This window comes from Ostreiculturibacter nitratireducens, from assembly GCF_032670585.1.
Classification (GTDB): domain Bacteria; phylum Pseudomonadota; class Alphaproteobacteria; order Rhodobacterales; family Rhodobacteraceae; genus Ostreiculturibacter; species Ostreiculturibacter nitratireducens.
The window spans coordinates 899074-956281 of the sequence record NZ_JAVQHL010000002.1 but is presented as its reverse complement, the minus strand read 5'-3'; the positions used below and the strand labels follow the sequence as shown (position 1 = coordinate 956281).

General features: G+C 66.1%; 46 protein-coding genes and 2 pseudogenes (2 of these 48 running past the window's edge). 31 read left to right on the top strand and 17 right to left on the bottom strand.

Features of this window, described 5'->3' with window-relative positions; all coding sequences use genetic code 11:
- The 9 genes and pseudogenes from arsB to ABCN56_RS11925 form a co-directional block, all read left to right on the top strand.
- Nucleotides 1–614, top strand: the 3' portion of a protein-coding gene (arsB, locus tag ABCN56_RS11965; protein WP_343081019.1) for an ACR3 family arsenite efflux transporter. Its footprint begins 415 nt before the window's first position; only the last 614 of its 1029 coding nucleotides appear in the window; its start codon lies off the left edge, out of view; the stop codon is at nt 612–614.
- A 475-nt stretch (nt 615–1089) separates the two neighbouring features.
- Nucleotides 1090–2184, top strand: a complete 1095-nt coding sequence (locus ABCN56_RS11960; RefSeq protein ID WP_343081018.1) for a transporter substrate-binding protein — start codon at nt 1090–1092, stop codon at nt 2182–2184.
- The gene (locus ABCN56_RS11955) at nt 2181–2798 is read left to right on the top strand and encodes an ANTAR domain-containing response regulator (RefSeq protein WP_343081017.1); all 618 of its coding nucleotides are present in this window, start codon (nt 2181–2183) and stop codon (nt 2796–2798) included. Before ABCN56_RS11960 ends, ABCN56_RS11955 begins: the two co-directional genes overlap by 4 nt.
- Nucleotides 2776–3660 carry an ABC transporter permease gene (locus tag ABCN56_RS11950; protein WP_343081016.1) on the top strand — a complete coding sequence of 295 codons (885 nt, stop codon included), beginning with the start codon at nt 2776–2778 and terminating at the stop codon, nt 3658–3660. The genes ABCN56_RS11955 and ABCN56_RS11950 overlap by 23 nt, the downstream gene beginning before the upstream one ends.
- Nucleotide 3661: 1 nt before the next feature.
- On the top strand, nt 3662–4582 hold the full coding sequence (locus ABCN56_RS11945; RefSeq protein ID WP_343081015.1) for an ABC transporter permease: 921 nt from the start codon (nt 3662–3664) through the stop codon (nt 4580–4582).
- Between the two features lie 17 nt (nt 4583–4599).
- On the top strand, nt 4600–6213 hold the full coding sequence (locus tag ABCN56_RS11940) for an ABC transporter substrate-binding protein (protein ID WP_343081014.1): 1614 nt from the start codon (nt 4600–4602) through the stop codon (nt 6211–6213).
- A gap of 1 nt (nt 6214) precedes the next feature.
- Nucleotides 6215–7174 carry an acetamidase/formamidase family protein gene (locus tag ABCN56_RS11935; RefSeq protein ID WP_343081013.1) on the top strand — a complete coding sequence of 320 codons (960 nt, stop codon included), beginning with the start codon at nt 6215–6217 and terminating at the stop codon, nt 7172–7174.
- The gene (locus ABCN56_RS11930; RefSeq protein ID WP_343081012.1) at nt 7171–8997 is read left to right on the top strand and encodes an ABC transporter ATP-binding protein; all 1827 of its coding nucleotides are present in this window, start codon (nt 7171–7173) and stop codon (nt 8995–8997) included. The genes ABCN56_RS11935 and ABCN56_RS11930 overlap by 4 nt, the downstream gene beginning before the upstream one ends.
- A 146-nt stretch (nt 8998–9143) precedes the next feature.
- Nucleotides 9144–9515 (top strand): annotated as a pseudogene (locus ABCN56_RS11925) (transposase); the annotation flags it as partial.
- Between the two features lie 27 nt (nt 9516–9542).
- Here the strand turns inward: ABCN56_RS11925 and ABCN56_RS11920 are convergent.
- On the bottom strand, nt 9543–10397 hold the full coding sequence (locus tag ABCN56_RS11920; RefSeq protein ID WP_343081011.1) for a LysR family transcriptional regulator: 855 nt from the start codon (nt 10395–10397) through the stop codon (nt 9543–9545).
- A 118-nt stretch (nt 10398–10515) separates the two neighbouring features.
- On the opposite strand from ABCN56_RS11920, the gene ABCN56_RS11915 reads away from it, so the two are divergent.
- From ABCN56_RS11915 to ABCN56_RS11900, 4 genes and pseudogenes are all read left to right on the top strand, one after another.
- Nucleotides 10516–10932 (top strand): ester cyclase, encoded by a 417-nt coding sequence (locus ABCN56_RS11915; protein ID WP_343081010.1) that lies wholly within the window; start codon nt 10516–10518, stop codon nt 10930–10932.
- Between the two features lie 458 nt (nt 10933–11390).
- On the top strand, nt 11391–11882 hold the full coding sequence (locus ABCN56_RS11910) for a SixA phosphatase family protein (protein WP_343081489.1): 492 nt from the start codon (nt 11391–11393) through the stop codon (nt 11880–11882).
- A 287-nt stretch (nt 11883–12169) separates the two neighbouring features.
- The gene (locus tag ABCN56_RS11905; protein ID WP_343081009.1) at nt 12170–13129 is read left to right on the top strand and encodes a metallophosphoesterase; all 960 of its coding nucleotides are present in this window, start codon (nt 12170–12172) and stop codon (nt 13127–13129) included.
- Nucleotides 13130–13354: 225 nt separating this feature from the next.
- A pseudogene (locus ABCN56_RS11900) lies at nt 13355–13986 on the top strand (tyrosine-type recombinase/integrase).
- Nucleotides 13987–14171: 185 nt separating this feature from the next.
- On the opposite strand, the gene ABCN56_RS11895 reads toward ABCN56_RS11900, so the two are convergent.
- Together ABCN56_RS11895 and ABCN56_RS11890 are read right to left on the bottom strand one after the other, a co-directional pair.
- Nucleotides 14172–15053, bottom strand: coding sequence for a proline iminopeptidase-family hydrolase (locus tag ABCN56_RS11895; RefSeq protein ID WP_343081008.1), 882 nt, complete (start codon nt 15051–15053; stop codon nt 14172–14174).
- A 499-nt stretch (nt 15054–15552) separates the two neighbouring features.
- Nucleotides 15553–16632, bottom strand: coding sequence for a polyheme membrane-associated cytochrome C (locus tag ABCN56_RS11890; RefSeq protein WP_343081007.1), 1080 nt, complete (start codon nt 16630–16632; stop codon nt 15553–15555).
- Between the two features lie 126 nt (nt 16633–16758).
- Between ABCN56_RS11890 and ABCN56_RS11885 the strand changes: the two genes are divergently transcribed.
- Nucleotides 16759–18231, top strand: coding sequence for a ferredoxin reductase family protein (locus tag ABCN56_RS11885; protein WP_343081006.1), 1473 nt, complete (start codon nt 16759–16761; stop codon nt 18229–18231).
- 273 nt (nt 18232–18504) lie between these two features.
- Here the strand turns inward: ABCN56_RS11885 and ABCN56_RS11880 are convergent, their stop codons facing one another.
- The 4 genes from ABCN56_RS11880 to ABCN56_RS11865 all read right to left on the bottom strand — a co-directional run bounded on the left by ABCN56_RS11880 (nt 18505) and on the right by ABCN56_RS11865 (nt 23576).
- Complete coding sequence (locus ABCN56_RS11880) at nt 18505–18933, bottom strand: antitoxin Xre/MbcA/ParS toxin-binding domain-containing protein (RefSeq protein ID WP_343081005.1); 429 nt, start codon at nt 18931–18933, stop codon at nt 18505–18507.
- A 115-nt stretch (nt 18934–19048) separates the two neighbouring features.
- Nucleotides 19049–19714: a metallophosphoesterase gene (locus ABCN56_RS11875; RefSeq protein ID WP_343081004.1), complete on the bottom strand. Its 666-nt coding sequence runs from the start codon at nt 19712–19714 to the stop codon at nt 19049–19051.
- A gap of 162 nt (nt 19715–19876) precedes the next feature.
- On the bottom strand, nt 19877–20971 hold the full coding sequence (locus tag ABCN56_RS11870) for an AAA family ATPase (protein WP_343081003.1): 1095 nt from the start codon (nt 20969–20971) through the stop codon (nt 19877–19879).
- A 340-nt stretch (nt 20972–21311) separates the two neighbouring features.
- Nucleotides 21312–23576: an adenosylcobalamin-dependent ribonucleoside-diphosphate reductase gene (locus ABCN56_RS11865; protein WP_343081002.1), complete on the bottom strand. Its 2265-nt coding sequence runs from the start codon at nt 23574–23576 to the stop codon at nt 21312–21314.
- Nucleotides 23577–23691: 115 nt separating this feature from the next.
- On the opposite strand from ABCN56_RS11865, the gene ABCN56_RS11860 reads away from it, so the two are divergent.
- Nucleotides 23692–24114: a DUF1489 family protein gene (locus tag ABCN56_RS11860; protein WP_343081001.1), complete on the top strand. Its 423-nt coding sequence runs from the start codon at nt 23692–23694 to the stop codon at nt 24112–24114.
- Nucleotides 24115–24147: 33 nt separating this feature from the next.
- On the opposite strand, the gene hisG is transcribed toward ABCN56_RS11860, so the two are convergent.
- The 3 genes from hisG to hisS are packed head-to-tail and all read right to left on the bottom strand — an operon-like array spanning nt 24148 to nt 27436.
- Nucleotides 24148–24858 carry an ATP phosphoribosyltransferase gene (hisG, locus tag ABCN56_RS11855; RefSeq protein ID WP_343081488.1) on the bottom strand — a complete coding sequence of 237 codons (711 nt, stop codon included), beginning with the start codon at nt 24856–24858 and terminating at the stop codon, nt 24148–24150.
- The gene (locus ABCN56_RS11850; RefSeq protein ID WP_343081000.1) at nt 24855–25946 is read right to left on the bottom strand and encodes an ATP phosphoribosyltransferase regulatory subunit; all 1092 of its coding nucleotides are present in this window, start codon (nt 25944–25946) and stop codon (nt 24855–24857) included. The genes hisG and ABCN56_RS11850 overlap by 4 nt, the downstream gene beginning before the upstream one ends.
- The gene (gene hisS, locus ABCN56_RS11845; protein WP_343080999.1) at nt 25946–27436 is read right to left on the bottom strand and encodes a histidine--tRNA ligase; all 1491 of its coding nucleotides are present in this window, start codon (nt 27434–27436) and stop codon (nt 25946–25948) included. The genes ABCN56_RS11850 and hisS overlap by 1 nt, the downstream gene beginning before the upstream one ends.
- 128 nt (nt 27437–27564) lie before the next feature.
- Between hisS and ABCN56_RS11840 the strand changes: the two genes are divergently transcribed.
- Nucleotides 27565–27771 carry a SlyX family protein gene (locus ABCN56_RS11840; RefSeq protein ID WP_343080998.1) on the top strand — a complete coding sequence of 69 codons (207 nt, stop codon included), beginning with the start codon at nt 27565–27567 and terminating at the stop codon, nt 27769–27771.
- Nucleotides 27772–27884: 113 nt separating this feature from the next.
- Nucleotides 27885–28916, top strand: a complete 1032-nt coding sequence (locus ABCN56_RS11835; RefSeq protein WP_343081487.1) for an AbrB family transcriptional regulator — start codon at nt 27885–27887, stop codon at nt 28914–28916.
- Here ABCN56_RS11835 and ABCN56_RS11830 read toward each other — a convergent pair.
- On the bottom strand, nt 28913–30484 hold the full coding sequence (locus tag ABCN56_RS11830) for a phospholipase D-like domain-containing protein (RefSeq protein WP_343080997.1): 1572 nt from the start codon (nt 30482–30484) through the stop codon (nt 28913–28915). The genes ABCN56_RS11835 and ABCN56_RS11830 overlap by 4 nt on opposite strands.
- Complete coding sequence (dnaE, locus tag ABCN56_RS11825) at nt 30485–33931, bottom strand: DNA polymerase III subunit alpha (protein WP_343080996.1); 3447 nt, start codon at nt 33929–33931, stop codon at nt 30485–30487.
- A gap of 217 nt (nt 33932–34148) precedes the next feature.
- Here dnaE and xdhA point away from each other — a divergent pair, with 217 nt between their 5' ends.
- The 12 genes from xdhA to ABCN56_RS11765 all read left to right on the top strand — a co-directional run bounded on the left by xdhA (nt 34149) and on the right by ABCN56_RS11765 (nt 47813).
- Nucleotides 34149–35543 (top strand): xanthine dehydrogenase small subunit, encoded by a 1395-nt coding sequence (xdhA, locus tag ABCN56_RS11820; RefSeq protein ID WP_343080995.1) that lies wholly within the window; start codon nt 34149–34151, stop codon nt 35541–35543.
- Nucleotides 35540–37852, top strand: a complete 2313-nt coding sequence (gene xdhB / locus ABCN56_RS11815; protein ID WP_343080994.1) for a xanthine dehydrogenase molybdopterin binding subunit — start codon at nt 35540–35542, stop codon at nt 37850–37852. Before xdhA ends, xdhB begins: the two co-directional genes overlap by 4 nt.
- Nucleotides 37849–38796 (top strand): xanthine dehydrogenase accessory protein XdhC, encoded by a 948-nt coding sequence (gene xdhC, locus ABCN56_RS11810; RefSeq protein WP_343080993.1) that lies wholly within the window; start codon nt 37849–37851, stop codon nt 38794–38796. Before xdhB ends, xdhC begins: the two co-directional genes overlap by 4 nt.
- Nucleotides 38793–40328 (top strand): ABC transporter ATP-binding protein, encoded by a 1536-nt coding sequence (locus ABCN56_RS11805; RefSeq protein ID WP_343080992.1) that lies wholly within the window; start codon nt 38793–38795, stop codon nt 40326–40328. Before xdhC ends, ABCN56_RS11805 begins: the two co-directional genes overlap by 4 nt.
- Nucleotides 40315–41400: an ABC transporter permease gene (locus tag ABCN56_RS11800; protein WP_343080991.1), complete on the top strand. Its 1086-nt coding sequence runs from the start codon at nt 40315–40317 to the stop codon at nt 41398–41400. The genes ABCN56_RS11805 and ABCN56_RS11800 overlap by 14 nt, the downstream gene beginning before the upstream one ends.
- Nucleotides 41397–42326 carry an ABC transporter permease gene (locus tag ABCN56_RS11795; protein WP_343080990.1) on the top strand — a complete coding sequence of 310 codons (930 nt, stop codon included), beginning with the start codon at nt 41397–41399 and terminating at the stop codon, nt 42324–42326. The genes ABCN56_RS11800 and ABCN56_RS11795 overlap by 4 nt, the downstream gene beginning before the upstream one ends.
- A gap of 49 nt (nt 42327–42375) precedes the next feature.
- On the top strand, nt 42376–43455 hold the full coding sequence (locus tag ABCN56_RS11790; RefSeq protein WP_343080989.1) for a BMP family ABC transporter substrate-binding protein: 1080 nt from the start codon (nt 42376–42378) through the stop codon (nt 43453–43455).
- Between the two features lie 161 nt (nt 43456–43616).
- Nucleotides 43617–44903, top strand: coding sequence for an NAD(P)/FAD-dependent oxidoreductase (locus tag ABCN56_RS11785; RefSeq protein ID WP_343080988.1), 1287 nt, complete (start codon nt 43617–43619; stop codon nt 44901–44903).
- A 185-nt stretch (nt 44904–45088) separates the two neighbouring features.
- Nucleotides 45089–46165, top strand: coding sequence for an NAD(P)/FAD-dependent oxidoreductase (locus ABCN56_RS11780; protein WP_343080987.1), 1077 nt, complete (start codon nt 45089–45091; stop codon nt 46163–46165).
- A complete protein-coding gene (locus ABCN56_RS11775) occupies nt 46165–46824 on the top strand; it encodes a DUF938 domain-containing protein (RefSeq protein WP_343080986.1) in 660 nt (219 codons plus the stop codon). Before ABCN56_RS11780 ends, ABCN56_RS11775 begins: the two co-directional genes overlap by 1 nt.
- 69 nt (nt 46825–46893) lie before the next feature.
- A complete protein-coding gene (locus ABCN56_RS11770) occupies nt 46894–47238 on the top strand; it encodes a carboxymuconolactone decarboxylase family protein (protein ID WP_343080985.1) in 345 nt (114 codons plus the stop codon).
- 92 nt (nt 47239–47330) lie between these two features.
- The gene (locus tag ABCN56_RS11765; protein WP_343080984.1) at nt 47331–47813 is read left to right on the top strand and encodes an EF-hand domain-containing protein; all 483 of its coding nucleotides are present in this window, start codon (nt 47331–47333) and stop codon (nt 47811–47813) included.
- 75 nt (nt 47814–47888) lie between these two features.
- On the opposite strand, the gene ABCN56_RS11760 is transcribed toward ABCN56_RS11765, so the two are convergent.
- The 3 genes from ABCN56_RS11760 to ABCN56_RS11750 all read right to left on the bottom strand — a co-directional run bounded on the left by ABCN56_RS11760 (nt 47889) and on the right by ABCN56_RS11750 (nt 52587).
- Complete coding sequence (locus tag ABCN56_RS11760) at nt 47889–50390, bottom strand: GcvT family protein (RefSeq protein WP_343080983.1); 2502 nt, start codon at nt 50388–50390, stop codon at nt 47889–47891.
- Nucleotides 50391–50635: 245 nt separating this feature from the next.
- The gene (locus ABCN56_RS11755; RefSeq protein WP_343080982.1) at nt 50636–51505 is read right to left on the bottom strand and encodes a hypothetical protein; all 870 of its coding nucleotides are present in this window, start codon (nt 51503–51505) and stop codon (nt 50636–50638) included.
- A 95-nt stretch (nt 51506–51600) separates the two neighbouring features.
- Nucleotides 51601–52587, bottom strand: a complete 987-nt coding sequence (locus tag ABCN56_RS11750) for a 2-hydroxyacid dehydrogenase (RefSeq protein WP_343080981.1) — start codon at nt 52585–52587, stop codon at nt 51601–51603.
- Nucleotides 52588–52665: 78 nt separating this feature from the next.
- Between ABCN56_RS11750 and ABCN56_RS11745 the strand changes: the two genes are divergently transcribed.
- Both ABCN56_RS11745 and ABCN56_RS11740 read left to right on the top strand, forming a co-directional pair.
- Nucleotides 52666–53205, top strand: coding sequence for an SH3 domain-containing protein (locus tag ABCN56_RS11745; RefSeq protein WP_425466108.1), 540 nt, complete (start codon nt 52666–52668; stop codon nt 53203–53205).
- A 9-nt stretch (nt 53206–53214) separates the two neighbouring features.
- On the top strand, nt 53215–54102 hold the full coding sequence (locus ABCN56_RS11740) for a cation diffusion facilitator family transporter (protein ID WP_343080979.1): 888 nt from the start codon (nt 53215–53217) through the stop codon (nt 54100–54102).
- Between the two features lie 10 nt (nt 54103–54112).
- Here the strand turns inward: ABCN56_RS11740 and ABCN56_RS11735 are convergent, their stop codons facing one another.
- Nucleotides 54113–56131, bottom strand: coding sequence for a M3 family metallopeptidase (locus tag ABCN56_RS11735; RefSeq protein WP_343080978.1), 2019 nt, complete (start codon nt 56129–56131; stop codon nt 54113–54115).
- Between the two features lie 107 nt (nt 56132–56238).
- Nucleotides 56239–57208: the 3' portion of a HesA/MoeB/ThiF family protein gene (locus ABCN56_RS11730; RefSeq protein ID WP_343080977.1), read on the bottom strand. It continues 62 nt past the right edge of the window; the window shows 970 of its 1032 coding nt (coding positions 63–1032); its start codon lies beyond the right edge, outside the window — the gene reads right to left on this strand; its stop codon occupies nt 56239–56241.

The window sequence follows — 57208 nt, the reverse complement described above, 5'->3', positions numbered from 1 at the left end:
GCGACGAAAGCTATACGCTCTTTCAGGTCTCAATAAACGACCTGGTTATGGTCTTCGCCTTCGCGCCCATCGTCGCGTTTCTTTTGGGCGTCACGGATATTGCGGTGCCGTGGGAGACGCTCGTTCTCTCCGTGGTTATGTTTGTGGCCCTGCCTCTTGCCGCCGGCGTCTGGACGCGGAAGAGGCTCGGCAGTGCAGCCCGCATCGATGCGTTCCGCGAAAGGATCAAGCCATGGTCTGTCGTCGGCCTGATTGCCACGGTAGTGATCCTGTTCGGCCTGCAAGGGCAGGTGATCCTCGATCGGCCACAGGTCATGGCGATGATCGCAGTGCCGATACTGATCCAGTCCTACGGTATCTTCGTGCTTGCCTATACGTCCGCATGGGCGCTGCGTGTCCCCCACAAGATCGCGGCTCCCTGCGCCTTGATCGGAACATCGAACTTCTTCGAGCTTGCCGTCGCGGTGGCAATAAGTCTTTTCGGCCTGAACTCCGGAGCCGCACTCGCCACAGTCGTCGGGGTCCTGGTCGAGGTGCCGGTCATGCTGTCCCTCGTGGCTCTGGCCAACCGCACGCGAACGAGCTTCACACGGCGCTCGGCTCAACCGCAGTAATTCTTGTTCTGAAAAAACACCGGACAAACAGGGCAAGCACCTAGGCAGTCCCGCGATGCGACAGGAATTGTGCATCCGCTCCCGGCTCAGAGCTGCCTTGCGGCGGCGCAGCGGGCCGCCGTCAGACTCTTCGCCCTGGCTGCCGGTCAGGACCGGCCCAAAGCCGACCTTCGCTGACCTATCTGATGCGGCGGTGCGGCTTCCAAATACCGACCGTTCGTTGAGCGCCCAGATTTTGCTGCGCAACAAAGAGAGCAGCCTATCGGAGCGCCAATTCGCCAAGCCCCTTTTGACGTCTGCCGTTCTCGGCTGCAGAGCGACGCTGACGAACTCCCTGTCTCAGGCAGTGGTCGAACCCACTTGACCAGTTTCCAGACCAATATAGTCTGAAAGCACATTGGCGAAGAGCCGGACGGCAGACAGGCCCTGAATGCAGACCCCTCGGTCCGCTTCGGGGCTTTTTGATTTGGGCCCCATGTTCGACAGGAAACGGCGCATCGAACTCGGCATGCTGTACTCCCGCTCAGGCGGCTACTCGCTCTTTTCCGAGGCGAGCCGCGCAGGGGCGCTGGCGGCACTGGCCGCGGTTAACGGCGACCCGGCGCTCGACATAACTTTCGTACCGGTAGAGCGCGATCCTGGCGGGAATGCGGATGCCTACGGTCCCTTGTGCGATGACATCCTGCGCAACAGCCGCGCCCGTCACGTCATCGGCTGCGTGACCTCGTGGAGCCGCAAGGAGGTCATTCCGGTTCTCGAACGTCTCGGCGGCACGCTTTGGTATGCCCTCCCCTACGAAGGTTTCGAGGCATCCGATCATGTCGTCTATACTCATGCCTGTCCGAACCAGCATCTGCTGCCGCTGCTTGACTGGGTGATGCCCGAGCATGGGCGGCGCGCCTATCTTACCGGATCGAACTATATCTGGGGCTGGGAGATGAACCGGCTGGCCCGCGAATACATTACGGCCGCGGGGGGAGAGGTTCTGGGCGAACGCTACCTGCCGCTCGGCTCGCGCGATATCGGCCGCATGGTCGAGGAAATCCGTCATGCGCGACCCGACTTCGTCCTCAACAACCTTGTCGGCACCTCGACCTACGAATTCCTCGAAGCCATGCACCGGCTGGCCGAGGACGATCCCGCCTTCGCTCCGTCGCGTTGCCCGATCCTGTCCTGCAACCTGACCGAGGCCGAATTTCCTGCGCTGAAATATGTCGCTGACGGGCTTATCGCCGCCGGTCCCTATTTCCGTGGCGCGCAGGGCTGGCCCGGCAGCGATGGCTTCGCCTCCTCGCATGAGGCCGCGGCCTATGCCGCGGTGCGCGAGCTTGCGCGGCTGCTGAACGGCCGCCCCGGGGCCGAGGACCTTCCCCTTGGGACCCTTTTGCAGCAGGCGCCGGGCGGCGTGATCGACATGGCGACGCATCACACCTCCCTGCCTGTTCTCATCGCGCGCGTGGAGGGCGGCGCCTTCCGAACGCTGAAGGCGCTGCCATCGGTGGCGGGCGATCCCTATCTAACGCGTCCGCGTCCGGCACCCGCCTTTCCGACCCTGAAGGTGGTGTCATGAAACGGCGGCCGCTGCGGATACATAACCTCGGCGGGGCGACGGCGGTGATCCTGCACCGCCCGCATCCGGTGGTTCAGGCCTTGGAGCGGCAATTGCGCGCCATCGGGCTTGAGGTGCAGCAATCCTGGCCCGATCTGGGGCCCGGGGCTTTGGCCGCCGATTTCGTCTTTTTCGACGCCGATATGGGGCATGACGACCAGTTCCCGTGGCGCCCGGGTGAAAGCCCGATGCCGATGATCGCGCTCATCGGGTCCGAAGCGCCCGGCCGGATCGAATGGGCCTTGCGCGCAGGCGCGCATGCCCAGCTTCTGAAGCCCGTGGGGGACAGCGGCGCCTATTCGGCGCTCCTGATCGCGCGGGATGCCTTCGATGTCCAGCGCGCCCTCTCGGTCGAGATCGCCGGCCTGAGGCAGCGGCTGGACGAACGGCAGACGGTCGTGCGGGCGGTGACGATGCTCGCATCACGGGCGGGCAAGGACGATGCGGCCGCCTATGACCAGCTTCGTCAGATGGCGATGGCCTGGCGCATCAGCTTCGAGGACGCCGCCGCGCGGGTCGTCGCACAGATGACGAACCGACAGGATGACGATGATGACAGACGCGATCGCGGCTGAGGCACATATCCCGAAGGGCGCCCTTGCCCGGCTGATTCAGCGCAAGCTGGCGCTCATCGGCCTTGCCCTGATCATCCTCGTCGTCACAAGTGCGGTCTTCGCGCCTGTGCTTGCCCCCTATGCGCCAGATGAGCAGCATTTCGACGGGCTGACGCTGGAAGGTGCGCCCTTGCCGCCGAACGAGACCTTCCTGCTCGGCACCGACCTTCTCGGCCGCGATCTTCTGAGTCGTATCCTGCATGGCGCGCGGACGTCGCTCATCATCGGCGTGGCGGCGAACGGGCTGTCACTGGTCATAGGCACGCTGATCGGCATCACGGCGGGGTTCTTCCGGGGCTGGATCGGGGCGCTTCTGATGCGATTCACCGACCTGATGATGGCCTTTCCCGCGCTTCTCCTCGCGATCTGCCTTGCGGCAATTTTTCATCCGTCACTATGGATCGTGGCCATCGTTATCGCGCTGGTGAACTGGGTGCAGACTGCGCGGGTGATCTATACACAGACCAGTTCGCTCGCCGAACGCGACTTCATCGCGGCCGAGCGCACTTTGGGCGCAGGCACAGGTCGCATCCTCTTTCGCCATATACTGCCGCATCTGGTGCCGACGATCATCGTCTGGGGCACGCTCGGCATTTCGACGACAGTGCTTCTGGAGGCGACGCTTTCCTTCCTCGGTGTGGGGGTGCAGCCGCCGACACCAAGCTGGGGCAATATCATCTTCGAGAACCAGACCTACTTCCAGTCGGCCCCCTGGCTCGTCTTCATCCCCGGCGCGGCCATCATCCTTCTGGCCCTGGCCTTCAACCTTGTCGGCGACGCGCTCCGGGATGTGCTCGACCCGATGCAGAGGGGGCAGGACTGACATGGCCGCCTATCTCATCCGCCGCCTCCTGCAATCCCTGCTGATCCTTCTCGGCGTCAGCTTCATCACCTTTGTCCTCTTGTATGTGCTGCCCGCCGATCCGGTGCGCCAGATCGCCGGGCGGTCCGCCACCGCCCAGACGGTTGAAAACATCCGGCGCGAGCTCGGCCTCGACCAACCCTTCGTCGTGCAATACGCGCGCTACCTTGCCGGGATGGTGCAGGGCGATCTGGGCCGCAGCTACCTGCAAAAGACCGAGGTGGCCGAACTCATCGCCTCGCGCCTGCCCGCCACGCTTCTCCTCATGCTCGGGGCGATCGTCTGCGAACTGGCCATCGGCCTGACAATGGGGATTTTCGCGGCTTTGAGGCGGGGCACCACGCTCGACCACAGCCTGATGATGATGTCCTTCGTCACCGTGTCGGCGCCGCAATTCGTCGTGGGCCTCCTTCTTCTCTATGTCTTCGCGGTCAAGCTCGGCTGGTTCCCCATCGGCGGCTACGGCACCTTCGCACATCTCGTGCTGCCCTCGCTCACGCTCGGGATCCTCGGCTCGGGCTGGTACAGCCGGATGATGCGGTCCTCGATGCTCGACGTCCTGAGGGCCGATTTCATCCGCACCGCCCGCGCCAAGGGGCTGGGCCGCGTCCGGGTGGTTCTGGCCCATGCTTTGCCGAACGCCATCCTGCCGGTTATCGCGATGATCGGCATCGATATCGGCATCTTCATGGGCGGCATCGTCGTCGTGGAAAGCGTCTTCGGCTGGCCCGGCATCGGACAGCTTGCTTGGCAGGCGATCCAGCGCGTCGACATCCCCATCATCATGGGCGTCACGCTGGTTTCGGCCTGTGCCATCGTCCTTGGCAACCTTCTGGCCGATCTGATCGCGCCCCTGATCGACCCGAGAATACGACTGAAGTAACCAACAGGAGAGAGAGAATGAAAAGACTGCTTGCATCCACCGCCGTCCTGCTCGCCCTGGCCATGCCTACCGTGGCGCAAGAGTATACGCCCGACCCGGATGCCCAGCCGGGCGGTTCAATTGTCATCACCTACAAGGATGACGTCGCGACGCTCGACCCCGCCATCGGCTACGACTGGCAGAACTGGTCGATGATCAAGTCGCTGTTCGACGGGCTGATGGATTACGTGCCGGGCACCACGACCCTGCGCCCGGGCCTTGCCGAAAGCTATGAAATCTCCGAGGACGGGCTGAGCTATACCTTCCACCTGCGCGCGGGCGTGAAATTCCACAACGGGCGCGAGATGACGGCGGACGACGTCAAGTATTCGCTCGACCGCGTGACCGATCCCGCGACGCAATCGCCCGGTGCGGGCTTCTTCGGCTCAATTGCCGGGTTCGAGAATGCGGGGCCGGACGGCCTGTCGGGCGTCGAGGTGGTCGATCCGGCGACGGTGAAGATCACTCTCTCACGCCCCGACGCAACCTTCCTTCATGTCATGGCGCTGAACTTTGCCAGCGTCGTTGCGAAAGAGGCCGTGGATGAGGCGGGCGCCGATTTCGGCAAGAAACCCGTCGGCACGGGCGCCTTCAAGCTGGGTGAATGGACGCTCGGGCAAAGGCTCGTCTTCGAGAAGAATGCCGACTACTGGCGCGACGGCGTGCCCTATCTGGATTCAGTCGTCTTCGAGGTCGGGCAGGAGCCGGTGGTCGCCCTTCTGCGCCTTCAGAACGGCGAGGTGGACGTGCCCGGCGACGGCATTCCGCCCGCGAAGTTCACCGAGGTGATGGGCGATCCGGCGCAGGCCGCGCGCGTCGTGCAGGGCGGTCAGCTTCACACCGGCTATATCACGCTCAATGTCACCATTCCGCCCTTCGACAATCTCGATGTGCGCAAGGCCGTGAACATGGCGATCAACAAGGAGCGGATCACCCAGATCATCAACGGCCGCGCCGTGCCCGCGACCCAGCCGCTGCCGCCCTCAATGCCGGGCTATACCGAAGGCTATGCAGGCTATCCCTATGACGTCGAGGGGGCGAAGGCGCTCCTCGCCGGGGCGGGCCTTGCCGACGGGTTCGAGACCGATCTTTACGTCATGAACACCGACCCCAATCCGCGCATCGCGCAGGCGATCCAGCAGGACCTGTCGGCCATCGGCATCAAGGCCAACATCCAGTCGCTGGCTCAGGCCAACGTGATCGAGGCAGGCGGGGCAGGCACCGCACCGATGATCTGGTCGGGCGGCATGGCCTGGATCGCCGATTTCCCCGATCCGTCGAACTTCTACGGTCCGATCCTTGGCTGTGCAGGCGCTGGTGAGGGCGGCTGGAACTGGTCGAAGTTCTGCGACGAGGCGCTGGACGCCAAAGCGGTGGAGGCCGACAGTCTGTCCGACCCGACCAAGGCAGAGGAGCGCCTGAAGCTCTGGTCCGACGTCTACATGGGCGTGATGGAAGAAGCGCCCTGGGTCCCGGTCTTCAACGAGGAACGCTACACCATGAAGTCAGAACGCATGGGCGGCGAGGATGCGCTTTACGTCGATCCGGTCTCGATCCCCGTCAATTACGACTACGTCTGGGTGAAGCAGTAAGATGTGCAAGGATTGCAACTATACGATCCACGGCGCGCAGCATCATTTCGGCTGGGACAATTCCCTGCCCCCGGCGTTGCGCGCCGAGCCCGGATCGACGATCCAGTTCCACTGTCAGGATAGTTCGGCGGGCCAGCTTGGCCCGTCGTCGAAGCTGCAAAGCGTCATCGACCTCGACTTCGGCAAGATCAACCCGGTCTCGGGGCCGATCTACGTCGAAGGCGCGAAGCCGGGTGACGCACTCAAGGTGACGATCGAGGGGTTCACGCCCCGCCAGTTCGACGGCAAGGGCTTCGGCTGGACGGCGAATATCCCCGGCTTCGGGCTTCTCGCCGATCAGTTCGCGGATCCGGCCCTGACGATCTGGTCCTACGATCCCGATAGCCTTGCCCCGGCACTTTGGGGCAAGGAGGCGCGCATTCCGCTCAAGCCCTTCGCGGGCACGATCGGCAATGCCCCGGCCGAGGCCGGGCTCCATTCCGTCGTCCCGCCCCGGCGGGTCGGCGGCAATCTCGATATCCGTGACTTGGCAGCGGGCAGCACGCTCTATCTGCCGGTCGAGGTCGAAGGCGCGCTCTTTAGTGTCGGCGATACCCATGCGGCGCAGGGCGACGGAGAGGTTTGCGGCACGGCCATCGAAAGCCCGATGGACGTGGTGCTGACGCTCGATGTCGTGAAGGGCGCTAACCTCAAGACCCCGCGCTTCACCACGCCGGGTCCGGTGACGCGCCACCTCGATGCCGAGGGATATGAGGCCACGACCGGCATCGGTCCCGACCTGATGGCGGCGGCGCGAGATGCGGTGTCGAACATGATCGACCTTTTGACGGCCCAGCGCGGGATATCGGCGGTCGATGCCTACATGCTCTGCTCGGTCTGCGGCGACCTTCGCATCTCCGAGATCGTCGACATGCCGAACTGGGTGGTCAGCTTCTACTTCCCCCGGTGCGTCTTCGAATGAACCTGACGCCGGGCGCACTGCCGAAAAGCCGGTCCGGGGCCGATCTGGCCCCGGATGCCGCGCCCGTGCTGACGGTCGAGGAATTGACCGTTTCGGTCCGGACCGGGGCCGGGCTGAAGCCGCTGGTCTCGGATCTTTCCTTTGCGCTCCGTCGCGGCGAGACCCTGTGTATTGCCGGGGAAAGCGGCTCGGGCAAGTCGATCACCTCGCTGGCGATCATGGGGCTGTTGCCGCCCCCCGCCGTGCGCGTGACCGGCGGCAGGGTCCATCTTGGCGCGACCGAGCTGACCGCGCTGCGCGAGTCCGAGATGCGCGCCGTCCGCGGCGACCGTATCGCGATGATCTTTCAGGAACCAATGACCAGCCTCAACCCGGTGATGACCGTCGGCACCCAGCTTGCCGAGGCAATCCGGGCGCATGAGCCCGTTGCCCGGGCCGAGGCCCGCGCCCAGGCACTGGCGGCGCTGAAGGCGGTGCGGCTCAGCCAGCCCGAGCGTCGCATGGACCAGTATCCGCACGAGCTTTCGGGCGGCATGCGCCAGCGGGTGATGATCGCCATGGCGCTGGCCTTGCGCCCCGAGGTGCTGATCGCCGACGAACCGACCACCGCACTTGACGTGACCGTGCAGCGCGAGGTCCTCGACCTTTTGCGCGATCTTCAGCGCGAGATGGGCACCGCGATCATCCTCATCACCCATGACATGGGCGTGGTGGCCGAAATGGCTGACCGCGTCATCGTCATGCGCGACGGCAGGATGGTGGAAGAGGCAGCTACCACCGACCTTTTCGCCCGGCCCGCCCAGCAATATACGCGCGACCTTCTGGCCGCCGTGCCGCGCATCGGCGGGGGCGCGAAGCGGGCCGAGGTCGTCGCGTCACCCGTCGCGCGGCTTGCCGATGTAAGTGTGCGCTTTCCCCTGAAGGGCGGGGTCCTTGGCAGGGTGACCCATCAGGTCCATGCCGTCGAACATGTCAGTTTCGACATCCGCAAGGGCGAGACCTTCGCGCTTGTCGGGGAGTCCGGCTGCGGCAAGTCGACGATCGCCAAGGCGATGGTAGGACTCGTGCCGCATGAGGGGGTGATCGAGATCGGCGGCAGCTTGGTGGCAGCAGCACGGGGCCCCGCGATGACGGCCCTGCGCCGCAAGATCCAGATGGTTTTTCAGGACCCGATGGCGGCGCTCGATCCCCGCATGACGGTGGGCGACCAGATCGCCGAACCGCTGGTGATACACGGGATCGGCGATGCCGCCGAACGCCGCGCCCGCGCCGCCGACCTGATGGATCGTGTCGGCCTGACCCGCGACCAGCTTGGCCGGTACCCGCACGAATTTTCCGGCGGGCAGCGCCAGCGCATCTGCATTGCCCGCGCGCTCGCGCTCAATCCCGGCCTGATAATCGCCGACGAAAGTGTCTCGGCGCTTGATGTCAGCGTGCAGGCGAAGGTGCTGGACCTCCTGCGGGAATTGCAGAAGGACTACGGCATCGCCTTTCTTTTCATCAGCCACGACATGGCGGTGGTCGAGAACGTCTCGGACCGGGTCGGTGTGATGTATCTGGGCCAGATCGTCGAGCTTGGAACCCGGGCGCAGATCTTCGGGAATCCCCAGCACCCCTATACAAAGCGGCTGATCGACGCAGTTCCGGTCCCGGACCCGACGTTCAGGCGCCTGGACACAACGCGGCTCTCGGGGGATGTACCCAGCCCGGTTCATCCTGTCGGCCATGGACCAGAACGCGCCAGCCTGATCGACATTGGCAATGGGCATCTGGTGGCGCGTCCAGAAGCACTGGAAGTCGGGCGAGCGGAAGCTGGCTCGTGATCTCTGATCGCATGAATAACTACAGGCTCATTTTGGAATAAGTAGAACAAGCGCTTCAGGGACGGCTGAAGCTTGTAGCATTTGGGCTCAAGACCTATTGGTCTCGCGCTGGCGGGATGATTCAGGCTCCGCAAGGAGACCGAACGATGAGCAACCTTTTCTGGCTGACGGACGCGCAGATGGCTCGGCTTCGGCCTTTCTTTCCCAAGAGCCACGGCAAGCCGCGCGTCGATGACCCGAGGTGTGCTGAGCGGCATTATCTTCATTAATCGCAATGGGTTGCGATGGCGCGATGCGCCCAGGGGGTATGGTCCCTCGAAGACCCTCTACAACCGCTGGAAGCGATTGGGCGACAAGGGCATCTTCGCCCGGATGGTGGAAGGCCTGGCGTCCGAGGCGGCAGTTCCGAAGACGGTGATGATCGACGCGACCTATTTGAAGGCGACCTCACGGCGACCAGCCTGCGGTCGAAAAAAAGGGGACCCGACGACCAAAGGGGCCGCTTGATCGGGCGCACGGCAACGCGCAGGCCGCCAAGCAGATGGCTACGGCACATTCTTCCACGATGCGCGGGCGGCTGCGTCTTTGAGGAAGTCCAAGGTGGCGAGCACCCGCGGCGAGCGCCGCATATCGACATGGGCAATGGCCCAAACCTCGGCCATGGCGAGGCCAAATCCGGGTATCCGCTCCAGGCTGGGGTCAAGCTCGCCCACAAAACAATCGATGAATCCGATTCCTACGCCAAGCTTCACCAGTTCGGTGATGCGTGCCTCGGTGTTGGCTCGCGCGACAATCCTGCCTCGCGGGACTTTCGCTACAAGGCTGTCATTGTACGCAGCATGTTCGGGTCTGGCGGGCAGTCCGATCAGCGGAAGGTTGCCTGCCCAGTTCATTCCGCGCCGCTGGTAGAAGCCGGCGGGAAAGGATCCTAGTGAGCGGGCGACCAGTTCGGGTTTGACCGGCTTCACGGATCGAACTGCTATGTCGGCGTCCCCTTCGGTCAGCTCGAACAACCGCAAGTCTGACTCCAAGGTTATCTCTATTTCTGGATTTCGCCGCAAGAACTCGGGCAGTGCGGGCACGACAATCGCATCAAGAAAATTGTCCAGTGCCGTGATCCGCACGGAACCCTCCACGCGGTTGTCCAGCCCCTTGATCTGCCGGTGCATCGCATTGGCCTGCAACTCCATTTCCTCTGCGCATGCAACCACGCGCAGTGCGGCGGGTGTCGACTGGTAGCCTCCGCCTATGCGATCGAAAAGCTTGGCTTCCAGACTCTGCTCCAGCGCGAGGATGCGACGGCCGACGGTGCTGGTGTTCACATGCAGAAGCTTCCCGGCCCGCACCAAGGTGCCCGCCCGATGTAATGCCAGCACGTATTTTAGATCATCCCAGTCCATGATTGCATTATTGCAAAATTGGTTCGCAAAGATAGGACTGTTTTGCACATCCGCAAAAAATTACTCCTTCGCTCAGAGATTCCAATGGGTATCTCGACGACTGAAAAGGGAGATCGACATGACCAAAGCTGCAATCGACGTCGTGAAGCAGTTCTATGAAACCGTCTTTCAAACGGGAGATATCTCAGCCACCGAACACTTCATGTCGGAAGATTTCCTCGACCATGCGCCATGGCCCGGACACCCGGCAACGCGCGAGGGGTTCCGGGCGGGAACGGCGGAGATGAAGGCCGCTTTTCCCGACCTGGCGATCAAGCCGCTGAGGGTCTTCGAGGAAGATGGCAAGGTCGCAGCCATCGTCCGCATCAGTGGCACCCACCATGGCGAATTCCTTGGCGAAAGACCGACGGGCCGCGTGTTCGAGGTCGATGGGGTCGATATTCTGCGTGTCGAGGATGGCAAGCTGCGAGAGCACTGGGGTGTCATCGACAGCGGCCAGATGCTGGCCCAACTCAGATTGTCGCCAAACGTTTGAACTTCGCGAGGACTGAGGAGCGTCGCCCGACAGGATCAGCCGAAAGAGACAGACGCCGTTGTCGGGCGGCACCAACGCAAAACGGCTCTTCCGGCGGATGGCTGGCTCCAATGGTTCCAACTTAGCTGCCCCCCGTGACTGCAGGCGGCCTTGCCACCAGAGGGCTGAACGTCCACTTGGTCCCGCTTAGCTGTCGTTGGTGCCGTGCGCAGAGAACGACAGCTTCACGCCCGCTTTTTGGAGCGTCCGGAACCGGCCCATTCCCGCCGTTCATCCGCTCATCGTGTTCTGCATAGCAGCCCGTCGAAGCAGACATTCGCTGCTGGCGCTCGGTCCGAGTTCTGCTGTGTGTCCGAAATGCGGGACGGAGCGGGCCTCGTTGGAGGTACGGTATCCATTGTTTTCGTGAGACCAAGCTGCAAGGCTGGCCGGAAGACTGACAGCTCAGGTCCGTGAAAATGATGCGTGCAATCTGCGTCTCACTTCTCGTGCTCGTTGCGAGCAGTATTTCCGTTGCCGCTCAGGAAGCGGTCTATCTGATCAGACACGGCGAGAAAGAACTTACCGGTGAGGAGCCAGAGCTGACACCCGAGGGACGGCAGCGCGCGGCTCATTGGGCCGAAATGCTGCAGCACGTCGGCCTCGATGCCATCATTACGTCGGACGCGCTACGCACCCGACAAACTGGTCAAATTGTAGCCGAGGCACTCGGCCTGCAATACTCAACCCTACCTAGAGGCGACATCGCCGGTCTAGTTGATGTCCTTGAATTCGATCACGAAGATGACACGGTTCTGGTTGTTGCTCATGCCGAGACGATTCCTCGCATCTTGGAAAGCTTCGGCGTGCCGGAAGACGTTTCAATCGAGCAAAGCGAATTTTCCAGTCTCTTCATTCTGATCAGACCGACTTCGACCGAACTCAGCGTTATCCGTCTACTTATGCCCTGACGCATTAACAATGGCAGCTCCGGGCTCGAAGCCACCTTGCGGCGGCGCGGCGAGTTGTTGTCAGGACACACAACAACTGGATCGACATGGACGGCCCAATCCGGACATTCGCAGGGCGCAGCGTGCTGCGGCGCAACTGACTTAAAGCGGCCGTTCGTCGTCAGCGCAGCATTTCAGGATTTTATAGGACCGCAGTGCGGGACGAAACAGACTTTGGGCCAAGGAAGCATTGTGACATACTGGTTCTGTCTGCGTCAGACTGTACCGAGGACGAACCTAGCAGCTCAATGAAAAGCCTTGTCCTCGCATCTTTGGCAGTGTTGTCGCTCGGCGCAGGAGCGGCGAATGCCGATTACAGCCTGACGATCCTGCACACCAACGATTTCCACTCTCAGTTCGGACCGATAGACTTCTTCGACAGAGACTGCCCAGCCGACGAGAACGACGCCGGGAAATGCTTCGGGGGGTCTGCCAGGCTTGCGACCGCGATCGCCGAGGCGCGGGCACGCTCGGACAACACCGTGCTACTTGATGCCGGAGATCAGTTTCCGAGCCTAAACGACCCCAGCAACGCGCGGCCAAAGTTGCTGGCCGAACTGATGAACAGGATGGGCTATGACGCGATGGCGCTGGGGAGCCACGAATTCGACGAAGGTCCTCAAATTACGCGCACCTTCCTTGACCGCCTGGAATTTCCGGCTCTGATGGCGAATGCCGATCTTTCGGAGGCGCCCCTTCTTGTGGGTGCGGTGCAGAAGTCGACAGTGATCGAGCGAGGGGGTGAAAGGCTGGGCATCATCGGTCTTACCCCAGAAGGAAGCACCTACTGGAGAGATGTCGACTACATTACCATTAGCGATTCTGTCACTGCCGTGCAGACAGAAGTCGACAAGCTGACCGCGGACGGCGTGGACAAGATCATCGTTCTGAGCCACTCCGGCTACGAAGCTGACAAACGCATAGCGCGCGAAACGACCGGCATAGACGTGATCGTCGGCGGTCATACCCACACCTATTTGTCGAACACACTCAAACCCTCACAGGGGCCGTACCCGACCACGGAAAACGGCGTTCCGATCGTCCATGCATGGCCATTCGGCAATACCTTGGGCGAACTTCAGGTTAGCTTTGACGACAGAGGCAACCTGGTCAGCGCGGTCGGCGATCAGATCCGCCTTGATGCCGAGGTGGCCGAAGACACGAGCATAAAGGCTCTAGTCTCCGACGCGTTGTTGAAGAGCGAATAGATCTGCCGGAAGCAGCACTTCCGGGCGGGTAATGAAACTTCGGTGGCCAAGATGTCCAAACAAGACAGTCCCACCGAGTTGCGTTCAGGTATCCGCGGGCCGGGCCTATGCGACCGCTTCGGGCTCGGACCTGACCTTCTCTGCCGACGCACTTCACGATGATAGGCTATAGTGCCAACGTCGGGTTGGAGTTGTGGCAGGGAGCGGCGGATCGGAGTAGCCGCCATGACAATTGCCAACCTACCTGCCATTCGAGCCTGCCGACCTGCCTAGAACAAGGGCCGTGTCGTCGGCCAGAAGCGACCCTTGATGCCCAAGCACGTCTGGGCCATCCGCGTTCGCCTTGAGATCGCCGAGAATCTCAGAGACCTGGCGCTGTTCAACCTCGCTATCGACAGCAAGCTGCGTGGTTGTGACCTGGTGAAGCTGAAGGTGGCCGATGTCTACGCCTCCGGCCACGTCAAGGAGCGCGCCTCGATCATGCAAAGTAAGACGCAGAGGCCGGTGCGTTTTGAGATCACGGAGGGCACGAACAAGTCGCCCTCACGATGGATGGAGGAACCGCTGATGGTTGGCTCAGAGTATCTTTGGCCGGGCCGGTTTCACGAACGTCTGCATATTTCGACGCGGCAATACGCCCGCCTCGTGCGGGACTGGGTGAGTTCCATCGGGTTGGACCCACGTCCTACGGCACGCATTCCATGCGGTGGACCAAGGTCGCCCACATCTACAGGAAGACTGGCAACCTGCGGGCTGTCCAGCTCCTGCTCGGTCACACCAAGATGGACAGCACTGTCCGCTATCTCGGGGTCGAGCTCGAAGACGCTCTGGCGATCTCTGAGAGCGTGGAAATCTAAGAACTTGGGCCGCCGTCACTGGCGACCCACAGCCGCCCTCCAGCACACCATTCGAACGCCGCGGTTGCAGCCCGCATTTCCGACATTCGCCGCAGATGCGGAATCTGATGGTTGCCGAATTCACGTCATGCGGGACGGAGCGTGTGCCAGATCAGTTGGCTCCTGCCCGCCTCATTACACGTCGGTCAAGGGAACCGGCGCTCGAGGAAATCCCGAACGACGCCTAGGAAGGCGGGCTCATCTTCGACAAAGGAAAGATGCGCCACCTCCGGGATCTCGACGACGGTGGCGTCTTTCATCATCGAGGCGAAGGCGCGCAACGTGTCGGGCCGGGCTTCATCATGTTCACCACACACGAAGAGCACGGGCGCCGACACCTCTCCAATCCTGTCCAGACCATCGTAGTCGCGGATGACGCCACGCGCGGTAAACTCGCTCGGCCCCCAGATGAAGTTGTACAGCGCCTCGTTGAACAACTCGCCCGACCTTGCATGATGCGGGGGCCTGTCTCCCTTGCGCCGGACGTGTCGCTTCATGAACACTTCGTTTGCGTGCTGATAGCCCGGGTTGTCGAAGTCGTTGTCGGCTTCGCATTCCCGGATGAGCCGCTGCAAGTAGTCGGGCAGCCCGGCAATCAACTCCTGGGCATCCCTGCTCCACCGTTCGGCGCTGAGACAGGGGCTGACGAGGATAAGCCCCGCCGTGCGATCGGGATGTTTGAGGGCGTATTCGTAGGCCAGGAGGCCGCCCCAAGAATGCCCGGCCGGGATAAGTCTCTCGAATCCCAGTGCCGCGCGCACCCGCTCGATCTCATCGACGTAGTAATCGATGGTCCAGTTCGACCGGTCGCCCGGCCGGTCGGAGTTTCCGGTGTCGAGCTGGTCGTAGAGGACGACGGGTTGCAGGTCATCGAGCGCCGCAAGCGCCATAAGATAATGATGCGACATTCCGGGGCCGCCAGTAATGCCCAGAACGGCCGCGCGCGTCGGTTGTAGCCCGTTCTGCCGATACCAGGTGCGCCCGCCGGGTCCGTCGACGTAACCCGCGATTTCCGGATCGATCCACATGGTTGCCTCCCCTCTCCTCGCGCGCAAGGTCACGTGATACCCGCATTCGAGACCCGTCAATACCGATCGACATGCCATCCGACATGGAGCCGATTCACCCGCTTCTCCGGCACCCGCCCACCGGCCGGTGCGGCAGTGCAAGATTGACGATCGGCAAAGTCCGCTTTTGGGCTCGGACCTGACCTTCTCCGCGTCGCGGCATAGAGGCGGGAGGCGAGCAAGGCGTTCGTCCCTCAACGGCCCTGAGCCGACATCCGTGACGTGCGCGGCGAATACCACCTTCGCACCCAACCAGGCCATTGCCTGCCCCAATTATGTGGGCTGGTTTCACTCTTGGTGTATGACAAGTCCGTCTGCCAGCACCGTCACATGGGAAATACCGGGCAATCTGAAGGTCGCGGGTTTCTCTGGGGGCACCATCCGCGCAGGATCACGGTCGGCGCGAAGGGCAGTCGGTGAGAGTCCCCGCCCGGGGACCGGTCCCGTCGAGGCAGCATCCTCACGGCCGGGTCAGCCCTCCGATCTCCACCTCCACGCGTTCGGCGAGGCTCACGATGCTGTCGTGGAGGAGTTGTATCGCGTAGGCCGGGTTGTGGACCCAGGCGCCGTGGTCCTTCGCCACGACCTGGTAGTTGTAGGCCGCCATCAGAAGACGCGGAGTCCAGCTGGCGTAGCGGTTCGGGAAGGCGGCCTCCTCGGGGCCAATCGTGCCGTCGCCGTCGCTGTCGTTGAAGAAGTAGGGGAAGCTGTCCGGCGCGTAACCGATGGGCGCGTCCGAGACTTCGCGCGCGTATTCGGCGATGGCCGTTCCGAGGATGGCGTGCAGGCCTTCGATCTCCGTGCGGATGCCGCCGCCGGCCGAGCCGTCGCCGTCGAAATCGGCGTGGCGGGTGCGGATGGCGGTGATGTCGTTCACCCCATCGTGGCAGGCGATGCAGCCCTCGGTCGCGACCTCCGTCGTATGCGGTTCGTGGCAGGCGACGCAGGTGCCCGCGCTCGGGACGTGGGCGAAGCGCCCGGCGTAGGCGTGGTCCGGATACTGGAAGCCGCCCCGCACCTCCGCGCCATGCATCACCGCCGCCGCGATGCCGTAATGGACGTTGATGAAGCCGAGATCGGGCGACACCGTGTCGAGATCCATCCCGTCGATGGCGGACAGGACCCGATCGGTCGAGGCGCGGCCCTGGTGGCACATCGTGCAGTTGGCCGAGGCGCCGAGGCCGCCTATGGTCACGCCCGAAGGGAAGGGCACCGCGTCGAGCGTCTCAGCCTCGGTCACGTGGCACGTGGCGCAGCCGATCACCGTGTTGATCGTGCCGGGATGCTCCACCGAAAGCGCCGGTGTGTCGTCGGCGCCGAGCCAGTCGAGCATGCCCGTCTCGGAGTGGCAAGCGGCGCAGGCCGCCGGGATCTCGCCGTCCTCGTTCCAGTGGGTGAAGGAGGGCGAGTGGTAGCCGCTATGCGGCCCCATGAGCCACGCCTCGGTGATCTCGGTCAGGCTGAAGTCCTGCGCGGCGATCGGGGCGGCAGCCGCGATCGCGACCGCCGCGACTGACGACAGGATACGCAACATGCGCATGGCGGCCTCCCTTGGACAAGGTGCGCGCGAGTGTGCCATGCCCGAGCCCGGCGGCCTTAATCCAAATCAAGGACGCGAGGCGCCGCCGGGGTCCTGAATCGGGCCCGGGATGGAAGGAGACGCGACATGCGGGACAAAGCGACCGGCGCAAATTCCGGGGACGGCCGGAGAACGCCGCGTCTGCCGGCATGGGCCGTGGCCGTGCTCTATCCCGTGGTCTGCCTCGCGCCGCTCGTCCTCGCCGCGACGCGGGACGTCGTGGCGACGTCCGGCTGGGGGCTCGCGGCGGCGGGACTCGGCCTCGTCGGACTCGCGGGTATGGCAGTGCAGTCCGTAACGTCGGGCCGGTTCGAGATCGTCTCGGGGCGTCTCGGCATCGACCGCGTGATGGCGTTTCACAAGACCACCGCATGGTGGGTTCTGCTGGCCCTCCTCCTGCATCCCGTGATCTACGTCGTTCCGACCTTCCTCGCCGATCCCGGGCTGGGGGGCGAGCGGCTCTGGGCCTACCACACGCTGCCGCACTACCGCAGCGGCGTCGTCGCGCTGTCGGTGCTCGTCCTGCTGGTCGTGGGCTCGGCCCTCCGCGCGCGCCTGCCGCTGCGCTACGAGGCATGGCGCGCCGCTCATCTCGTGCTCGCCGCGGTGGTGCTGGGGGCGGGGCTCCACCACGCGGTCAGCGCCGGCCGGTTCAGCGCCGCGGGACTTCTGAACGGCTACTGGTGGGCCATGGGCGCGGCGGCCGTCGGCGTCGTCGTCGTCCTCTACGGGCTGCGCTGGGCGCGGCTGCACCTGCGGCCATGGCGGCTCGCCTCGGTCACCAAGGTGGCGGACCGGATGTGGGAGCTCGACATCCAGCCCGCCGAGGGCACGCCGCCGCTCGGCTACCGCGCAGGCCAGTTTGTCTGGATGACGGAGGGCGTCCGGCGCTTCCCGCTGTTCGATCATCCCTTCTCCATCGCCGACAGCCCCTTGCGTCCGGGCCTTAGCCTCGTCGTCAAGGAGGCAGGCGACTTCACAAAGCAGATCGGGACGCTCGCGCCCGGCACCCCGATCGGGATCGACGGACCCTACGGCAGCTTCACGCTTGAGGAACATGGCGAGGATGCCGTCCTCCTGATCGCGGGTGGCGTCGGCATCGCGCCGATTCTCGGGCTTCTCCGCGATCTCGTGGCGCAGGAATACCGGCATCCCATCCGCCTCGCCTATGCCGCCGGCAGGCCGGAAAACCTTGCCTGCATCGATGAGATCGCCGCAGTGCGATCGGCGCTCGATCTCGAAACGCTTCTTCTCAGCGAGGAGGAGGCTCACGGTTGGCAGGGGGAGATCGGGCGGCTCGACCGGAACCGGCTGTCGGAGATGCTCCGCGGGCTCGACCCGGAGCGGACTGTCGCGCTCATCTGCGGGCCGGGGCCGATGGTGACGGCGGTCGCCGACGGGCTGATCGACCTCGGGCTGCCGATGGACCGGGTGATTTATGAGCGCTTCGACTATTCCGAGGGCGCCTCGCGGCTCGACCGTCGCCTCAGGCGGCGTTTCATGGGGCTCGGTCTGGCACTCCTCGCGGGCGTCGCGGCCTTCGTGGCGCTGATGGCCTGACGGGCCGCTTCAGCCCGCGGTCTCGAGCGTCGGGAACGCCAATCTTGGTGTTCAAATCACTAATCACAGTAGTCCGTTTTTTCAGGCGGTTTGACATCAGTGCAAATCGCAGCGAATGACCGCTTCCCCCCTTCCTGCAGCGAATTGGCTGGCTTCCGAGGTTGGCGGCTTGCTGCAAAACGCCCGACGTCTTCGATCAAATCGCATCGTTGGTCAGCGACCGGGCCTCTCGCTCGAAACCCTCGCTTCGATGGCAAGCTTGGAGCGGCACGGTCAGCCGGCGCTGCCATGCCGCAGGCGCTCGAGGATCTCCCCGACGAGCGCTCGGCCGATCTCGCCTTGCAGAATGACATCGAGGGGGCAGCGCCCTTCGAGCAGCGGATGCGGCCGGTTGAGGAACGCGCGCGCTTCGTTTCCATCGCCCCAGATCTCGAGCGCGACGGGCCACACCGCCGCGAGCCGCGCCACAACTGCGCCCTCGGCGGGCGTGAGCGTTGCCTGGCTCTTTCGCCGCGCGCGCGCCGCCCCGGGCTCGCGACCCGCGACGATCGCGGCAGGCGACGCGCCGATCGTCGCCGCAATCGAAAGCAGCGCGCTCCTGGGCAGGCCTTCTTTGATGAGGCGCATGAGTTCGATTGGCGTTGGCGCCCTGCCGTCAATCGTCACACCGAGGACTTCCGGAACTGAATCATAGGCGCTCATCCGGCGGCGTCCCGTTCGCTCTGCTGTCCACGCCACAAGTCGCGCCCGCCTGAAGACCTGCCTGGCCGCGAGTTCACGCGCCCTGTCAGGGTGTTCGGTTTCCCACGGCGCCAAATCATCTGCCTTCTGCTCCAAGAAACCCCGGCCATCCCTGATCCAGCGCGGGCGCACGCCCATGAGCGTCGGGATAGCCGACGGACACGTTGCGGAACTCCGTCCTGCCACATCGGAACGACGCGCCGTGGTGCGTGTGACCAAAGAACCAGAGGTCGGGCGCGTGCCGCTCGATGAGGCTGCTCAGATCGGAGGCGTAGGCTGGACCGACCTGGGCGTTGTCTGAGAGGCTGAGCGCATGGGGCGCGTTATGGGTGACGACAACAGTCCGCCCGTCGAACGGGGTGCTCAGGCGGCTCTCGAGCCAGGCGCGATGGTCGCGGTGAACGGCGATGGTGTGCCTCGGCTTGGCGCGGCAGTAGTTCTCGGCTTCAATGCGGATGTAACGGTAGTCGTTCATCCGCGTCGCGGCCTCCCGCGCGTTCCGGTCGGCGTTGTCCTCGCCAAGGCACATGTCCGTCCAGAGCGTGCAGCAGAGGAAACGGGTGTCGCCCTGCACGATCTCCTGCTTCTGCGCGAAATGCGCGCTGACGTCCTGCGTGATCGCTTCGAGCTTGTCGTCGCGGTCCAGACGCCCGTCGTAGTAGTCGTGGTTGCCGGGAAAGATGTGGACGCGGTCGAGCGGGATGTGCCGCCCGATCGCCTCGAGCGCGGGCTTCCAGCGCACGCAGGACTTGTTCGCCAGGTCTCCGGCGATGATCAGCGGTCCAGCCCCGAGAAGTCCGCGTGTTCAAGCGGATCGCGCCCGGCCTGGCGCCAGAAGTCGTGATGAAGGTCGGCAAGGATCAAGGTCTTCGTCATCTGTGTCTCATCTGAAATCGACCCGATCCTAGTGCAGGGGCGGACGGTTCTGCAGTTCGGCAATGTGATCGAGCAGCCGGTTCAGGCTGCGCAGGTCCGGCTGGGTCGCGCACCGGGCCAACGCTTCGAAGATCATCTCAACGGTCTCGCCCTCGATGCCGCGGCGTTTGGCTTCCCTCTCGACGAAGCCGCGCACGTCTCCGCGCGTGAGGGGGCCGAGGCGGATCAGCCGGCAGCGGCTGAGAAAGGGGGGCGACAGGTGTCGCCAGTCGTTGGAGGTCATGACCCAGCCGATCCAGCCCATGTCGAAGGTCACGCGGAAATGGGGGCAGGCCCAGCCCCGGGCCGTCATGGGCTCCAGAGGGCCCAGCAGCGCATCGGTCAGGTCATGGGCGCGGCCCCCGGCCAACGTGACCCTGCCGGGGTTTTCGACCTCGTCGACCACGATGATCGGATTGCCGATGCGCTGGCGCAGGATCAGTTCGAGCGGCCGCTCGGGCGCGGCGCTGGACCAGCAGCGCTGGCAGTCCGCGACGGCGAAACCGGCGGCCTCGGAGGCGGCGTCGATCTGCATCGTCGCGGTGCCGACCAGCGATGCCAGGCGCTGTGCCCAGGTGCTCTTGCCGATGCCCGGAGGGCCATCGAGCAGGAGCGGCGGCAGCCGGAATCCGGCTGCGCCCGCGCGGACCGAGGCGCGCATCGCATGCCAGACCGCCTCGGTCGCCTGCCCCAACCAGGGCATCTCGGCATGAAGCTCGGCGGCAAGCTCGTCGGCCCGCTGTTCGCTGGGGATCGAAACGAGGCGCACCCCGTCGCGCAGGACGGAAAGCTGCTCGCGCTCTTCCTTCCTGAGGTGGCCCAGCCTGGAGGCCGCCTCGCGCCGGGCGACGAGCGCCGCGGCACGGCGCCGGATGCGCCGGTGGTCGTCTTCGCCGAGATCCGTCGGCCGTCGCCAGCCGTTGCCCAGGTCCTCTTCCAGCGCGTCGCTGATCGGATCGTCGACCTGCGCTTCCGCCTTGCGGACGCGGAGGGCCCGGAGGTGCCGGCTCAGCCGGGTCTCGATGTCATACTTCGACTGGTCCAGGTCGGGGAAGCGGGCCGCGATGAAGGGGATGCGGGGCATGGGTATGGTCCTTTCCGAAACAGTAGCGGCATGCGCCGCCACGGCGCCCGCCGCACCAGAGCGGTCAGGGCAGAAGCGCGATGAGAGAAGAACCCGGGTGTGGCGGGATAGAGGTCATGGCGGCGCGATCTGGTCAAGCACTGCAGCTTGCGGATCCTTGGCGCGGCGGCATCCAGAAGCTGCAGTGCTTCGAAGTGAAAGCAACGCATTGATATAAAACAAAAACCACCGATCGCTCTGCGACCGGTGGTCATTTGACTTGTGCCGGAGTGGTCGAAAAACCCCGGAAATGGTCATTTATTCTCGGGTCCTACAACAACAGCACTGGCTCAGACCCGACTCAAGAACACTTCGAGTAGCCGCAGTGGGGGCACGTCATGCAGCCCTCGACCATCTGCATGCCGAACTGCCCGCAGGAGGGGCACGCCGGGCCGCGCGGAGCCTCGCCCACTTTCATCACCTGCGCCTTGGGATCTGATTTGAGGCCGAGCCCCTCGCCGTCGATGAAGCCGATGGAGATGAGGTGCCGCTCGATCACGCCGCCGATCGCCGCGAGGATCGAGGGCACGTAACGTCCGTTCATCCAGGCCCCGCCACGCGGATCGAAGACCGCTTTCAGCTCTTCCACGACGAAGGAGATGTCCCCGCCACGCCGGAACACGGCCGAGATCATCCGCGTCAGCGCGACGGTCCAGGCGTAATGTTCCATGTTTTTCGAGTTTATGAAGACCTCGAACGGCCGCCGGTGCCCGCCCTGGACGATGTCGTTCACCGTGATGTAGATCGCGTGCTCGCTGTCGGGCCACTTGAGCTTGTAGGTCTGCCCTTCGAGCGCCGCCGGACGGTCCAGCGGTTCGGAGAGATAGACGACCTCGGCCCCCCGGTCCGCTTCGGGCGCCTTCTCCTCCTTCTCGGAGACGGAGAGGACCGATCCGGTCACGAGGTTCGGACGGTAGGTCGTGCAGCCTTTGCAGCCCTGGTCCCAGGCCGCCATGTAGACGTCCTTGAAATCCTCGAAGGAAATGTCCTCGGGGCAGTTGATCGTCTTGGAAATCGAGCTGTCCACCCAGCGCTGCGCGGAAGCCTGCATGCGGACGTGATCGAGGGGCGGCAGAGTCTGGGCGTCGACGAAGTAGTCCGGCAGCGGCGCGTCGCCGAACTTCTCCCGCCACAGATGCACGGCGTAGTCGACGACCTCCTCCTCGGTCCGCGAGCCGTCCTTTTGCAGGACCTTGCGCTTGTAGGCATAGGCAAAGACCGGTTCGATCCCTGAAGACACATTGCCCGCGTAAAGGCTGATCGTGCCCGTGGGTGCGATCGATGTCAGGAGAGCGTTGCGAATCCCGTGCTTGCGCACGGCCTCGCGCACGTCGGCGTCCATCTGCTTCATGTTGCCCGAGGCGAGATACTTGTCCGCGTCGAAGAGCGGGAAGGCACCCTTTTCGCGCGCGAGATCGACAGAGGCCAGGTAGGCCGACCGCGCGATCCGGTGCATCCACGCCTCGGTCTGCTTCGCGGCCTTCTCGGTCCCGTAGCGCAACCCCACCATCAGGAGCGCATCCGCGAGGCCCGTGACACCAAGCCCGATCCGCCGCTTGTTGGCCGCTTCCTCCGCCTGCTTCGCGAGTGGGAAGCGCGAGGCATCGACCACGTTGTCCATCATCCGGACAGCGACGCGCACGAGGTCGTCCAGTCCGTCGGCGTCGAGCGACGCTTCGGGTTCGAAGGGGTCCTTGACGAGGCGGGCGAGGTTGATCGAACCCAGAAGGCAGGCGCCGTAGGGCGGCAGGGGCTGTTCGCCGCAGGGGTTGGTGGCCGCGATGGTCTCGCAATAGGCGAGGTTGTTCATCGCGTTGATCCGGTCGATGAATATCACGCCCGGCTCGGCGTAGTCGTAGGTCGCGCGCATGATCTTGTTCCAGAGATCGCGCGCCTGGACCGTGTGCCAGACCTTGCCGTCGAATTGCAGTTCCCATGGCCCGTCGGCTTTCACCGCCGACATGAAGTCGTCCGTCACCAGAACGGACAGGTTGAACATCCTGAGGCGCGCGGCGTCCTGCTTTGCCTCGATGAAGGCCTCGATATCGGGGTGGTCGCAGCGCATCGTCGCCATCATCGCACCGCGCCGCGAGCCCGCCGACATGATCGTGCGGCACATCGCGTCCCATACATCCATGAAGGACAGGGGCCCGGAGGCATCCGCCGCCACGCCGTGCACCTCGGCGCCGCGAGGACGGATGGTCGAGAAGTCGTAGCCGATCCCGCCGCCCTGCTGCATGGTCAGCGCGGCTTCCTTCAGCATGTCGAAGATGCCGCCCATCGAATCGGGGATCGTCCCCATCACGAAGCAGTTGAACAGCGTCACCGACCGCTGGGTGCCCGCCCCCGCAAGGATTCGCCCCGCCGGCAGGAACCGGAAGTCCTCAAGCGCGCCATAGAACTTCTCTTCCCATGCCGCCGGCTCCTTCTCGACGGACGCGAGAGCACGGGCAACGCGGCGCCAGCTGTCCTCGACCGTAAGGTCGACGGCTGCATCATCTGCATCCTTGAAGCGATATTTCATGTCCCAGATAGCCTCGGCGATCGGGGCGGCGAAACGGGTCATGTCAGGAGTCCTTGGCGCGTTGCGGGGAGGATCGAAGATACGCCGCGACGCAGGACCGGTCAACTTGATCTCGCGGTTCGGACCGCTATGATCCCCGAGGGATAGGGGTGCTGCCGTGGCCGACTACGTGAATCTCGTGAAGCTCTGCGTGGGCGCGGAGAAGGTCGAGGACCTGACCTCGTGGCAGGCCGCGCGCTACGGGAAGGCGAACCCCGTCCACGTCACCCGGATGTGGCCGAAACGCGCCGAAGAGGTGCTGAACGGCGGTTCACTCTACTGGGTGTTCAAGGGCGTGATCCTGGCCCGCCAGCGTATCGTGGGACTGGAGGAAAGCCCGGGCGCCGACGGCATCACCCGCTGCGCCATCGTCCTCGACCCGGAAGTCGTCCGGACCGAGGCGATGCCCAGGCGCCCGTTCCAGGGCTGGCGCTACCTCGACCCGAAGGACAGTCCGCGTGACCTTCCAAAGGGGCGCACGACGGAAGAAGCGCTTCCGCGCGAGCTTCTCACCGCGCTTGCCGAGATCGGCCTGCGCTGAAGCCTCGCCCGTCGGGCTCGTCCGATCCGGTGATCACAAACCTTCGGGCAGGTGAAGCCCTAGCCTGTCGGCAATGCCCGCGAGAGCCGGCCGGGCACCATTCCCCCAATCGGCCGCGCGCGAAGCGTATAGCGTCGCCTGGCTCTGGTGGACCAGACCGTCTGACAGAATCTTCAGGTGGTTCGCGCGGAGGGTTTCGCCTGTCGAGGTGATATCCGCCACAGCTTCCGCGGTCAGGTTCTTCACCGTTCCCTCGGTCGCACCCTGGCTGTCGACCAGCTGATAATCCGCGACCCCGTTCTTCCGCAGGAAGTCCCGCACCAGGCGGTGGTACTTCGTGGCAATCCTCAGCCGAAAGCCATGCGTGCGCCGGAACGCGGCCGCCGCCGCGTCGAGGTCGTCGAGGTTGTCCACATCGACCCAGCAGGCCGGTACGGCGATCACGAGGTCCGCGTGGCCGAATCCGAGACCGGCGAGTTCCGCCACCTGGTCTTCCCAGTCCGCCAGCGTCTCCCGCACGAGGTCCGACCCGGTCACGCCGAGGTGGATGCGCCCCGCCGCCAGTTCGCGCGGCACTTCCGAGGCGGAAAGGAGGACGAGTTCCACGCCATCCGCGCCGTCGACCGCACCCGCGTATTCGCGCTCCGATCCGGTACGGCGCAGCTGGATGCCGCGCGCGCCGAACCAGTCGAAGCACTGGTCCATCAGCCGGCCTTTGGATGGCACGCCAAGCTTGAGCATCAGCCGATCCCTCCCAGTTCGGCGACGAGCGCGGGGCGCACGACGCCCCCGACCGCCGGGATCGAATTGCCCTGCCCCAGGACCGCCGTGAGCGCGTCATAACGCCCTCCGCTCGCGACGGGCGGCAGACCCTCCTGCGCGGCGTGGAAGCTGAAGACGAAGCCGTCGTAGTACTCGAGCGTCGTGCGGCCGTGGCTCGCCTCGAAGTCGAGCGTTTCCACCTCCACGCCAAGAGCGGCCAGCGCATCAAGCCGGGCGGCGAGCCGTTCGACGGCCGGACGGATCGGCGGCAATTCGTCGGCTATCTTGCGCAGCCGGTCGAGCGCCTGCGGTGCGGGCGCGCGAAGGTCCAGGATGTCGTCCAGAAGCGCCACTTCCTCGGCCGCGATTGGCGGCGCGGCCGCGTCCTCCGCCAGCGCGGAAAGGCGGTCCGCGATCTCCTCGGGGCTGCGGAGCCCGATCTGCGGTGCGCCGCTCTCCGGCACCTCGCCGCTCGCGAGTTGCGCGATCAGCGCCGCGCGCGCGGGTGGCACAGGAGCAAGCCCGCCGAACCGTTCCAGAAGCGCCCGGAACCGGGCCGGCCGCCATATGTGGCGCAGGAGCGCGGCCTTGCGCCGGTCGGTCGTCGTGAGGCCCTTCACGGCGGCCATGAGGATGCCGATGTCCCCCGTCGCCGCCCGCAGGTCCAGAGGCGAGAGAAGCTCGGCGAAAAGCGCGAACACCTCCGCGTCGGCCGCGACCGGATCGACGCGGTCAAAGATCTCGTAGCCGACCTGAAGGAATTCCGCCGGCCGGCCGCTGCGATGTTCCTGTTTCCGGAACACCTCGCCGAGGTAGCAGTAGCGCGCAGGCTCGGCGCCCTCCTCCATGTGCATCCGCACCACCGGAACGGTGAAGTCCGGGCGCAGCATCATCTCTCCCCGGAGGGGGTCCCGGGTCACGTAGGCGCGCGACCGGATATCCTCGCCGTAGAGGTCCAGAAGAACCTCCGCCGGCTGCAGGATGTCGGCCTCGACCGGAACCGCGCCCGCGGCACGGAAGGCCGTGAGAAGCCGCTCGGCCTGGGCCCGCGCCTCAACCTTCCCCGCCATCACGCGCCCCCGAGGAGGCGCTTGACCTCTGCCACCAGCGCCGCACGCGGCACCTCGGTCTGGGCAGGCTGCGCCTTCCACTCCTCATGAGTCGCCTCCGCGGCGATCTTGGCACCGAGGTAGAGGTCCTTCAGCTGCACGACACCGCGCTCCGCCTCGTCGCCCCCCTGGATCACGGCGACCGGGGAATTGCGCTTGTCCGCGTATTTGAGCTGGTTGCCGAAGTTCTTCGGATTGCCGAGGTAGACTTCCGCCCGGATCCCGGCACGGCGCAACTCGCCGGCCATAGCCTGGTAGTCCTCCATCCGGTCGCGGTCCATCACGGTCACCACCACCGGTCCACGCGTGTCGGTGCCGACACGCCCCTTTTCCCGCAGCGCGGCGAGCAGTCGGTCCACGCCGACGGAGACACCCGTCGCCGGCACCGACTGCCCGGTGAAGCGTTTCACGAGATCGTCGTAACGCCCGCCGCCAGCGACGGAGCCGAACTGACGCTTGCGGCCCTTCTCGTCGAGGATCTCGAAGGTCAGTTCTGCCTCGAACACGGGCCCCGTATAATAGCCGAGACCGCGGACCACCGAGGGATCGATGTCGACGCGCTCGGGCCCATAGCCCTGCGCCTCGAGGAGTTCCGCGATGGTCTCGAGTTCCTGAACGCCTTCGAGACCGGTGGCCGAGGCCCCGGCGAGTTCCCGCAGGCGGCCCACCGTCGCTTCCCAGTCGGCGCGCTTGGCTTCCATGAAGCCCATGACGATTTCCGCCTGCTCGGCCGACAGCCCGGCGCCTTGGGTGAAATCGCCCGACTCGTCCTTGCGGCCCTCGCCCAGAAGCGCGCGCACGCCCGCCTCGCCAAGCCGGTCGAGCTTGTCGATGGCGCGCAGCACGATCCCGCGCTCATGCGCGAAGCGCTCGGGGTCCGCGGGGTCGAGGACGCCCGCCACCTCCATCACGCCGTTCAGGACCTTGCGGTTGTTCACCCGCACGATGTAGTCGCCGCGCGGGATGCCCGTTGCTTCCAGCGCGTCGGCGAGCATCGCGCAGATCTCCGCATCCGCCGCGACCGTGGCCGCGCCGACCGTGTCGGCGTCGCATTGGTAGAACTGCCGGAACCGCCCCGGCCCCGGCTTCTCGTTGCGCCAGACCGGGCCCATCGCGTAACGGCGATAGGGCGCGGCAAGGTCGTTGCGGAACTGCGCGGCCACGCGGGCGAGCGGCGCGGTCAGATCGTAGCGCAGCGCCAGCCAGTCGCCGTCCTCTTCCTGCCAGGCGAAGACGCCCTCGTTCGGGCGGTCCACGTCGGGCAGGAACTTGCCCAGCGCCTCCACCGTCTCGACCGCCGCCGTCTCCAAGGGGTCGAAGCCGTAGCGGTGATAGACCTCGGCGATGGTGTCGAGCATCGCCTTGCGCTCGGTCACCTCGGCGCCGAAATAGTCGCGGAATCCCTTCGGGGTTTCCGCGCGCGGTCGTCTGGGCCCTTTGTCCTTCGCCATAGCCTGTGCCTTCGCCTATTCGGCGCGGGTGTAGCGGATGGGGGGAAAAGGGACAAGCGGCGCGAAAAAAGGATGCGGCGACGAACTGCCGGGCGTAGAAGGACCGCGGACCGCCAGGGAGCACGACCATGGAAGACAGGCTGAAACGGGCGGAAGAACAGATCGCCCACCTCATGAAGTTGACGGACGAGCTTTCCGAGGTCGTCGCCCGCCAGGGGCGCGAGGTCGATGTGCTGAAACGCCGCCTCGGGCTTCTCCTCGAACGCGAGGCCGCGCGCGAGGCCGAACTTGGCGGTTCGATCCCGCTCGCCGACCAGAAGCCGCCGCACTGGTAGGGGCTTGCCGGTGGGCGTCCCGCCTGTCACGTTGCGCGAGCCGAACGCTGCCGACCGACCCGATGGCCCTCCGACTTCCGCAATCCGCTGAAGGACTTCACCTTCGAACCGTGATGCTGAGCTACGCGCTTGGCGCCGTGGGCGGGTTCGCGGCGAAGGCGCTGCACCTGCCACTGCCGATGCTGCTGGGCTCGCTTCTGGCCGTCGGAACCGCGTCGGTCACCGGGATGAAGCTTGCAGGCCACCTGCCCCAAGTGCCCCAGAAACTGCGGCAGTATTTCATCCCCATCATCGGCGTCGCGATCGGAGGCGCCTTCAGCCCCGATATCCTGAGCGAAGCGAAGCTCTGGTGGCCATCGCTGCTCGCGCTCTGTCTCTTCATCCCGGCCGTCCACTTCGTCGGCTACCGCGCGCTCCGCGCGACTGGGCGGGTGGACCCGATCACCGCCTACTTCGGCACCGCGCCCGGCGGGCTCATCGAAGCGGTGCAGATGGGGGAGGAGATGGGAGCCGATCCACGCATGCTGACGATGCTGCAATTCCTGCGGCTCATCCTCACGATCATCCTGGTGCCGCTCGCATTCACCTGGATCACCGGGCATGCCGTGGGCTCGGCCGGCGGCACGACCATGGGCGCGACGACGGTGCCGCTGACGATCCAGGACGCCCTGATCCTCGCCGCCGCCGCGATCGTCGGGGCCTGGCTGGGCATGAAGTCGAACCTGCCTGCGGGAATGATCACCGGCCCCATCATCCTTTCCGGCGCGGCGCACCTTGCGGGCCTTACGGCGACGGTTCCGCCGGGCTGGCTCATCGCGCTCACCCAGGTCGTGATCGGCACGAGCCTCGGCGTCCGCTTTGCCGGCACGCCGGCCTCGCATTTCGTGACGGGCGTCCGTCTCGCCGTGCTGAACGTCGCGCTCACGATCGGCGCCGCGACCGCCGTGGCCTTCGTACTCGCCCGCCACGTCCACGAACCGCCGGCGGCCGTCTTCCTTGCCTTCGCCCCCGGCGGGCTTGCCGAAATGGCACTCATCGCGCTCTCGCTCCAGATGAGCGTGCTCTATGTCACCGCCCACCACATCGCCCGCATCATCCTCGCCGTGACGGTGGCCCGCCTCTTCGCGAACCGGATCCGGCGCTAGAGCATCCAGTCCACCGGCAGCCAGCCGATCACCGCGACCGCCGCCCGTTCGAGGAACGTCGTCCGGGGTTCCGAGCCGTAGGTGACCTCTCCGCCGTCCGGCAGCGTCTCGATCCATTCCGTCCCGCCGTCCTCGGCGCGTATCACGCGGTAGGCATTGACCCGTACCCGCTCGTCGAAGATCCCGTCGAACTCGGACGCGATCGCCACGCTGTCGATCAGGATCCCCATCTCGCAGTTCAGGAAGAAGGACCGGGGATCGAAGTTGAACGAGCCGACGAAGACCCTCTCGCCGTCGATGGTCAGGACCTTCGCATGGAGGCTCGACGTGGCGGAGGCGAGGACGCCGAAATGGTCTGCATCCTCGCGCGGGACGGTCGTCGACTTCATCTCGTAAAGCTCGACCCCGGCATCGAGCAGCTCGTCGCGGTATTCGACATAGCCGGAATGAACCGGTGGCACGTCGGTCGACTCGAGCGAGTTCGTGAGGATCCGGACGCGGAGCCCCTGCTCCGCGAGGCCGGCGAGCAACGCGGCGCCCCGCCTGCCTGGAATGAAATAGGCGGAGATGAGGTCGAGACCGCGCACCGACCTGCCCATCTCCTCGGACAGTCGCGCCATCAGAATCTCGTCCTTCCCGGCAAGCCCAAGCGCCTTCGCCGGATCATCGCTCAGAAGGCGCGCGGCCACCCAATCGAGCCCGGCCGCTCCGGCCTTGAGACCGGGCACCAGGGTCGAAGCCTCCACGGCGTCGAGAAACACCTCTGCCGCCGGGTCCGATGCAGCCCCTGCGACCGCCTCGCGAAGGCTATCGAGGCCCCCTTCGGATGGCTCGACCAGAAGGTTCACGGGATAGGCGGACGCACTCGCCCAATAGGCATCGAAGTCCGTCGAGACCTCGGCCGCGGCCGGCCCGACCACCAGGACATCGAAATCCGAATAATGCCCCTCGGCCGCGCGGGCGAAGTAGATGTCACCGACATTGCGTCCGCCGACGATCGTGACGGCCCCGTCCACCGTGAAGGCCTTGTTGTGCATCCGCCGGTTCAGCCGGACGACATCGAAAAGGTATCCTGCCGAGCGCAATGTCCTCAGCGTGAAGGGGTTGAACAGCCGCACCTCGAAATTCGGCAGCGCGTCGAGCGCGGCAAGTTCCGCATCAAGCCCCGCGGTTCCCACGTCGTCCAGGAGAAGCCGGACCCGGACCCCCCGCTCCGCCGCCGCGCGAAGTTCGTCGAGCAACAAAAACCCCGTCACATCCCGCTGCCAGATGTAGTACTGCGCGTCGATGGAGGACTCCGCCGCGCGCGCCAGCGTCACGCGGGCCCCGAAAGCGTCGGGCCCGCGACGCAGCGATGCCACGCCGGACAATCCGGGATGCTCGGCCGCCACCAGCGAAATCCCTGCGCCGAGGGCAGTCGATTCCGATGCCGCGATCGCCTGCGACGGGACCCGGCCGTCCAGCGACGGCAAGGGGAAGGAAAGGCGCGCGGCCAAGACACCCAGCGCGGCAATTGCGACGACGAAGGCCAGACGGCGCAGCCAGCGAAGAAGCCGGCGCGGCCGCATCTAGATCTCCTCGACGGTCAGCACCCCGCCCATCGACTTGATCGCGCCCTTGATCTGCGGGTTCACAGGGAAATCCTCACCCACCGAGATATCGATCTCGTCACCCGTCTCCCGGTCGGCGATGCAGAAGACAATCGGCCCCTTCGACCGTGACTTGGCCTCCCCTTTCAGCCGTTCGAGCAGCGAGGCTACGGAGGCGACGGCCGTCGCCTCCGCGATGTGGATGCGCAGCCCCGCGCCACCCGCGTCCATCGCCACGCCGTCGATCGGCTGCGCCGCGCGGGCGAGAAGTTTCAGCGTCTCGCCCTCCATCGTCGCCTCGACGGTCAGGACGACCGCGCTTCCGGGCTCCAGATGCGCCCGCGCCTGCTCCAGCGTGTCGGAGAACACCGTGACCTCGTAGAGCCCCGTCGGGTCCGACAGCGACACGAAGGCGAAACGGTTCCCCCGCGCCGATTTCCGTTCCTGCCGCGCCGAGACGTTGCCCGCGATCTTCGCGACCAGCGGTCCACGCTCCGCCGCCGCCGTGATTTCGGCAAGCGTCATGACGTTCTTGCGCTTGAGCGCCGGCAGGTAGTCGTCGAGCGGATGGCCGGACAGGTAGAAACCGATAGCCTTGTGCTCTTCCCCCAACCGCTCCGTCGGCAGCCAGTCGTCGCGGTTCGGAAGCCGGGGCTCGGGCAGGTCTTCGCCCGCCTCGCCGAAGAGGGACACCTGAGCGGAACCCGCCGCCTCGTGCACCGCGGCCGAATAGGCCACAAGCGCGTCGAGCGAGTCGAACACCCGCGCGCGGTTCCGGTCGAGCACGTCGAAGGCCCCGGCCCGCGCCAGCATTTCCAGGGGCCGTTTGCCCACCCTTTTCAGGTCCACCCGCCGCGCGAAATCGAAGAGCGACACGAAGGGCTTCGCTCCCCTCGCCTCCACAATCATCTTCATCGCCTCGACGCCGACGTTCTTCAGCGCGCCCAGCGCGTAGACGATCCGCCCCTCCGACACCGTGAAGGTCGCGCCCGACCGGTTGACGCAGGGCGCCACCGTCTCGATCCCCAGCCGGTCCACCTCCCGCTTGTAGATCGCGAGCTTGTCGGTGAGATGGATATCGCAGTTCATCACCGCAGCCATGAACTCGACCGGGTGGTTCGCCTTCAGCCAGGCGGTCTGGTAGCTCACCACCGCATAGGCCGCCGCGTGCGACTTGTTGAAGCCGTAGTTCGCGAACTTCTCCAGAAGGTCGAAGACTTCGCCCGCCTTCTCCTTCGAAACGCCGTTCTTCACCGAGCCCTCGATGAACTTCGGCCGCTCCTTCGCCATCTCCTCGGCGATCTTCTTGCCCATGGCGCGCCGCAGAAGGTCGGCGCCCCCCAGGCTGTAGCCCGCCATCTCCTGCGCGATCTGCATCACCTGTTCCTGGTAGACGATGATGCCCTGCGTCTCTTCCAGAATATGGTCGATCGAGGGATGGATCGAGGCGCGATCCTTCAGCCCGTTCTTCACCTCGCAATAGGTCGGGATGTTCTCCATCGGACCCGGACGGTAAAGCGCCACGAGCGCAACGATGTCCTCGATGCAGGTGGGCTTCATGCGCCGCAGCGCGTCCATCATGCCTGAGCTTTCCACCTGGAACACCGCGACGGTGCGTGCCGAGGCGTAGAGTTCGTAGGTCTTCGTATCGTCGAGAGGGATCAGCCCGATATCCACCTCGACGCCGCGCAGCTTCAGAAGGTCGAGCGCGTTCTGGATGACCGTCAGCGTCTTCAGCCCAAGGAAGTCGAATTTCACGAGGCCCGCGGCTTCGACCCATTTCATGTTGAACTGGGTGGCCGGCATGTCCGACCGCGGATCCTGGTAAAGCGGCACCAGCTCGTCCAGCGGCCGGTCGCCGATCACGACGCCCGCAGCGTGGGTGGAGGCGTTGCGCAGAAGCCCCTCGACCTGCCGCGCGTAGGTCAGAAGCCGGTCGACGACCTCCTCCGCCCGCGCCGCCTCGCGCAGACGCGGCTCGTCCGCCAGCGCCTTCTCGATCGAGACGGGCTTCACCCCCTCGACCGGGATCATCTTCGACAGCCGGTCCACCTGCCCGTAGGGCATCTGCAACACGCGGCCCACGTCCCTGACCGCCGCCTTCGACAGAAGCGCGCCGAAGGTGATGATCTGCCCCACGCGGTCACGGCCATAGCGGTCCTGCACGTAGCGTATCACCTCTTCCCGCCGGTCCATGCAGAAGTCGATGTCGAAGTCGGGCATCGAAACCCGTTCCGGGTTCAGGAAGCGTTCGAACAGAAGGGAGTAGCGCAGCGGATCGAGGTCGGTGATCGTCAGCGCATAGGCGACGAGAGAACCTGCGCCCGAACCCCGCCCCGGACCCACCGGAATGTCGTGCGCCTTCGCCCATTTGATGAAATCCGCAACGATCAGGAAGTAGCCGGGGAAGCCCATCTGCTCGATGATCCCCAGCTCGAAATCGAGCCGCTTCTCGTATTCCTCGACCGACGCGGCATGTGGGATGACCGCGAGCCGGGCCTTCAGCCCCTCGCGCGCCTGCCGCCGGAGTTCCTCGACCTCGTCGTCGGCGAAGCGCGGCAGGATCGGCGACCGCTTCTTCGCGGCGAAGGCGCAGCGACGCGCGATCTCGATCGTGTTCTCGAGGGCTTCGGGGAGGTCGGCGAAAAGCGCGGCCATCTCGTCCGCGCTCTTGAAGTAGTGCTGCGGGGTCAGCCGCCGGCGCGGCTCCTGCTGGTCGACATAGGCGCCCTCGGCGATGCAGATCAGCGCGTCATGCGCCTCGTACATGCCGGCCTTCGGGAAGTAGACGTCGTTGGTGGCGACGAGCGGCAGGCCCAGCGCATAGGCCATCTCCACATGCCCGCGCTCGGTTGCCCGCTCGGCCTCGGTCAGCGCCCCGCCCTCGCCCGGATGCCGCTGGAGTTCCACGTAGAGCCTATCCGGAAACGCCGCCGCGAGCCGCTTCACAAGCGCCTCGGCCTTCGCCCCCTGCCCCGACTGAAGCAGCTTCCCGACCGGCCCCTCCGGCCCGCCGGTCAAGCAGATTATGCCGCCGGCATGAGATTCAAGCTCCTCGAGCGTCACCTGGGGCAGTTGGCCGCCCTTGCCGATGTAGAGGCAACTGTTCAGCTTCAGAAGGTTCAGGTAGCCCGACTCGTCCTGCGCCAGAAGAACCACGGGCGCCGGCAGCTTCGGCTTGCCCCCTGGCTCCGCCGCCTCGTATGCAAGATCAACCTGGCAGCCGATGATCGGCTGCACCCCAGCCCCCGAGGCCGTGACCGAAAACTCCAGCGCCGCGAACATGTTGTTCGTGTCCGTGACGGCCACGGCCGGCATGCCGCCCGCCTCCGCGAGCGCGGGCAGTTTCTTCACCGGAACCGCCCCTTCGAGAAGCGAGTATTCGGTATGGACGCGGAGGTGGATGAATCGGGCTGGCCTGGTCATGCGCGGAGCCTACAGAAGCGGCTCCGGCGGGAAAAGGTCACCTGATTAATCGGCAAATCCGAAAACTCCTTCACCGTGTTTTGGAGAAAATTCACTTGCCATGATTATTGGGCGGATGCTCACTGGAACAAATGAGCAAGGGCGCGCGACCTGCTTTACGCCGCATCGGGCGGGCGCGCGAAAGCCTTGGTCGGGGAGAAGGCGGCGGTACGCTCGAATGAACGACATAACGTTTCTTCTGAACGGAGAGACGGTGCGCGTCGGCGGAGAGCCCGCGACACGGACGCTTCTGGACTGGCTGCGCGAGGCGCGCGGCCTGAAAGGCACCAAGGAAGGCTGCAACGAGGGCGACTGCGGCGCCTGCACGGTGATGCTGACGGATGAAGCCGGCACCCGTGCGGTCAATTCCTGCATCCTGTTCCTGCCGCAGCTTCACGGCAAGGCAGTCCGCACGGTCGAGGGCCTATCTGCCCCCGACGGCGCGCTGCATCCCGTCCAGCAGGCACTGATCGACCACCACGGCTCGCAATGCGGCTTCTGCACCCCGGGCTTCGCCGTCTCGATGGCCGCGGCACACCTGAATGGCCGCACGGACCATGACGACGTCCTCGCCGGCAACCTCTGCCGCTGCACCGGCTACGCGCCGATCGTCCGTGCCGCCGAGGCCGCCCATGCCGCCCCCGTCCCGGACTGGATCCGCGACGATCCCCGTTTCTTCTGGCCGGAAATATCCTCGGGGGCCCGGGGGAAGTCGGCCCCCGCCTGCCTTCCGGAGACCGCCGACGAACTCGCCGCCTGGTATGTCGACCACCCCGGGGCGACGCTGATCGCCGGGGCGACCGACGTCGGCCTATGGGTGACGAAGGCGCTCCGCGACCTGCCCGAGGTCGCCTTCCTTCACGGCTGCGCCGACCTGAAGCGGATCGATGAGACGGCCGTGGGCTTTCGCGTCGGCGCGGGCGTCACCATCGCCGCGCTCCGCGCCGCGATGGAAGGCCCGCACCCCGCCTTCGCCGAACTTCTCCGCCGCTTTGCCTCAGAACAGGTCCGCGCCGCCGCGACGATCGGCGGCAACATCGCGAACGGCTCGCCCATCGGCGACGCGCCGCCTGCGCTCATCGCGATGGGCGCGACGCTCCACCTCCGGCGCGGGGAGGGGCGTCGGGATATCCCGCTCGAGTCCTTCTTCATCGACTACGGCAAGCAGGACCGCCGCGCCGGCGAGTTCATCGAGGCGGTGACAATCCCCGCAACGGCCCCGGCGCTCGCGTGCTACAAGCTCTCTAAGCGCTTCGACCAGGACATCTCCGCCGTTTGCGGCTGCTTCAACGTCACCGTCGAAGAGGGTGCCGTGACCAGCGCGCGCATCGCTTTCGGCGGCATGGCCGGTGTTCCCAAGCGCGCCTCCGCCGTGGAGGAAGCGCTTGCCGGCAAGCCCTGGACACTCGCCACCGTCGAGGCTGCGTTCCCCGCCTTCGCGGAGGACTACGCGCCGATTTCGGACATGCGCGCCTCCGCCGAGTACCGGCTGGAAACCGCGCGGAACATGGCGCTGCGCTACCTGCATGAAAGCCAGGGCGCGCGGGTTTCGGTGCTGGAGGTCTCCCCATGACGATCTCCAGACCGCTCCCCCACGATTCCGCCCGCCTCCACGTCACCGGGGAGGCGCGCTACATCGACGACATACCGAGCCCAGCCGGAACGCTTCACCTCGCCTTCGGCCTGTCGTCCGTCGCGCATGGCCGCATCGCCGCAATGGACCTCTCGGCGGCCCGCGCGGCGCCGGGCGTCATCGCCGTGCTGACGGCAGAGGACCTTCCCTTCGCCAACGATGTTTCCTCCTCCGCCCATGACGAGCCGCTGCTTGCACAGGGGACGGTTCACCACGTGGGCCAGCCCGTCTTCCTCGTCGTGGCCGAGACACATCTCGCGGCGCGAAAGGCGGCGCGTCTGGGGAGGATCGAATATGAGGAACTGCCCGCGATCCTGACATTGGATGACGCGATCGCCGCCGGGTCCCGGTTCGAGAGCGGGCCGGTCGTCTGGGAAAAGGGCGCTGCCGCCGCGGCCATAGAAGGCGCGGAGCGGGTGATCGAAGGGACGCTCGAAACCGGCGCACAGGAGCACTTCTACCTCGAGGGGCAGGCCGCGCTGGCCCTTCCGGCCGAGGACGGGATGGTGGTCATGGCCTCCTCCCAGCATCCGACCGAGATCCAGCACAAGGTGGGCGAGGCGCTTGGCCTGCCAATGCACTCGGTGCGCGTCGAGACGCGCCGGATGGGCGGCGGTTTCGGCGGAAAGGAAAGCCAGGGGAACGCGCTCGCGGTCGCCTGCGCGGTGGCGGCGCGCGCCACGGGCCGCGCCTGCAAGATGCGCTATGACCGTGACGACGACATGACGATCACGGGCAAGCGCCACGATTTCCGGATCGAATACCGCGCGGGCGTGGACCGCGAGGGCCGCGTCCTGGGGATCGAGTTCCGCCACCTCGTCCGCTGCGGCTGGGCGCAGGACCTGTCGCTGCCCGTCGCCGACCGGGCGATGCTGCACGCGGACAACGCCTACGACCTGCCGAACATCCGGATCGAGAGCCACCGGCTCAGGACCAACACCCAGTCCGCCACCGCCTTCCGCGGCTTCGGCGGGCCGCAGGGGATGATCGGGATCGAGCGGGTGATGGATCACGTCGCGCACGCGCTGAAGCTCGACCCGGTCGAGGTGCGGCGGCGGAACTTCTATCCGGAAGCGAAGGCACCCGCGACATCCGATAGGAAAGACGCGGGCGTTGCGACGACGCCCTACCACATGCCCGTCGAGGATTTCATCCTGCGCGGCCTCATCGCCGATCTGGAGAAGCGATCGGATTTCGCTGCGCGCAGGCGCGCGGTGGCGGAGTGGAATGCCGCGAACGACATCCTCAAGAAGGGGATCGCGCTGTCCCCGGTGAAGTTCGGGATCAGCTTCACGCTCACGCATCTCAACCAGGCGGGCGCGCTGGTCCACGTCTACCAGGACGGTTCGATACATCTGAACCACGGCGGCACCGAGATGGGCCAGGGCCTGAACCAGAAGGTCGCGCAGGTGGCGGCCGCGGCCTTCGGGGTGGATATGGGGTCGGTCAGGATCACCGCGACCGATACCGGCAAGGTGCCGAACACCTCGGCCACCGCGGCCTCGTCGGGCTCGGACATGAACGGGATGGCGGTGAAGGCCGCCTGCGACACGATCCGGGACCGGATCGCCGTCTTCCTCGCCGAACGCTATCAGACCGAGCCGCGGCGTGTGCATTTCGCCGGCGGCAAGGTCTTTGCGGGTGATGACGAGATGACCTTCGCCGAGGCGGCGATGCGGGCCTACCAGGGCCGCGTGAGCCTCTCGGCAACCGGCTTCTACGCCACACCGAAGATCAACTGGGACCGGCTGCAGGGGCGCGGGCGCCCGTTCTATTACTTCGCCTATGGTGCCGCAGTGACGGAAGTGGTGGTCGATACGCTGACGGGCGAGAACCGGATCCTGCGCGCGGACATCCTGCACGACGTCGGTCAAAGCCTGAACCCCGCGATCGACGTAGGCCAGATCGAGGGCGGCTACGTCCAGGGCGCGGGCTGGCTCACGATGGAGGAGATCGTCTGGGACGACAAGGGCCGGCTCCGGACCTACGCGCCGTCGACCTACAAGATCCCCGCCTGTTCCGACCGGCCGCGCGTCTTCAACGTCGCGCTCTGGGACGGCGAGAACCGGGAGGAGACGATCTACCGCTCCAAGGCCGTGGGAGAGCCGCCCTTCATGCTGGGCATCTCCGCCTTTCTCGCGCTGTCGGACGCCTGTGCTGCCTGCGGGCCGCACTACCCCGCACTCGACGCGCCCGCGACGCCGGAGCGGGTTCTGGGCGCGATCAGGCGCGCAAGGGGGACCCCGTGAGCTTTGACCGCGAAGCCCTCGCCCGCGCCGTCGCGGCGCATGGAAGCGTCGTCCGCATCGTCGTCGCGGGCGCCTCTGGCTCGACCCCGCGCGAGACTGGCGCGTCGATGCTCGTCTGGGAAAGCGGGCAGGACGGCACGATCGGCGGTGGGACGCTGGAATGGGAGGCGACAGACCGGGCGCGGCGCATGCTCGCCGAAGGCGCGGCGCCCCGCGTGGTGAAGGTTCCGCTCGGCCCCGCGCTCGGCCAGTGCTGCGGCGGTGCGGTGACGATTGTCCTCGAACGCTTCGACCGAACGGCGCTGGCCGCCCTTCCCGACGCCCCCGTCATCGCACGGCCGGTCGGCGACCCGGCGGAGATGCCGCTATCAGTGCGGCGCCTGGTCCAGCGCGCCCGCGAGGGGCTCGCGCCAAGCCCGCAACTTGTCGAAGGCTGGATGGTGGAGCCTGCGTCGGCCCCTTCCCGCACGCTCTGGATCTGGGGCGCGGGCCATGTCGGGCGCGCGCTCGTCTCGGTCCTCGCGCGGCTCCCGGACTTCGCGATCACCTGGGTCGACACCTCGGCCGACCGCTTCCCTCCCGTTATCCCCGAGAGGGTCGAGCAGATCGTTGCAGCCGAACCCGGACGCCTCGTCGCCCATGCGCCAAGGGATGCCGAACACCTGGTGCTGACCTTCTCGCATGCGCTCGACCTCGACCTTTGCCACAGGCTCCTCACGCACGGCTTCGCGCGCCTTGGGCTTATCGGTTCGGCGACGAAATGGGCGCGGTTCCGGTCGCGGCTTGCCACCCTCGGCCACGGCGCCGCCGACATCGGGCGCATCGACTGCCCGATCGGCGATCCCTCCCTCGGCAAGCACCCGCAGGCCATTGCCGTGGGCGTGGCCGCCGCGCTACTCAAGGCACAAGGCGCCGCCAGAACGAAAAAGGAGCGCGCGGGATGACGGGGGACGTACTTCTGGCCATCGAGGGCCTCACCAAGGCCTATCCGGGGGTCGTGGCTAATGACGGCGTTTCCTTTTCCGTCGCCAAGGGCGAGGTTCATGCGCTTCTGGGGGAAAACGGCGCGGGCAAGTCCACGCTCGTCAAGACGATCTACGGGCTCGTCCGACCGGACGACGGGAAGATGCGCTTCGACGGCAAGGATTACGCCCCGCCCGAGCCCCGCGCGGCCCGTTCCGCCGGGGTCGCGATGGTGTTCCAGCATTTCAGCCTGTTCGAGGCGCTGACCGTCGCCGAGAACGTCGCGCTCGGCATGGAAAGCCCACCCCCGCAACGCACCCTGTCCGCACGGATCCGGGAGGTGAGCGAGGAATACGGCCTGCCGCTCGACCCGATGCGGATGGTTGGCGACCTTTCCGCGGGCGAGCGTCAGAGGGTGGAGATCATCCGCTGCCTCCTGCAGGACCCGAAGCTTCTCATCATGGACGAGCCGACGAGCGTCCTGACCCCGCAGGAGGTCGAGATCCTCTTCGACACGCTCCGGCAACTGGCCGAGGAAGGCACCTCGATCCTCTACATCTCGCACAAGCTCGAGGAGATCCGCGCGCTCTGCGACGGCGCCACTATCCTCCGGCACGGCAAGGTCGTGGGAAGTTGCGATCCGCGCGCGAAGACCGCGCGGGAACTGGCCGAGATGATGGTGGGGGCGACCCTTCAGAGCCCGAAGAAGGAAGCGGGCGAGCCGGGCAAGACGGTCCTCGAGGTCCGGGGCCTGTCGCTCACGCCCGCGAACCCCTTCGGCACAGTGCTGAAGAACGTTGGCATGACGCTCCGCGCGGGCGAGGTTCTCGGTATCGGTGGCGTCGCAGGGAACGGGCAGGACGAGCTTCTCGCGGCGCTGTCGGGCGAAGCGCTCTCTCCGCCGGGGGCGATCACGCTCAGGGGTGAGGAAATCGGCAACCTCGGACCGAACGCGCGCCGCGCGCGCGGACTTCTCTGCGCGCCGGAGGAACGGCTCGGCCATGCGGCCGCCCCGGACATGAACCTGACCGAGAACGCCGCGCTGACCGGCAGCATCCGCCGTGGCCTGCTGCGCCATGGCTTCGTCGACTGGCAGGGCGCGCGGCGCTTCGCCGAGGCCATCATTTCGGGCTTCGACGTGCGCACGCCGGGACCCGATGTCGCCGCGCGGGCGCTTTCGGGGGGCAACCTCCAGAAGTTCGTGATCGGGCGCGAGGTGCTGCAGCGTCCTGAGGTGCTCGTCGTCAACCAGCCCACCTGGGGCGTCGACGCGGCGGCCGCAGCCGCGATCCGGCAGGCGCTGCTCGATCTCGCCGCGAAGGGCGCGGCGGTGATCGTCATCAGCCAGGACCTCGACGAGCTGATGGAGGTCGCCGACAGCTTTGCCGCGCTGAACGAGGGGCGGCTGTCCGCTCCACGCCCGACCGACGGGCTGACGCTGGACGAGATCGGCCTGATGCTCGGCGGCGCGCACGACATGCATTTGGCGGAGGTCCACCATGCTGAGGCTTGAGCGTCGCCCTTCCGCCTCGCGGTTCTGGTCGACCGCCACGCCCCTTCTGGCGGTCCTCGCCACCATGATCGCCGGTGGCGTGCTGTTCGCGCTGCTCGGCAAGGATCCGTTCGTCGCCATCCGCACGATCTTCTGGGACCCCCTGTTCGGCCAGTTCGCGAGCTATTCGCGCCCGCAGCTTCTGGTGAAGGCCGGTCCGCTCATCGTCATCGCCGTGGGCCTATCGCTCGGCTTCCGCGCCGGGATATGGAACATCGGCGCGGAGGGGCAATACATCATCGGCGCGGTTTGCGGCGCGGGCGCGGGCCTCGCCTTCTACCCGTCGGAAAGCCCGCTGATCTTCCCCCTGATGATCCTCGCCGGCGCCCTTGGCGGCTGGGCCTGGGCAATGATCCCGGCGATCCTCAAGGTGAGGTTCAACACCTCGGAAATCCTCGTTTCCCTGATGCTCGTCTATGTCGCCGGGCATATCCTCTCCGCGGCGTCTTTCGGGCTGCTGAAGAACCCGGAGGGCATGGGCTTTCCGGGAAGCCGTAACTTCCAGCAGTTCCCCGCCGCCCACAACGCCGAGATCTTCGCCGGGACGGGGATGCACTGGGGCACGGTCACGGCCTTCCTCGCGGTGATCGGCGGCTACGTGCTCCTGTCGCGGCATATCTTCGGCTTCCAGGTCCGCGTCGCGGGCCAGGCGCCGAGGGCCGCGCGCTTCGCGGGCGTCAGCCCCGGACGGCTCACCGCGATCTGCCTCGGGATCTCGGGCGCGCTCGCAGGCCTCGCCGGTCTCTTCGAGGTTTCGGGCCCGGCGGGCCAGATCTCGACCGACTTCGCGTCGGGCTACGGCTTCACGGCGATCATCGTGGCCTTCCTCGGGCGGCTTCACCCGGTCGGAATCCTTCTCGCCGGGCTTCTCATGGCGCTGACCTACATCGGCGGCGAGCTTGCCCAGCTCACGCTCAACCTGCCTTCGGCGGCGATCCAGGCATTCCAGGGGATGCTCCTCTTCTTCCTCCTTGCCTTCGACGTCTTCGCGAATTTCCGGCTGCGCTTCGGCCGGGTGGAGGTCGCACGATGATCGGCTCGATCGACCCTGTCCTTCTCATCGCCTCGCTGATGGTCGCCTCCACGCCGATCCTCCTCGCCGCGATCGGCGAGATGATCGTCGAGAAGGCCGGCGTCCTGAACCTCGGGGTCGAGGGCATGATGATCGTCGGCGCGATCACGGGCTTCATAGCGGCGGTGGAAAGCGGCTCGCCGCTTGTGGGCTTCGCGGCCGCGGCCTGTGGCGGGGCGTTGATGGCTCTTCTGTTCGGTATCCTGACGCAGATCCTCCTGTCGAACCAGGTCGCCACGGGCCTCGCGCTGACGCTCTTCGGGCTCGGGCTCTCCTCGCTGATGGGGCAGGGCTACAATGGGATCCGCCCGCCCGCGACGGCGGCGCTCGATCTCGGTCCGGTGTCGGACCTGCCCGTTCTCGGAAAGATCCTCTTCAGCCACGACTGGCTGGTCTACGGCTCGCTCGCGCTCGTCGCCGCCACCTGGGCCTTCCTGAAATACAGCCGCGCGGGGCTGATCCTGCGCGCTGTCGGGGAAAGCCACGACGCGGCCCACGCGCTCGGCTACAAGGTGATCCGCATCCGGCTCATGGCGCTTCTCTTCGGCGGGGCCTGCGCGGGACTCGGCGGCGCCTATCTGAGCCTGATCCGCGTCCCTCAATGGACGGAAGGAATGACCGCCGGGGCGGGCTGGATCGCTCTCGCCATCGTCGTCTTCGCCTCCTGGAAGGCGGAACGCGTGCTTCTTGGCGCCTATCTCTTCGGCGGCGTGACCGTTCTTCAGCTGAACCTGCAGGCGGCAGGCGTCGCAATCCCCGTGCAGTACTTGTCGATGGCGCCCTATCTGATAACCATCCTCGTACTCGTGATAATTTCCGCCGACCGAAGCCGCGCCGCGCTCAACGCACCAGCCTCTCTCGGACAGAATTTCCACGCCTCGCGCTGAGGCAAAAGCTGCCACAGGGGCAACGACCCCGACCAACAAGGAGACTTCGATGAACCGCAGAACCCTTCTCGCCGCCACCGCGCTGGCGCTCGCGCTGCCGGGCGCCGCTCTTGCCCAGGACAAGGTCAAGGCGTGCTTCGTGTATGTCGGCCCGATCGGCGACGGGGGCTGGACCTACCAGCACGACCAGGGCCGTCTCGCCGTCGAAGCCGCCTATGGCGACAAGGTGGAAACCGCCTACCAGGAAAACGTCCCCGAAGGCGCCGATGCCGAGCGGGTGATGACCCAGATGGCGCTTTCGGGCTGCAACATCATCTTCACGACCTCCTTCGGCTACATGGACCCGACGAACGCCGTGGCCGGCAAGTTCCCCGAGGTGAAGTTCGAACACGCCACCGGCTTCAAGCGCGAACATCCGAACGTCTCGACCTACAACTCCCGCTTCTACGAGGGCCGCGCGGTGATCGGGACGATCGCGGGGCGGATGACGAAGACCAACAAGATCGGCTACATCGCCTCCTTTCCGATCCCCGAGGTCATCCAGGGGATCAACTCCTACTACCTCCACGCAAAGAAGGTGAACCCGGACGTCCAGCTGACGGTGGTCTGGGCCTATACCTGGTTCGACCCCGCGAAGGAGGCCGACGCAGCCAAGGCCATGATCGAACAGGGCGTGGACGTCATCGCCTCCCACACCGACTCGACGGCACCTTTGGCCGAAGCCGCCAAGACCAACGGCGCGGTCATCGGCTTCGGTCAGGCCTCCGACATGGCCGAATACAAGCCCAGCCCCCGCGTCTCCGCGATCGTCGACAACTGGGCCCCCTACTACGTGAAGCGCGTGGGCGCGCTCCTCGACGGCACCTATGAGCAGGTGGACGCCTGGGAAGGTATCGCGGGCGGCGAGGTCGAGATCGGCGAGATCACCGAGGCCGTCCCGGCCGAGGTCAAGGCCGAGGCCGAGGCGATCCGCGACGCGATCGCGGCAGGCACCTACCACCCGTTCACGGGCCCGATCAACAAGCAGGACGGCTCGCCGTGGCTTGCCGAGGGCGAGACCGCGCCGGACGGCGACCTGCTCGGCATGAACTTCTATGTCGAGGGCATCGAGGGCGAGATCCCGCAGTAAGCCGCCGGGATCCCGTCTGGAAAGCAGGAAAGGCCCGCCGCTGGCGGGCCTTTTCATGTCGCTTTCGCCGGAAAGTTGACCTGAATCATACCGGGCAGTCAAATTCCAAGGAAAGAATGTGAGCGGCGGACAGGCCGCTCGCAGACGGGAGGAGATTTCCGATGGCACATATCGTGGTTCTCGGCGCCGGACTTGGCGGCGCCATCATGGCCTACGAACTGAAGGATCAGCTTCGGCCAGAAGACAAGCTGACGGTCGTCACCAAGGACCCGCAGTATCACTTCGTTCCGTCGAACCCCTGGGTGGCCGTGGGCTGGCGCAGCCGGCGTGACATCACCGTGGACCTTGCCCAGACCTTCGCCAAGAAGGGCATCGGGTTCCGCCCCGTCGCGGCCGAGAAGGTTCACCCCGAACAGAACAAGATCGAACTCGTGGACGGAAGCTCGGTCGATTACGACTTCCTCGTGATCGCCACTGGGCCCGAACTTGCATTCGACGAGATCGAGGGCCTCGGCCCAAATGGCGGCTTCACCCAGTCGATCTGCCACGTCGACCATGCCGAGGCCGCCTACACGAGATTCGAAGACTTCTGCAAGAACCCGGGTCCGATCATCGTCGGCGCGGTGCAGGGCGCGTCCTGCTTCGGTCCGGCCTACGAATTCACCTTCATCCTCGAAACCGAACTGCGCCGGCGCAAGATCCGCGACAAGGTGCCGATGACCTTCGTCACCGCCGAGCCCTACATCGGGCATCTCGGCCTCGACGGGGTTGGCGACACCAAGGGCCTGCTCGAAGCCGAAATGCGCGACCACCACATCAAGTGGATGACCTCGACCAAGGTGAAGAAGGTCGAGGAAGGCAAGATGTTCGTCGAGGAGATCGCCGACGACGGGTCGGTCAAGGCGGAAAAGGAACTGCCCTTCGGATTCGCGATGATGCTTCCCGCCTTCCGCGGCATCAAGGCTGTCTCGGGGATCGAGGGGCTGTCGAACCCGCGCGGCTTCACCATCGTGGATCAGCATCAGCGGAACCCGAAGTATCCTAACATCTTCGCCGTCGGCGTCTGCATCGCGATCCCGCCGATGGGGCCGACCCCTGTGCCCTGCGGCGTGCCGAAGACCGGCTTCATGATCGAGAGCATGGTCACCGCCACCGCGCTCAACATCGGCCAGATCCTGCGCGGGCAGGAACCCGACAACGTCGGCACCTGGAACGCTGTCTGCCTCGCAGATTTCGGCGACTCCGGCGTCGCCTTCGTGGCCCAACCCCAGATCCCGCCGCGCAACGTCAACTGGGCGTCGCACGGCAAGTGGGTGCACAAGGCCAAGATCGGGTTCGAGAAATACTTCCTCGGGAAGATGCGGAAGGGCAAGAGCGAGACCTTCTACGAAAAGGCCATGCTCGACCTTCTCGGCATCGCCAAGCTCAAGGAAGTGACGAAGGGCTGAGCTTCGGCCCCGGCAAGCTGAACGGCCCGCGCAATTCTCCGCGCGGGCCGGTTTTTTTCGGCTCCCGGAAACGGCGGGTATGCCCCCGGGTGCGGGGCGCAGCATACCCACCCCGAAAGACGAACTGTGCCCTTGCCGACGCGCGCTTTGCGGCTAGTCTGCCCACGATTGCGCGAGGGAGAACCATGGACGATTTCCTGATCATCGGCGGCGGCATCGCCGGCGTCTCTGCCGCGGCGCGGCTGTCGCACCTCGGCCGGGTGACTCTCCTCGAGGCCGAGGACCACCTTGCCCACCACGCCTCGGGCCGCTCCGCCGCGCTGTTCGAGCCGAACTACGGCCTGCCGCCCGTGGTGGCGCTCAGCCTCGCCAGCGACGACCATCACCGCCGCGCGAATGGCGGCGTTCTTTCGCCGCGCGGCCTGATGATCGTCGCGACACAGTTGCTGCGCGATGCATTCGAGCACGAAGCGGCGGTGATGAATCTCGCGCGCATCAGCCCTGCCGAAGCCCGCGCCATGGTGCCGATTCTACGCGCTGACGCCCTGGAGCACGCGGCCTACGCCGAACACGCATGGGATCTCGACACCGACAAGCTGATCCAGGATTTCCAGCGCGAGGCCAAGGCGAACGGGGCAAAGGTTCTGACCGGAGCCCGCGTGACGGCGATCCGCCGCACATCCGCCGGGTGGGAGGCCGATACCGCGACGTGCACTCACTCAGCGCGCATCATCGTCAACGCGGCCGGCGCCTGGGTGGACGAGGTGGCGAGGATGGCCGGCGTCGCACCCTTGGGCTTCACTCCGTATCGCCGTTCGATGGCGCGGATCCCGGCGCCCGGTGGCCATGACATCCGCGCCTGGCCGATGATCTTCGGCGCGGGTGAAACATGGTATGCCAAGCCCGACGCCGGCGCGTTGATCGTCTCGCCCGCCGAGGAACACCTCATGGACCCGCACGACGCCTGGGCCGACGACATGGTGCTTGCCGAGGGCCTCGCCCGCTACGAGGAAATGGTCACCGAACCCGTCACGCGCCTCCTCGCCTCGTGGGCGGGCCTGCGAACCTTTGCGCCAGACCGTGTGCTCGTGATCGGCCACGACCCCGTTGAACCCGCCTTCTTCTGGCTCGCGGGCCAAGGCGGCTACGGCTTCCAAACCGCACCCGCCGCAAGCCGCCTCGCGGCCGACCTGATCGGGGGAGGCGCGCCGGAACTCGACGCCACGACGGTCGCCGCGCTGTCACCGGCCCGCTTCGGCTGATGGCGCCCCGCCACCTTTCCCTTCCGGATTCCGCCGCGCTTGCCGCAGGCGCCGATGCCCGCCTTTGCGCCCCTTCGGCTGAACGAAACGCCGAACCGATCCTCGCAGAGCTTGCCCGCCGCGCCCCCGCGCGTGGTCGCGTCCTCGAAATCGCCTCCGGCACCGGGCAGCATGCCGCGTGTTTCGCCGCGGCGCTTCCCGGCCTTGAATGGCAGCCTTCGGACGCAAATCCCGCTGCCCTTGCCAGCATCTCTGCGTGGGTGGAGGCAGCCAGCCTGCCCAACCTCCGTCCTCCGATCCTGCTGGACGCGGCCGAGCCCGGCTGGGGCCGGCGTCACGCGGGCTTCGACCTGATCCTGGCGGTGAACCTCCTCCACCTGATCTCCGGGGCGGAAGCCCGCCACGTCCTCGAAGGCATCGGCGCGGCCCTTGTTCCCGGCGGCCTTGCGATGATCTACGGCCCCTTCCGGCGCGACGGCGCGCTGACGAGCGAGGGGGACCGCCGCTTCGACGCGGCCCTCCGCGCCCAGGACCCCGAGATCGGCTACAAGGACACCGCCGAAGTCGCCCGCTGGGCTTCCGATGCTGGCCTCGCGCCCGAAGACCGCGTCGAGATGCCCGCCAACAACCTCGTCCTCGCCTTCCGCCGCCCGGTTTGACCCCGATCAAGGCGGCGGCGGGGCCCTCGTGCGAAGCCTGCGCAAACCCACGCAAAAGGACCGGTTTCAATGAGTTACACCGACCAGATCGCCGACATGCGGAACGAACTCCGCGGCCTCTACAAGGCCGTTCCCGGCGCGACCAGCGGCTTCGCCACTCTCTCGAAGGCGGTGAAGGAGGAAGGCGTCATCGGCCTCAAGGAAAAGGAATACGTGGCTGTGGGCATCGCGGTGGCGCAACAGTGCACGCCCTGCATCAACTTCCATATCGACGCTCTGATGAAGGCCGGCGCGACGCGGGAGGAGCTTTGCGACGTCCTCGCCATGTCGATCCAGATGGGCGGGGGGCCGGCGCTGATGTACGCCGCCCACGCGCTGGCCTGCTGGGACGAGCTCGCCGAGAAGGCGGGTTGAGCCCACTTGCGACATTCTGACCCGCCCCGCGACGGAAATGCGGGGCGGCCGCGTTCTACACATGCAGTTGCATGAATGTGAAAGGACGCAAGATGAAACGCACCCTCCCCCTCGCCGCCGCGCTTGCCCTCGTCGCCGGTATCGCCACCGCCAACACGCGCGGCGCCGAATTCATCCAGCAATGGGATGCCGACGGTGACGGCCGGGTCACGCTCGTCGAGGCCGAAGAACGCCGTGCGTCGATCTTCGAGATGTTCGACCAGGACGGCGACGGAATCTTCTCGGCAGCGGAATTCGCGCTTATCGACGAACACCGGGCGCTTGAGGCCGAGGCGGGACATGGTCCCGGCAACGGAAAGGGCCACCACGCCATGGGCGGGGGCCGGGGTCACGGTCGCGGAATGCAAGGGGGCGCCGACTTCGCACAACCCGCCGCCGAGGGCATGAAGCGCTTCGACGCGGACGGTGACGGCGTGATCGTACGGGCTGAATTCTTGGCTGGAACGGCCGATTGGTTCGCAATGCGCGACCGGAACGGCGATGGGGTCATAACCGCAGCCGATTTCGGCCGCTGACTTCCAGTTTTTGACGAGTAACTGGCTTGAATGGTTCAAGAGGTCCGGGGGCATCCCCCGGACCTCTCTGTCTTGTCAGCCGTCGACGCGGATACGTGCGTTCGTCGGGTCGAACGGGCTGTCCTCGGTCACGACCCCGTCGTAGAGCTCGCGGAACATCCGGACCTGCAGCTTCGTGCCGACTTCGGCCAGATCGGGGCGGACATAGCCCATGCCGATCTGCTTGCCGAAGGCCACCGAATAGCCGCCGGAAGTGAGACGGCCAACCTTCTCGCCGTTCACGATGATGGCTTCCTTGCCCCACGGATCCGCGTCAGCCGGCCCGTCGATCAGGACCGTCACGCACTTGAAGCGGACGCCCGTGTCGATCATCGCCTGCTTGCCCTGGAAGTCCTTCGACAGGTCGATGAAGCGGTCGAGACCGGCCTCCATCGGCGTCGCGTCGCGGCCAAGTTCGGTGCCGAAGGCGCGGTAGGACTTCTCCTGGCGGAGCCAGTTCTGGGCGCGGGCGCCGACGAGCTTCATCCCGTGCTTCTCACCGGCCACCATCAGCTGGTCGAAGAGGTAGTTCTGCATCTCGATCGGGTGATGCAGTTCCCAGCCGAGTTCGCCGGTGTAGGCCACGCGGATCGCGTTGACCGGGCACATGCCGAGTTCGATCTTCCGGGCCGAGAGCCACGGGAAGCGCTTGTTCGACAGGACCGTGTCGGGATTGGCGTCCTTGACGATCTCCTTCAGGATGTCGCGCGACTTCGGACCGGCGATGGCGAAGACGCCCCACTGGGTCGTGACGTCGTGGATGTCCAGGTAGCCGCCACCGTTCGCCATGAAGTCCTCGGCCGACTTGCGGAGGTAGTCCGCGTCATAGGCCGTCCAGGCGCCGGCGGAGACGAGATAGTAGTCGTTCTCGCCGTTGCGGACGATGGTGTACTCCGTCCGCGTCGTGCCGGTGGGCGTCAGCGCATAGGTCAGGTTGATGCGGCCGACCTTCGGCAGCGCGTTGCAGGTGAACCAGTCGAGGAACGCCGTCGCGCCGGGGCCACGCACGAGGTGCTTGGTGAAGGCCGTCGCGTCGATCAGGCCGGCGGTCTCGCGGATCGCCTTGGCTTCGTCGACCGCGTACTGCCACCAGCCGCCACGGCGGAAGCTGCGGGAGTTGTGGTCGAAGTCCGGCGCCGCATCCAGCGGTCCGTAGTAGTTCGGGCGATCCCAGCCGTTAACCTGGCCGAACTGCGCGCCGCGCGACTTCTGGCGATCGTAGGCGGGCGAGGTGCGCAGCGGCCGGCAGGCTTCGCGCTCCTCGTCGGGGTGGTGAAGGATGAAGACGTGCTCGTAGCACTCCTCGTTCTTCCGCGCCGCGTATTCCGTGGTCATCCACGAGCCGTAGCGCTTGGGATCGAGCGAGGCCATGTCGATCTCGGCTTCGCCCTCGGTCATCATCTGGGCGAGGTAGTAGCCGGTGCCGCCCGCAGCGGTGATGCCGAACGAGAAGCCTTCGGCCAGCCACATGTTGCGCAGGCCCGGCGCCGGGCCGACCAGCGGGTTGCCGTCGGGCGTGTAGCAGATCGGGCCGTTGAAGTCGTCCTTGAGGCCGACGGTTTCGGACGACGGGATCCGGTGGATCATCGACATGTACTCTTCCTCGATCCGCTCGAGGTCGAGCGGGAAGAGGTCGGCACGGAACGATTCCGGCACGTCGTAGAGGAAACGGGCCGGCGCGTTGCGCTCGTAGGGGCCGAGGATCCAGCCGCCGCGCTCTTCGCGGACGTACCACTTGGCATCGGCGTCACGCAGAACGGGGTGCTCGGCGTTGCCGGCAGCGCGCCAGGCCTGAAGCGCCGGGTCGGGCTCGGTCACGATGTATTGGTGCTCGACCGGGATCGCCGGGATCTTGATGCCGAGAAGGCGCGCTGTGCGCTGGGCGTGGTTGCCGGTCGCGGTGACGACATGCTCGGCGCGGATTTCGGCCGTCTCTTCGCCCGGAACCAGGTTGCCGCCCTTCTCGACCATCTTCGTGACCGAGACGATCCATTCCGAGCCGGTCCACTTGTAGCCGTCGACCTGCCATTTGCGCTCGATCGTCACGCCGAGCTGACGGGCGCCCTTGGCCATCGCCTGGGTCACGTCGGCGGGGTTGATATAGCCGTCCTGCGGGTGGAACAGAGCGCCCTTCAGGTCCTCGGTGCGGACCAGCGGCCAGCGCTCCTTGATCTGCGCGGGCGTGAGGAATTCATGGTAGACATCGGCGGTCTCGGCGACCGACGAGTACAGCATGTATTCGTCCATCCGCGCATCGGTCTGCGCCATGCGCAGGTTGCCCACGACGGCGAAGCCGGCGTTCAGGCCGGTCTCGGCCTCGAGGGTCTTGTAGAAGTCGACCGAGTACTTGTGGATGTGCGTCGTCGCGTAGGACATGTTGAACAGGGGCAGAAGTCCCGCAGCATGCCAGGTCGAGCCGGAGGTGAGCTCGTCGCGTTCCAGAAGCATCGTATCCCACCCGGCTTTGGCGAGGTGGTAGGCGATCCCGGTTCCGACGGCGCCGCCGCCGACGACTAGGGCTTTGACATGGGTTTTCATGGCGATGCTCGCTCCGGAGTCTGAATTACGCCCGCCTTATGCCGCGCGGCGGGATTTGGCGAACGCGACGCTACGACCATGTCCGAGCCAGTTCCGACATTTTCCTGTCTCCCGCCGACCACCTGCCGACCAACGCGGCGCCGGTTCAAGGCAACGCCGCAGGCGAGTTTCGCAACCTGGGCAAGGAAATATGGCGAGCGGCCGCCATCGGCGGCCGCCTGCCCACAAAGCCTAATGGACTCTTCCTATTCGGAGCCGGTGATGCTGCAGAACTTGCCGCCAGCGCGGCTGCCACAGGTCTGACCGAAACCGGCCTCGGCTCTCTTGAAGCCGACTTTCGGCCCGCCGGTCGCATCGCCCACGGGCGAAAGCCCCAGCGCCTCCTCGATCGCGGGACCGGCTGCGGGATCCGAAGCCAGGTGGAAGCGGCCCTTGTCCAGCCCCTCGACCGGCTCGGCGGACATCCGGCTCAGCCCGGTCATGTCCAGCCCCGCAAGGAGTTCGAAGGTGCGACGGTCGCTCGCATTCGTCATCACGTTGAGATGGACCTGCCGCCCGATACGCGCGGTGAGACTACGGACGTCGCCTTCCGGCGTCACGGGCCTCTCGTCGACAACGACGCCATGGAGCATCCCGAAATACTCGGGCTCGCCCATCTGATTGGCCATGTCGAAATGGGCGTCGAGCGCGTCTCCGCCCGGCCCCTGCATGACTTCGGCCGGCACGAGGATCAACTCGACCAGGATAGTGTCGTTGCCTTCCTGGTAAGTCCGCCGCTCCATCTCGAGGCCCGGCATGAGCGCCTTGAGCGCAGTCGCCTGGGCGTCCATCTGCCCCTGCAGATCGGCCGGAACGTCCGAGACCGGCCGGCCCGTGACCAGCGCGAGGTCGGTGGCGTCGGCCGTCTTGACGGTCCAGCCCTCCGGAACGGGCGGGAACATGTCCGCCAATTCGGGCGGGAAGACCGACTCGGTCAGCCCGCCGCTGCGCAAGTTGAGATGCTCGGTGAAGCCATAGTCCACGCCGGCCTTGGCCTGGCGGGCGAGAAGGTAGTCCAGGCCGACGAATGTCAGGGCCAGAATACACGCAAACAGAACCGCAAAAAACTTTCCCACTGGTCACTCCATAATCACTACGCACAACGTATGACAGGAAACCGTGGAAAAAATATGGACGCGCTGGCCCCATATCGGGGCGGCGCGGCCGAGCCTCAGAGCATGCTCGGCACGACCAGATCCGGCGGCCGGTGCCCGTCGGCGAAGGTCTTGATATTGATGATGACCTTCTCGCCCATCTCGATCCGCCCCTCGACGGTGGCGGAGCCCATGTGCGGCAGGAGGACGACGTTGGGAAGCTGGCGGAGCCTCGGGTTGATCTCGTGTCCGTGCTCGAACACGTCGAGGCCCGCGCCCGCGATCTCCCCCGCGCGCAACATCCGCGTCAGCGCGTTCTCGTCGATGACCTCGCCGCGCGAGGTGTTCACGATCACCGCCGTGGGCTTCATGAGCTTCAGCCGGCGCGCGTTCAGCAGGTGGAAGGTCGACGGCGTGTGCGGGCAGTTGATCGACAGGATGTCGATCCTGGTCACCATCTGGTCGAGGCTCTCCCAATAGGTGGCCTCGTGCTCCTCCTCGACCTCGGGCCGGAGCCGCTTGCGGTTGTGGTAGTGGATCTGCATCCCGAAGGCGCGGGCGCGCTTCGCGACGGCCTGGCCGATCCTGCCCATCCCGAGGATGCCGAGCCGCCGGCCGGCGATACGCCCGCCCATGAAGGCCGTGGGCGCCCAGCCCTGCCATTCTCCGGCCTGCATGACCTGAAGCCCCTCCGGGATGCGCCGCACGACGCCGAGAATCAGCGCCAGAGCCATGTCGGCCGTATCCTCGGTCACGACGCCCGGAGTGTTCGAAACGAGAACCCCGCGCTGCCGCGCCGACTGCACGTCGATATGGTCGACACCCGCGCCGTAGTTGGCGATCAGCTTCAGCTTTTCCCCGGCCTGGGCCAGCAGGTTTGCGTCGATCTGGTCGGTGACGCAGGGCACCAGGACATCGGCCCGCCGCATTGCTTGGGCCAGTTCCTCGCGGTTCATCTTCGTGTCCGGGTCGCGCAGCTCTACGTCAAAGAGCTCTTTCATCCGCGTCTCGACGGCCTCCGGCAACCGTCGCGTCACGACAACACTCAGCCGCGCTGCAGCCATTCGATGCGCCTCCTCACTTCCAACCGGGAACGGTCACTGGCAAACTACGGGGCGAACGGGGCAGGCTACAAGCCCCGAATGCGAGACATCGAGGCAAGAGTCGTGCGGTTGCGTTTCATTGGCAATTTCCTGGCGGTGCTCGCGCTTGCGGGTCTCCTGACCGGCGCGGCCGCCGCGGCGGAGGAGCCGGCGCGCGGTCCCGTGACGAACCTGCCCCTGCCGCGCTTCGTGTCGCTCAAGACCTCCGAGGGCAACGCCCGCCGCGGCCCGAGCCTTTCCCACCGGATCGACTGGGTCTTTCGCCATCCCAGCATGCCGCTGCGGCTTACGGCCGAATACGGCCACTGGCGCAGGGTCGAGGACCGCGAGGGTCAGGGAGGCTGGGTGCACTATTCGCTGCTCTCGGGCGTTCGCACCGTCGTCGTGACGGAAGACCTCGCCGAACTCCACCTCAAGCCTGATCCCGGAACGCCGGTCATGGCACAGGCGGAACAGGGAGCCATCGCGCGGCTCGGCGCCTGCGATCCGCTCTGGTGCCAGATAAGCGCCGGCGGCCAGAAGGGCTGGGTTCCGAAGACCGCGCTCTGGGGCGTGGACCCGGACGAGGTCCGGGAATAGGACTCTCCCATGTCAGACCGCGTTTCAGGTATCGGCCTCAACCTCTCGGCGGGTCTAGCCTCCGTCACCGTGGCGGTGACTCTCGTCGCGCTGAAACTCTGGGCGCTCGGCGCCACGTCGTCGCTCTCCGTCGCGGCCTCGCTTGCCGACAGCGCGCTTGACCTGATGATGTCCGCCGCCGGCCTTGCCGCGATCATCTACGCGGCTCGGCCCGCGGACGAGGACCATGCCTTCGGCCATACCTCGGTCGAGGACCTCACCGCCCTCGGCCAGTCCCTGTTCATTATCGTCTCCGCCGGCGTCATCGCCTGGGCTGCGGTCTCCCGGCTTCTCGCCGAGACGCCACCGCCCCTCGCAGCGGAGCATCAAGGGATCGCAGTGATGGTCGCATCTGTCGCTCTCACGCTTGCACTCGTCCTCTGGCAGCGGCGCGTCGCGCGGAAGACAGGAAGTCGCGTCGTCGCGGCCGATTCTCTGCACTACATGGGCGACCTGTTACCGAGCCTCGGCGCCATCGCTGCGCTCTGGGCTTCCGCCCGCTTCGGCCTGCAGAACATCGACAGCGTCGTCGCGCTCGCCGCAGCGCTCATGCTGGCCACAGGCGCGCTGCGCATCGGCCGGGGCGCCTGGGACGCGCTGATGGACCGAAGCGCCGACCGCGAAACGATCGAGGGCATTGCCGCGCTCGCCAGTGATTTCCCTGGCGTTCAGGGGTTCCATGACCTGAAGACCCGCACTGCCGGGTCGCGGATCTTCGTCCACCTGCATATCGAACTCGACGGCGACCTGCCCTTGCGCGACGCCCATGCCATCGGCGCCGCGCTCCGCCGCAAGATCATCGCGACCTACCCGCAATGCGACGTCATCATTCACAAGGACGTCGCCCGGGAGACCTGATCGCCGCGTCTTACGCCGCGTCGTGCAGCCCGCGGCCCTTCAGAAGCGCCTCGACCCCCGGCATCCGTCCGCGGAACTTCAGGTAAAGCGCCTCGGCCTCCTCCGACCCGCCGGCCGACAGGATGTAACGTTCAAGTTTTTCGGCGATTTCCGGGTGGAACGGGTCCTCGGCTTCCTCGAAGGCGGCGAAGGCATCCGCGTCCATCACCTCGGACCACATGTAGCTGTAGTAACCCGAAGAATAGCCGTCACCCGAGAAGACATGCGCGAAATGGGGCGTCGCGTGCCGCATCCGGATCGCATGAGGCATGCCGATCCCGGCCAGGACCTTCTCCTGCACGGCCATCGGATCGTCCGGCGCCGCGCCTTCGTGGAAGGCGAGGTCCACCAGCGCGGAGGCCACGTATTCGACCGTCGCGAAGCCCTGGTCATAGGTCGCTGCTTTCAGAAGCCTGTCACGCAGGTCCTCCGGCATCGGCTCGCCCGTCCGCCAGTGCCGCGCATGGCGCTCCAGCACCTCGGGCACCTCCAGCCAGTGTTCGTAAAGCTGGCTCGGCAGTTCCACGAAGTCGCGCGCCACCGAGGTCCCGGAAATGAAGGAGAACGTCACGTCCGACAGCATCTGGTGAAGCGCGTGCCCGAATTCGTGGAAGAGCGTTCGGGCATCGTCCCAGGACAGAAGCGCCGGATCCCCCTTGGCGAAGTTGCAGACGTTCACGACGATGGGCCGAACCTCTCCGCCGAGTTTCCTCTGCGACCGGAACGCCGAGCACCAGGCGCCAGAGCGTTTCGAGGCCCGCGCGAAGTAGTCGCCGATGAAGACAGCCATGTGCCGGCCGTTCCGCGTCACGTCCCAGGCCCGTGCATCGGGGTGGTAGAGGGCTGAGTCGAGTTCCCGGAATTCGAGCCCGAAGAGCCTTTTCGCGGTCTCGAAGGCCGCCCCGATCATCGCGTCCAGCGACAGGTAGGGCTTCACCGCCGCCTCATCGAGGTCGTGCTCGGCCTTTCGCCGCTTCTCGGAGTAGTAACGCCAGTCCCAGGCCTCGAGCCGGCCGTTGATGCCGTCCTCGTGCATCATCCGCTCCAGCACTGCGGCATCCGCCTCGGCCTTCGCCCGTGCCGGGCGCCAGACCTGCATCAGAAGGTCGCGCACCGCGGCGGGCGTCTTCGCCATTTCGGGTTCGAGCTTGTATTCCGCGAAGCTTCCGTATCCCAGAAGCCGCGCCCGCTCCTCCCTGAGCTTGAGGATTTCCGCCGCGAGCGCGCGGTTGTCCGTCTCGCCTCCGTTCGCGCCTCGTGCCACCCAGGCCTCATAGGCCTTCTCCCGCAGGTCCCGGCGGGGGGAGAACTGGAGGAACGGCACGATCAGCGACCGGTTGAGGGTCAGGACATGGCCCTGCAATCCCCGCTCCTCCGCCGCGGCCTTCGCGCCGTCCACGACGAACCCCGGCAGGCCGTCGAGGTCCGCGGGCTCGAGTTCCAGGAACCAGTCGCGCTCGTCCGCAAGCAGGTTCTGCGAGAATTGCGTCGACAGGACCGCAAGTCGTTCCTTCACCTTCGCCATCCGCTCCCGCGCCTCGCCGGAAAGCTCGGCGCCCGCGCGGACGAACATCCGCCGGTAGAGGTCCAGCACACGCGCCTCCTCGGGCGCAAGCCCCAAGCTGTCGCGCCGCTCCCAAAGCTCAGCGATCCGCCCGTAGAGCGCGGCGTTCATCGTCACCTCCGACGAAAACGCCGCGAGCTTCGGGGCGAGTTCCCTCTGCATCGCCTCCCGCGCCGGATTGGAATCCGCCCCCGCGAGGTTGAAGAACACGCCCGCCACCCTGTCGAGCGTCTTCTCGGCCAGTTCGAGAGCCGCGATCGTGTTGGCGAAGGTCGGCGCCTCGGGGCTTTCCCCGATTTCCCTGATCGCCGCCCGCGCTTCCTCAAGACCCGCCTCGAAGGCCGGTCCGAAATCCTCGTCTACGATCCGCCCGAACGGCGGCATCCCGAACTCACCCGTCCAGTCTTCCAGAAGCGGATTGGCCATGCGCTTTCTCCCTTTTCCGCGAAAGCTAGGCGCCCGCGACGGTGACTTCCAGCCCACCTGTCATACTATCGGGAACATCGCCGCGGGCGGTTCGGTGGCAATCCGCCTCACACCCCGCCGCAGACGGCGCAGTCCGCGCGCCGCTTCAGCTTCATCACGCGGCTCTCGCCATAGAGCGCGTCGTAGATGATCATGCGGCCCCGCAGGCTTTCGCCGGCGCCCGTGATTTCCTTGATCGCCTCCGCCGCCATCATCGCGCCCACGACCCCCGGCAGCGCCCCCATCACGCCCGCTTCCGCGCAGGCCGGCGCGAGACCCGCCGCGGGCGGTTCAGGGAAGACGCAAGCGTAGCAGGGCGCCCCGCGGGCCGGATCGTAGAGGCTGATCTGGCCCTCCCATTGCGTGATCGCCGCCGAGATGAGGGGCTTCCCGGCCGCCACGGCAGCCGCGTTGACGAGGTAGCGCGTCGTGAAATTGTCCGACCCGTCCAGGATCAGGTCGTACTCGGCGAAAAGCGCCTCCGCCTCCGTCTTTTCGAGGCGGCGGTTATATGGCCGCACCTCGATGAACGGGTTGAGCGCCTTCATCGCCGCCTCCGCGGAGAAGACCTTCGGCTGCCCGATCCGCGCGTCCGTGTGGATCACCTGCCGCTGAAGATTCGAGTTCGACACTTCGTCGTCATCAATCACCCCGATCAGCCCCACGCCGGCCGCCGCTAGATAGAGAAGCGAGGGTGAGCCGAGCCCGCCCGCACCGACGACGAGAACCTTCGCCGCCTTGAGCCTCTTCTGCCCGGTGCCGCCCACTTCGCGCAGGACGATGTGGCGCGCGTATCGGTCAAGCTCCGCGTCGGAGAAAGTGCCCGCCTTCGGCGTCTCGGCCACTGCCGCGGCCCGCGCCCGGAGACGGCCAAGGATCTCGCGATAGCCAAGCGCGGCGGCCACGACGACGCCCAGCGCCAGCCAGTGCTGAAGCGTCCCGCCCAGCGCCTCAAGAAGCGGGCTTGCCTCCGGCAGAACGAGATGGGCCAGCACCACCGCGAGCCAGAGAAGCCCGAGCATCGCCGCGATCCCGCGC

What these genes read in the sequence shown, in the direction of transcription:
- ABCN56_RS11735 (WP_343080978.1), bottom strand. Translation starts at nt 56,131, where the DNA reads ATGGCCAATCCGCTTCTGGAAGACTGGACGGGTGAGTTCGGGATGCCG.
- ABCN56_RS11945 (WP_343081015.1), top strand. Translation starts at nt 3,662, where the DNA reads ATGGCCGCCTATCTCATCCGCCGCCTCCTGCAATCCCTGCTGATCCTT.
- ABCN56_RS11890 (WP_343081007.1), bottom strand. Translation starts at nt 16,632, where the DNA reads ATGCGCATGTTGCGTATCCTGTCGTCAGTCGCGGCGGTCGCGATCGCG.
- ABCN56_RS11960 (WP_343081018.1), top strand. Translation starts at nt 1,090, where the DNA reads ATGTTCGACAGGAAACGGCGCATCGAACTCGGCATGCTGTACTCCCGC.
- ABCN56_RS11780 (WP_343080987.1), top strand. Translation starts at nt 45,089, where the DNA reads ATGGACGATTTCCTGATCATCGGCGGCGGCATCGCCGGCGTCTCTGCC.
- ABCN56_RS11905 (WP_343081009.1), top strand. Translation starts at nt 12,170, where the DNA reads ATGAAAAGCCTTGTCCTCGCATCTTTGGCAGTGTTGTCGCTCGGCGCA.
- hisS (WP_343080999.1), bottom strand. Translation starts at nt 27,436, where the DNA reads ATGGCGAAGGACAAAGGGCCCAGACGACCGCGCGCGGAAACCCCGAAG.
- ABCN56_RS11785 (WP_343080988.1), top strand. Translation starts at nt 43,617, where the DNA reads ATGGCACATATCGTGGTTCTCGGCGCCGGACTTGGCGGCGCCATCATG.
- ABCN56_RS11930 (WP_343081012.1), top strand. Translation starts at nt 7,171, where the DNA reads ATGAACCTGACGCCGGGCGCACTGCCGAAAAGCCGGTCCGGGGCCGAT.
- ABCN56_RS11950 (WP_343081016.1), top strand. Translation starts at nt 2,776, where the DNA reads ATGACAGACGCGATCGCGGCTGAGGCACATATCCCGAAGGGCGCCCTT.
- ABCN56_RS11770 (WP_343080985.1), top strand. Translation starts at nt 46,894, where the DNA reads ATGAGTTACACCGACCAGATCGCCGACATGCGGAACGAACTCCGCGGC.
- xdhB (WP_343080994.1), top strand. Translation starts at nt 35,540, where the DNA reads ATGACGATCTCCAGACCGCTCCCCCACGATTCCGCCCGCCTCCACGTC.
- ABCN56_RS11910 (WP_343081489.1), top strand. Translation starts at nt 11,391, where the DNA reads ATGATGCGTGCAATCTGCGTCTCACTTCTCGTGCTCGTTGCGAGCAGT.
- dnaE (WP_343080996.1), bottom strand. Translation starts at nt 33,931, where the DNA reads ATGACCAGGCCAGCCCGATTCATCCACCTCCGCGTCCATACCGAATAC.
- ABCN56_RS11920 (WP_343081011.1), bottom strand. Translation starts at nt 10,397, where the DNA reads ATGGACTGGGATGATCTAAAATACGTGCTGGCATTACATCGGGCGGGC.
- ABCN56_RS11880 (WP_343081005.1), bottom strand. Translation starts at nt 18,933, where the DNA reads ATGAGCGCCTATGATTCAGTTCCGGAAGTCCTCGGTGTGACGATTGAC.
- ABCN56_RS11765 (WP_343080984.1), top strand. Translation starts at nt 47,331, where the DNA reads ATGAAACGCACCCTCCCCCTCGCCGCCGCGCTTGCCCTCGTCGCCGGT.
- ABCN56_RS11830 (WP_343080997.1), bottom strand. Translation starts at nt 30,484, where the DNA reads ATGCGGCCGCGCCGGCTTCTTCGCTGGCTGCGCCGTCTGGCCTTCGTC.
- ABCN56_RS11935 (WP_343081013.1), top strand. Translation starts at nt 6,215, where the DNA reads ATGTGCAAGGATTGCAACTATACGATCCACGGCGCGCAGCATCATTTC.
- ABCN56_RS11870 (WP_343081003.1), bottom strand. Translation starts at nt 20,971, where the DNA reads ATGCCCCGCATCCCCTTCATCGCGGCCCGCTTCCCCGACCTGGACCAG.
- ABCN56_RS11790 (WP_343080989.1), top strand. Translation starts at nt 42,376, where the DNA reads ATGAACCGCAGAACCCTTCTCGCCGCCACCGCGCTGGCGCTCGCGCTG.
- ABCN56_RS11840 (WP_343080998.1), top strand. Translation starts at nt 27,565, where the DNA reads ATGGAAGACAGGCTGAAACGGGCGGAAGAACAGATCGCCCACCTCATG.
- ABCN56_RS11740 (WP_343080979.1), top strand. Translation starts at nt 53,215, where the DNA reads ATGTCAGACCGCGTTTCAGGTATCGGCCTCAACCTCTCGGCGGGTCTA.
- xdhA (WP_343080995.1), top strand. Translation starts at nt 34,149, where the DNA reads ATGAACGACATAACGTTTCTTCTGAACGGAGAGACGGTGCGCGTCGGC.
- ABCN56_RS11850 (WP_343081000.1), bottom strand. Translation starts at nt 25,946, where the DNA reads ATGGCGGGGAAGGTTGAGGCGCGGGCCCAGGCCGAGCGGCTTCTCACG.
- ABCN56_RS11745 (WP_425466108.1), top strand. Translation starts at nt 52,666, where the DNA reads ATGCGAGACATCGAGGCAAGAGTCGTGCGGTTGCGTTTCATTGGCAAT.
- ABCN56_RS11750 (WP_343080981.1), bottom strand. Translation starts at nt 52,587, where the DNA reads ATGGCTGCAGCGCGGCTGAGTGTTGTCGTGACGCGACGGTTGCCGGAG.
- ABCN56_RS11835 (WP_343081487.1), top strand. Translation starts at nt 27,885, where the DNA reads ATGCTGAGCTACGCGCTTGGCGCCGTGGGCGGGTTCGCGGCGAAGGCG.
- ABCN56_RS11915 (WP_343081010.1), top strand. Translation starts at nt 10,516, where the DNA reads ATGACCAAAGCTGCAATCGACGTCGTGAAGCAGTTCTATGAAACCGTC.
- ABCN56_RS11940 (WP_343081014.1), top strand. Translation starts at nt 4,600, where the DNA reads ATGAAAAGACTGCTTGCATCCACCGCCGTCCTGCTCGCCCTGGCCATG.
- ABCN56_RS11795 (WP_343080990.1), top strand. Translation starts at nt 41,397, where the DNA reads ATGATCGGCTCGATCGACCCTGTCCTTCTCATCGCCTCGCTGATGGTC.
- ABCN56_RS11805 (WP_343080992.1), top strand. Translation starts at nt 38,793, where the DNA reads ATGACGGGGGACGTACTTCTGGCCATCGAGGGCCTCACCAAGGCCTAT.
- ABCN56_RS11800 (WP_343080991.1), top strand. Translation starts at nt 40,315, where the DNA reads ATGCTGAGGCTTGAGCGTCGCCCTTCCGCCTCGCGGTTCTGGTCGACC.
- ABCN56_RS11955 (WP_343081017.1), top strand. Translation starts at nt 2,181, where the DNA reads ATGAAACGGCGGCCGCTGCGGATACATAACCTCGGCGGGGCGACGGCG.
- ABCN56_RS11775 (WP_343080986.1), top strand. Translation starts at nt 46,165, where the DNA reads ATGGCGCCCCGCCACCTTTCCCTTCCGGATTCCGCCGCGCTTGCCGCA.
- ABCN56_RS11895 (WP_343081008.1), bottom strand. Translation starts at nt 15,053, where the DNA reads ATGTGGATCGATCCGGAAATCGCGGGTTACGTCGACGGACCCGGCGGG.
- ABCN56_RS11865 (WP_343081002.1), bottom strand. Translation starts at nt 23,576, where the DNA reads ATGACCCGTTTCGCCGCCCCGATCGCCGAGGCTATCTGGGACATGAAA.
- ABCN56_RS11885 (WP_343081006.1), top strand. Translation starts at nt 16,759, where the DNA reads ATGCGGGACAAAGCGACCGGCGCAAATTCCGGGGACGGCCGGAGAACG.
- ABCN56_RS11760 (WP_343080983.1), bottom strand. Translation starts at nt 50,390, where the DNA reads ATGAAAACCCATGTCAAAGCCCTAGTCGTCGGCGGCGGCGCCGTCGGA.